The organism is Prosthecodimorpha hirschii, assembly GCF_001305515.1.
GTDB lineage: Bacteria > Pseudomonadota > Alphaproteobacteria > Rhizobiales > Ancalomicrobiaceae > Prosthecodimorpha > Prosthecodimorpha hirschii.
In genome coordinates this window covers 5,034,139-5,088,229 of sequence record NZ_LJYW01000001.1, presented here as the reverse complement: position 1 = coordinate 5,088,229, position 54,091 = coordinate 5,034,139, and the positions used below count along the sequence as shown (strand labels likewise).

The 54,091-nt window shown below is 68.8% G+C and carries 45 protein-coding genes and 1 other annotated feature (2 of these 46 running past the window's edge); of the genes, 17 read left to right on the top strand and 28 right to left on the bottom strand.

Translation table 11 applies throughout. The features are described from left to right. Positions 1-145: a sequence feature (16S ribosomal RNA rRNA prediction is too short), on the bottom strand; it reaches 720 nt to the left of the window's first position. Between the two features lie 852 nt (positions 146-997). From ABB55_RS29965 to rfbC, 5 genes are all read right to left on the bottom strand, one after another. Continuing rightward, entirely contained in the window at positions 998-1,387 is a 390-nt protein-coding gene (locus ABB55_RS29965; protein WP_152982144.1) for a hypothetical protein, read from the bottom strand. Positions 1,388-1,621: 234 nt separating this feature from the next. Then, positions 1,622-2,491: a glucose-1-phosphate thymidylyltransferase RfbA gene (rfbA, locus tag ABB55_RS22415; RefSeq protein WP_054360806.1), complete on the bottom strand. Its 870-nt coding sequence runs from the start codon at positions 2,489-2,491 to the stop codon at positions 1,622-1,624. Beyond that, a complete protein-coding gene (gene rfbD, locus ABB55_RS22410) occupies positions 2,488-3,453 on the bottom strand; it encodes a dTDP-4-dehydrorhamnose reductase (protein WP_054360805.1) in 966 nt (321 codons plus the stop codon). The genes rfbA and rfbD overlap by 4 nt, the downstream gene beginning before the upstream one ends. Further along, positions 3,450-4,505 (bottom strand): dTDP-glucose 4,6-dehydratase, encoded by a 1,056-nt coding sequence (gene rfbB, locus ABB55_RS22405; protein ID WP_054360804.1) that lies wholly within the window; start codon positions 4,503-4,505, stop codon positions 3,450-3,452. The genes rfbD and rfbB overlap by 4 nt, the downstream gene beginning before the upstream one ends. Positions 4,506-4,540: 35 nt before the next feature. Continuing rightward, positions 4,541-5,110 carry a dTDP-4-dehydrorhamnose 3,5-epimerase gene (rfbC, locus tag ABB55_RS22400; protein WP_054360803.1) on the bottom strand — a complete coding sequence of 190 codons (570 nt, stop codon included), beginning with the start codon at positions 5,108-5,110 and terminating at the stop codon, positions 4,541-4,543. 432 nt (positions 5,111-5,542) lie between these two features. On the opposite strand from rfbC, the gene ABB55_RS22395 reads away from it, so the two are divergent. The 3 genes from ABB55_RS22395 (at position 5,543) to ABB55_RS22385 (ending at position 9,584) form a co-directional block, all read left to right on the top strand. Then, positions 5,543-7,450 carry a putative bifunctional diguanylate cyclase/phosphodiesterase gene (locus tag ABB55_RS22395; RefSeq protein WP_160321293.1) on the top strand — a complete coding sequence of 636 codons (1,908 nt, stop codon included), beginning with the start codon at positions 5,543-5,545 and terminating at the stop codon, positions 7,448-7,450. A 281-nt stretch (positions 7,451-7,731) separates the two neighbouring features. Beyond that, the gene (locus tag ABB55_RS22390) at positions 7,732-8,649 is read left to right on the top strand and encodes an aspartate/ornithine carbamoyltransferase family protein (RefSeq protein ID WP_054360801.1); all 918 of its coding nucleotides are present in this window, start codon (positions 7,732-7,734) and stop codon (positions 8,647-8,649) included. A 23-nt stretch (positions 8,650-8,672) separates the two neighbouring features. Beyond that, on the top strand, positions 8,673-9,584 hold the full coding sequence (locus ABB55_RS22385; protein WP_160321292.1) for a DMT family transporter: 912 nt from the start codon (positions 8,673-8,675) through the stop codon (positions 9,582-9,584). Between the two features lie 132 nt (positions 9,585-9,716). On the opposite strand, the gene ABB55_RS22380 is transcribed toward ABB55_RS22385, so the two are convergent. The 3 genes from ABB55_RS22380 to ABB55_RS22370 form a co-directional block, all read right to left on the bottom strand. After that, positions 9,717-11,132 carry a mannose-1-phosphate guanylyltransferase/mannose-6-phosphate isomerase gene (locus ABB55_RS22380; RefSeq protein ID WP_054360799.1) on the bottom strand — a complete coding sequence of 472 codons (1,416 nt, stop codon included), beginning with the start codon at positions 11,130-11,132 and terminating at the stop codon, positions 9,717-9,719. A gap of 13 nt (positions 11,133-11,145) precedes the next feature. Beyond that, complete coding sequence (locus tag ABB55_RS22375; protein ID WP_054360798.1) at positions 11,146-12,645, bottom strand: phosphomannomutase/phosphoglucomutase; 1,500 nt, start codon at positions 12,643-12,645, stop codon at positions 11,146-11,148. Positions 12,646-12,904: 259 nt separating this feature from the next. Further along, positions 12,905-13,294 carry a hypothetical protein gene (locus ABB55_RS22370; RefSeq protein WP_083463853.1) on the bottom strand — a complete coding sequence of 130 codons (390 nt, stop codon included), beginning with the start codon at positions 13,292-13,294 and terminating at the stop codon, positions 12,905-12,907. Between the two features lie 68 nt (positions 13,295-13,362). Here ABB55_RS22370 and ABB55_RS22365 point away from each other — a divergent pair, with 68 nt between their 5' ends. Continuing rightward, positions 13,363-14,103, top strand: coding sequence for an HAD family hydrolase (locus ABB55_RS22365; protein ID WP_083463852.1), 741 nt, complete (start codon positions 13,363-13,365; stop codon positions 14,101-14,103). A 401-nt stretch (positions 14,104-14,504) separates the two neighbouring features. On the opposite strand, the gene ABB55_RS22360 is transcribed toward ABB55_RS22365, so the two are convergent. The 8 genes from ABB55_RS22360 to ABB55_RS22325 form a co-directional block, all read right to left on the bottom strand. Continuing rightward, the gene (locus ABB55_RS22360) at positions 14,505-14,759 is read right to left on the bottom strand and encodes a hypothetical protein (RefSeq protein WP_054362235.1); all 255 of its coding nucleotides are present in this window, start codon (positions 14,757-14,759) and stop codon (positions 14,505-14,507) included. 86 nt (positions 14,760-14,845) lie between these two features. Further along, positions 14,846-15,301, bottom strand: a complete 456-nt coding sequence (locus tag ABB55_RS22355) for a cupredoxin domain-containing protein (RefSeq protein ID WP_244472098.1) — start codon at positions 15,299-15,301, stop codon at positions 14,846-14,848. A 290-nt stretch (positions 15,302-15,591) separates the two neighbouring features. After that, positions 15,592-16,509, bottom strand: coding sequence for a dihydrodipicolinate synthase family protein (locus tag ABB55_RS22350; protein ID WP_054360796.1), 918 nt, complete (start codon positions 16,507-16,509; stop codon positions 15,592-15,594). Between the two features lie 182 nt (positions 16,510-16,691). Next, entirely contained in the window at positions 16,692-17,816 is a 1,125-nt protein-coding gene (locus ABB55_RS22345) for an ABC-type transport auxiliary lipoprotein family protein (protein ID WP_054360795.1), read from the bottom strand. Positions 17,817-17,818: 2 nt separating this feature from the next. Further along, complete coding sequence (locus ABB55_RS22340; RefSeq protein WP_054360794.1) at positions 17,819-18,610, bottom strand: ABC transporter ATP-binding protein; 792 nt, start codon at positions 18,608-18,610, stop codon at positions 17,819-17,821. A 4-nt stretch (positions 18,611-18,614) separates the two neighbouring features. Continuing rightward, positions 18,615-19,739 (bottom strand): ABC transporter permease, encoded by a 1,125-nt coding sequence (locus ABB55_RS22335; RefSeq protein ID WP_054360793.1) that lies wholly within the window; start codon positions 19,737-19,739, stop codon positions 18,615-18,617. Between the two features lie 78 nt (positions 19,740-19,817). After that, positions 19,818-20,390: a hypothetical protein gene (locus ABB55_RS22330; protein WP_152982142.1), complete on the bottom strand. Its 573-nt coding sequence runs from the start codon at positions 20,388-20,390 to the stop codon at positions 19,818-19,820. Between the two features lie 259 nt (positions 20,391-20,649). Then, positions 20,650-22,380 carry an ABC transporter ATP-binding protein/permease gene (locus tag ABB55_RS22325; RefSeq protein ID WP_083463851.1) on the bottom strand — a complete coding sequence of 577 codons (1,731 nt, stop codon included), beginning with the start codon at positions 22,378-22,380 and terminating at the stop codon, positions 20,650-20,652. Positions 22,381-22,527: 147 nt separating this feature from the next. On the opposite strand from ABB55_RS22325, the gene ABB55_RS22320 reads away from it, so the two are divergent. Next, complete coding sequence (locus ABB55_RS22320; protein WP_054362233.1) at positions 22,528-24,639, top strand: glycoside hydrolase family 3 N-terminal domain-containing protein; 2,112 nt, start codon at positions 22,528-22,530, stop codon at positions 24,637-24,639. Positions 24,640-24,670: 31 nt separating this feature from the next. Here the strand turns inward: ABB55_RS22320 and ABB55_RS22315 are convergent, their stop codons facing one another. Both ABB55_RS22315 and ABB55_RS22310 read right to left on the bottom strand, forming a co-directional pair. After that, positions 24,671-26,263 carry a gamma-glutamyltransferase family protein gene (locus tag ABB55_RS22315; protein WP_054360790.1) on the bottom strand — a complete coding sequence of 531 codons (1,593 nt, stop codon included), beginning with the start codon at positions 26,261-26,263 and terminating at the stop codon, positions 24,671-24,673. Between the two features lie 94 nt (positions 26,264-26,357). Further along, positions 26,358-27,293: a polysaccharide deacetylase family protein gene (locus ABB55_RS22310; RefSeq protein ID WP_054360789.1), complete on the bottom strand. Its 936-nt coding sequence runs from the start codon at positions 27,291-27,293 to the stop codon at positions 26,358-26,360. Positions 27,294-27,594: 301 nt separating this feature from the next. Between ABB55_RS22310 and chvE the strand changes: the two genes are divergently transcribed. The 7 genes from chvE to ABB55_RS22275 all read left to right on the top strand — a co-directional run bounded on the left by chvE (position 27,595) and on the right by ABB55_RS22275 (position 36,435). Continuing rightward, entirely contained in the window at positions 27,595-28,659 is a 1,065-nt protein-coding gene (gene chvE, locus ABB55_RS22305) for a multiple monosaccharide ABC transporter substrate-binding protein (protein ID WP_054360788.1), read from the top strand. A gap of 169 nt (positions 28,660-28,828) precedes the next feature. Then, complete coding sequence (gene mmsA / locus ABB55_RS22300) at positions 28,829-30,358, top strand: multiple monosaccharide ABC transporter ATP-binding protein (protein ID WP_054360787.1); 1,530 nt, start codon at positions 28,829-28,831, stop codon at positions 30,356-30,358. 1 nt (position 30,359) lies between these two features. Continuing rightward, the gene (locus ABB55_RS30675) at positions 30,360-31,712 is read left to right on the top strand and encodes a sugar ABC transporter permease (RefSeq protein WP_054360786.1); all 1,353 of its coding nucleotides are present in this window, start codon (positions 30,360-30,362) and stop codon (positions 31,710-31,712) included. A 186-nt stretch (positions 31,713-31,898) separates the two neighbouring features. Continuing rightward, a complete protein-coding gene (locus tag ABB55_RS22290) occupies positions 31,899-32,963 on the top strand; it encodes an alpha/beta fold hydrolase (protein WP_054360785.1) in 1,065 nt (354 codons plus the stop codon). 162 nt (positions 32,964-33,125) lie between these two features. Continuing rightward, a complete protein-coding gene (locus ABB55_RS22285) occupies positions 33,126-34,277 on the top strand; it encodes an epoxide hydrolase family protein (protein WP_054360784.1) in 1,152 nt (383 codons plus the stop codon). A 149-nt stretch (positions 34,278-34,426) separates the two neighbouring features. Then, positions 34,427-35,749 (top strand): hypothetical protein, encoded by a 1,323-nt coding sequence (locus ABB55_RS22280; RefSeq protein WP_054360783.1) that lies wholly within the window; start codon positions 34,427-34,429, stop codon positions 35,747-35,749. 221 nt (positions 35,750-35,970) lie between these two features. Beyond that, complete coding sequence (locus ABB55_RS22275) at positions 35,971-36,435, top strand: type III secretion system chaperone (RefSeq protein WP_054360782.1); 465 nt, start codon at positions 35,971-35,973, stop codon at positions 36,433-36,435. A gap of 18 nt (positions 36,436-36,453) precedes the next feature. Here the strand turns inward: ABB55_RS22275 and ABB55_RS22270 are convergent, their stop codons facing one another. Beyond that, complete coding sequence (locus ABB55_RS22270; RefSeq protein ID WP_152982141.1) at positions 36,454-37,491, bottom strand: GlxA family transcriptional regulator; 1,038 nt, start codon at positions 37,489-37,491, stop codon at positions 36,454-36,456. Positions 37,492-37,577: 86 nt separating this feature from the next. Further along, a complete protein-coding gene (locus ABB55_RS22265) occupies positions 37,578-39,116 on the bottom strand; it encodes a trimethylamine methyltransferase family protein (RefSeq protein WP_054360780.1) in 1,539 nt (512 codons plus the stop codon). 89 nt (positions 39,117-39,205) lie between these two features. On the opposite strand from ABB55_RS22265, the gene ABB55_RS22260 reads away from it, so the two are divergent. Beyond that, positions 39,206-40,129: a LysR substrate-binding domain-containing protein gene (locus tag ABB55_RS22260; RefSeq protein WP_054360779.1), complete on the top strand. Its 924-nt coding sequence runs from the start codon at positions 39,206-39,208 to the stop codon at positions 40,127-40,129. A gap of 16 nt (positions 40,130-40,145) precedes the next feature. On the opposite strand, the gene ABB55_RS22255 is transcribed toward ABB55_RS22260, so the two are convergent. From ABB55_RS22255 to ABB55_RS22240, 4 genes are read right to left on the bottom strand one after another with little or no spacing between them, the layout of a single operon-like run. Continuing rightward, the gene (locus tag ABB55_RS22255) at positions 40,146-40,454 is read right to left on the bottom strand and encodes a ferredoxin family protein (protein WP_054360778.1); all 309 of its coding nucleotides are present in this window, start codon (positions 40,452-40,454) and stop codon (positions 40,146-40,148) included. Between the two features lie 53 nt (positions 40,455-40,507). Then, a complete protein-coding gene (locus tag ABB55_RS22250) occupies positions 40,508-41,815 on the bottom strand; it encodes an FAD-dependent oxidoreductase (RefSeq protein WP_054360777.1) in 1,308 nt (435 codons plus the stop codon). A 40-nt stretch (positions 41,816-41,855) separates the two neighbouring features. Next, positions 41,856-42,965, bottom strand: coding sequence for an electron transfer flavoprotein subunit alpha/FixB family protein (locus ABB55_RS22245; protein ID WP_054360776.1), 1,110 nt, complete (start codon positions 42,963-42,965; stop codon positions 41,856-41,858). Between the two features lie 22 nt (positions 42,966-42,987). After that, a complete protein-coding gene (locus ABB55_RS22240; RefSeq protein ID WP_054360775.1) occupies positions 42,988-43,836 on the bottom strand; it encodes an electron transfer flavoprotein subunit beta/FixA family protein in 849 nt (282 codons plus the stop codon). A gap of 571 nt (positions 43,837-44,407) precedes the next feature. Here ABB55_RS22240 and amaB point away from each other — a divergent pair. Then, positions 44,408-45,952, top strand: a complete 1,545-nt coding sequence (amaB, locus tag ABB55_RS22235) for an L-piperidine-6-carboxylate dehydrogenase (protein ID WP_054360774.1) — start codon at positions 44,408-44,410, stop codon at positions 45,950-45,952. 159 nt (positions 45,953-46,111) lie between these two features. Here amaB and ABB55_RS22230 read toward each other — a convergent pair whose 3' ends face one another. The 4 genes from ABB55_RS22230 to ABB55_RS22215 all read right to left on the bottom strand — a co-directional run bounded on the left by ABB55_RS22230 (position 46,112) and on the right by ABB55_RS22215 (position 49,141). Continuing rightward, on the bottom strand, positions 46,112-46,504 hold the full coding sequence (locus ABB55_RS22230; RefSeq protein WP_054360773.1) for a type II toxin-antitoxin system VapC family toxin: 393 nt from the start codon (positions 46,502-46,504) through the stop codon (positions 46,112-46,114). Then, positions 46,501-46,800, bottom strand: a complete 300-nt coding sequence (locus tag ABB55_RS22225; RefSeq protein WP_054360772.1) for a type II toxin-antitoxin system Phd/YefM family antitoxin — start codon at positions 46,798-46,800, stop codon at positions 46,501-46,503. Before ABB55_RS22225 ends, ABB55_RS22230 begins: the two co-directional genes overlap by 4 nt. Before the next feature lie 81 nt (positions 46,801-46,881). Then, entirely contained in the window at positions 46,882-47,826 is a 945-nt protein-coding gene (locus ABB55_RS22220) for a sugar-binding transcriptional regulator (RefSeq protein WP_054360771.1), read from the bottom strand. Between the two features lie 91 nt (positions 47,827-47,917). Then, positions 47,918-49,141 (bottom strand): CaiB/BaiF CoA transferase family protein, encoded by a 1,224-nt coding sequence (locus ABB55_RS22215; protein WP_054360770.1) that lies wholly within the window; start codon positions 49,139-49,141, stop codon positions 47,918-47,920. Between the two features lie 424 nt (positions 49,142-49,565). Between ABB55_RS22215 and ABB55_RS22210 the strand changes: the two genes are divergently transcribed. The 3 genes from ABB55_RS22210 to ABB55_RS22200 all read left to right on the top strand — a co-directional run. Next, positions 49,566-50,792, top strand: coding sequence for an acyl-CoA dehydrogenase (locus tag ABB55_RS22210; RefSeq protein WP_054362232.1), 1,227 nt, complete (start codon positions 49,566-49,568; stop codon positions 50,790-50,792). Between the two features lie 1,837 nt (positions 50,793-52,629). After that, positions 52,630-53,223: a TetR/AcrR family transcriptional regulator gene (locus ABB55_RS22205; protein ID WP_054360769.1), complete on the top strand. Its 594-nt coding sequence runs from the start codon at positions 52,630-52,632 to the stop codon at positions 53,221-53,223. Positions 53,224-53,812: 589 nt separating this feature from the next. After that, on the top strand, positions 53,813-54,091 hold the 5' portion of the coding sequence (locus ABB55_RS22200; RefSeq protein WP_054360768.1) for an FAD-dependent oxidoreductase. Its footprint extends 1,158 nt past the window's final position; only the first 279 of its 1,437 coding nucleotides appear in the window; it begins with the start codon at positions 53,813-53,815; its stop codon lies off the right edge, out of view.

Sequence of the window (54,091 nt, the reverse complement as noted above, 5' to 3'; positions counted from 1 at the left end):
AGCTTTCGCCGAGTTGTTCCGTACCAAAGGGTAGTTTCCCACGCGTTACTCACCCGTCTGCCGCTCCTCTTGCGAGGCGCTCGACTTGCATGTGTTAGGCCTGCCGCCAGCGTTCGTTCTGAGCCAGGATCAAACTCTCAGGTTTCATCAAGATTTGATCACGGCTTATTGGTCGCACATCGACGAGGTCCCAAACCTTTCTCAAGGTCTAGGTGCCAGGCCCCGAAGGGCCCGACCATCAACGTGTACCGCCGTAGTCTCATCACAAGATGCCTTCTCAGGCATCCCCGCAAGGACCACGCCGTCCACGTTTCTCTTTCTTCGATCCATCTTGTCAATGAACACGACTGAAGCACATCAGGCTCAGTCGTTGCCGGGACTTGATCCCGGCTCACGCCCGTCCGGCGAACCCGTCGCGGGACCAGGCCTCCATCGTCCTTCCGGACGATCCCCTCAGGGCGTCACCCTCACGGGCAACCAGAGGCGCAATATCGTCCCCGTCTCTCTCGGGGCTGACCGCTTCCACATTGACTGAGATCGCTCTCGCCTTGCGAAGCCCGTTCCCAACCGGTCTTTCCAGACCGCCAGGACCGTCACCAGGGCGAAGCCCGCTGCCGTGTGCAGCGCCGCCGCCCTCGTTGGTGAGCCTGGTTCTAAGCCCATCACCCCGGGGTGTCAACACGGGTCGTCAAAAAATCTTCATGGGCAGGCGGGGCCCGACCCGAATCTCCAGGCGCGCCGCCGCTTTCCGGAGTTTTCCACAGGCTTGCGGGTCTGGCCAGAGGGTGGCGGTCGAACGATCCCGCCCGTCACGTGCGGCCGCCCCGGCTCGCGGCGGACCCGACCGGGCGCCGGGCGCGTCGGCGACGGCCTTCGCGGCCATCCAAGCGGACCGTCGGTTGCTCCGAAGGAGCCGGCCGAGGCTCCGCGCGGTCTCGTGCGCCCGCGCATTCTTCGGATCGGAGGATCGGAGCGGGCCGCTCCGATCGGGCCTCGCTCAGTCGACCGGCTGCAGGCGGACGATCTCATCCATCTGCACCGCGGCGCGGTCGATGGCTTCCATGCGGCAGAGCGGGCCGCCGGCGGCGCTCGGCGTCGGTTCCGCGCCGGCCAGAACCGCCCTCAGCGGGCCGAACACCGTCGAGAAATGCGCGTCACTCGGCTGAGAAGCAAAACCGACCAAGAAGCCGGCCATCGCGGTCGCAATAAACGGAATTTTCATGTCATCCCCCGTTATTTCTGACGAGAGAGTGCCTGAGCAGCCAAAAAGATCGGGTTGACGACTTTGAATATCGGAACGGTTTCGATCGTTTGGGTAATCAGATGCTGAATCGCGCATCGGCCGACCGGTCGATACGGTCGGTTTACCATTCTGGCGGGTCGGCACTGGCCGACCCGCGGGCGGGCAGGCTTTGGAAGACCGGCGGGCGGCTGCGGGCGCCGGACGGCCCGCGGGCGGGCGGGCTTAGGCAGGCTCCCGGGCGGCTGGGGGTTCCTGTCGCGCCGGACGGTCCGTCACGCCGGGCGCCCCGGCTCACGCGAGGCGCGCGCACCGGAGGGCATCCCGGCGACGCAGAGGGGGCCCGCGGGGGGGGGGGGGCCAGCGGGGGCGCCGGCGGCGTCAGGCCTGGGACGCCACCAGGGTCTGCAGGTAGCGGCCGTATTCGTTCTTGTAGTCGGCCGCCAGGGCGAGCAGGGCGTCGGTGGTGATGAAGCCGTTGCGCCAGGCGATCTCCTCGAGGCAGGCGATCTTGAAGCCCTGACGGGTCTCGACCGTATGCACGAACTGGGACGCCTCGAGCAGGCTGGTCGGCGTGCCGGTATCGAGCCAGGCGGTCCCGCGCGGCAGCTGCACCACCGACAGGTCGCCGCGCCGCATATAGGCCTCGTTGACCGAGGTGATCTCCAGTTCGCCGCGCGCCGAGGGCTTCACCGCGCGGGCGATGTCGACCACGTCCGCGTCGTAGAAGTAGAGGCCGGTCACGGCGAGGTTGGATTTCGGCTTGGCCGGCTTCTCCTCGATCGAGATCGCCCGGCCGGTCCGGTCGACCTCGACCACCCCGAAGGCGCCGGCATCGGCGACCGGATAGGCGAAGACCACCGCGCCCTTCTGCAGTTCGGCCGCCTGGCGCAGCACGCCGGTCAGCCCGGCGCCGTAGAAGATGTTGTCGCCGAGCGCCAGGGCGACCGGACCGCCGGCGCAGAAATCCGCGCCGATCAGGAAGGCCTGGGCGAGGCCCTCCGGCTCCGGCTGCGGCGCATAGTCGATCGTGATGCCCCAGTCGCGCCCGTCGCCGATCACCGCCCGGTAGAGCGGCAGCGCCTCCGGCGTGGTGATCAGGAGGAACTCCCGGATGCCGGCGAGCATCAGCACCGACAGCGGATAGTAGATCATCGGCTTGTCGTAGATCGGCAGCAGCTGCTTGGAGACCGCGCGCGTGATCGGATAGAGCCGGGTGCCGCGGCCGCCGGCCAGAATGATGCCTTTCATGATGGCGATCTCGTTTCCTTCGAAGACAGGGGCGGCAGCAGCCGGTCGAGGACGGTGCCGAGACCGTGCCGCCAGTCCGGCAGACGGACGGCCCAATGCTCGGCGAGCCGGCTGCAGTCGAGCCGGGAATTGGCGGGACGGCGCGCCGGGGTCGGATAGTCGGCCGTGCCGATCGCATCGACCGGCACGGCGCGCGCACCGCGCGCGGCTGACCCTGCCATGATGGCGCGCGCGAAGCCGCACCAGCTGGTTTCGCCGGCGGCCGTCATATGGAAAATGCCACCCATGGCGGGCGATTGGACTCGTTTCGGGGCTCCGGCCCCGATCGCCGGCGTATCCGCCGGTGCGGTCGCCTTGAGCGCGAGATCGATCAGCGCCTCGGCGATGTCGAGGGCCGAGGTCGGATTGCCGATCTGGTCGTCGACCACGCGCAGGCGCTCGCGCTCGCCGGCCAGCCGCAGCATGGTGCGCAGGAAGTTCGCCCCCGTCGGGCCGTAGACCCAGGCCGTGCGCAGCACCAGCGCGGACGGATGCGCCTCCAGCACGGCGAGCTCCCCGTCCCGCTTGGAGCGGCCGTAGACGCCGAGCGGCGCGGTCGGGTCGCTCTCCCGATAGGGCTCCGGCTTGCTGCCGTCGAAGACATAGTCGGTGGAGAGATGCAGGAGCGGCAGGCCGAGACGGGCCGCGGCGCGCGCGACGGCCGCCGCGCCGTCGCGATTGATCCTGAAGGCCCGGTCCGGCTCGCTCTCGGCGCGGTCGACCGCCGTGTAGGCGGCCGCCGACACCACGACATCGGCGCCCGAGGCTTCGATCAGCCGCGTCACCGCGTCCGCGTCGGCGGTCTCCAGATCGAGGTCCGGCCGCCCGATCGCCGTCACGGTCAGCCCGCGCCGCGGCCCGGCTTCGGTGAGCGCGGTGGCGACCTGTCCGGTCGCCCCGGTGACGAACAGCCGAAGCGTCATCGGGCCGCCGCCAGGCCGAGCCGACCGCCCTGATAGACGCCGCTGCGGATCGGCTCCCACCAGTCGCGCCGGTCCAGATACCAGGCGACCGTCCGTTCGATGCCGGTCTCGAAATCGACCGCGGCGCGCCAGCCGAGTTCGGCCTCGATCCGGCCGGCGTCGATCGCATAGCGCCGGTCGTGACCCGGCCGGTCGGCGACGTGGCGGATCAGGCGGTCATGCGGCGCCGCGCCCGGCTTCAGCCGGTCGAGCACGGCGCAGATGGCCCGCACGACCTCGATATTGGTGCGCTCGTTGCCGCCGCCGACATTGTATTTCCGGCCGGGCCGGCCCTCGGTCAGGATCGTGACCAGCCCGCGGGCGTGATCCTCGACATAGAGCCAGTCGCGCACCTGGCGGCCGTCGCCATAGACCGGCAGCGGCTTGCCGTCGAGCGCGTTCAGGATGATCAGCGGGATCAGTTTCTCGGGGAAGTGATACGGCCCGTAATTGTTCGAGCAGTTGGAGACCAGCGCCGGAAAGCCGTAGGTGCGGTGCCAGGCCATGGCGAGGTGATCGGCGGCCGCCTTGCTGGCCGAATAGGGCGAGGACGGGTCGTAGGGGGTCTCCTCGGTGAAGAGGCCGGTCTCGCCGAGCGAGCCGTAGACCTCGTCGGTGGAGACCTGGAGGAAACGGAAGCGGTCGGCCTTGTCGCGCCCCTCCCCGTCGAGCCAGGACCGCGCCGCCTGCATCAGCGTGGCGGTGCCGAGGACATTGGTGGTCAGGAAGGCGTCCGGGGCATCGATCGACCGGTCGACATGGCTCTCGGCCGCCAGATTGATCACCGCGTCGGGTGCGAAGCGGCGGAAGACCGCGTCCATGGCGGCCCGGTCGGTGATGTCGGCGTGGACGAAGGCGTAGCCGGGCCGGTCGGACACGGCGGCGACCGAGGCCAGGTTGGCCGCATAGGTCAGCTTGTCGACATTGACCACCGACAGCCCGAGATCGCCGATCAGGTGGCGGATCACGGCGGATCCGATAAAACCGGCGCCGCCGGTCACGATGATGCGCATGGTTCCCCTCGCCCGGCTCGAACCGGACCTCTCGTTCACGCCGGCCGGATCGGGCCGAGCGGCTCCCCGTCATAAGCGAACGGACTTTTCAACGCCGCCAGCGGCGGCAGGGCGCGGTCGCGGTCGGACACGGTGGCGTCGTCCGCGCCGATGCCCCAGTCGATCCCGATCGCCGGATCGCCGAAAAAGACGCCGCCGTCGGACGCGCGGTCATAGTAGGCGTCGACCTTGTAGAAGACGATGCTGTCCGGCTCCAGGGTGACGAAACCATGGGCGAAGCCGGCCGGGACGAACAGCTGTTCGCCGCCCTCGGCGGTCAGCCGCACCGCCTCGAAGCGGCCATAGGTCGGCGAACCGGCCCGGATGTCGACGACGACATCGAGGATCGCGCCCGCCAGAACCCGGACCAGCTTGGCCTGGGCAAAGGGCGGCGCCTGGAAATGAAGGCCGCGGATCGTGCCGGCGCGCCGCGACAGGGACTGGTTGTCCTGCACGAAGCGCGTCGTCACGCCGGCCTGCCCAAAGTCCCGCTCGTTCCAGGTCTCCGAAAACCAACCGCGTTCGTCGCCATATCGTTTGGGCACGATGTAAAGGGGCCGGGACACGCAACAACCTCTTGGCTATCCGACTTCGACGCACTCGACCTCTCGGCGGTCCATCCGCCGAACCCCGGGCACCATACGCCGCGGATCGGGAAACTAGACCGAGCCCATCGCCAGCGGAAGGCCGTCTGTCAATATCCTGACACCACGCCGACGCAACCACCACCACTGCGGGCATATTTTTTCGATATGCTTGTATTCCGCGCAGCCGCCAAGTCGACCACCGACCCAGGGCAGTATCTCGACACGTAACGCCTTCCGCGTCGAGACGTCTATAAAACCTCCGATTTTCAATTTTGACTGTTTCGATGACGAATTATTCACTGACCGATGAGATGTTGCCTCTGCCTGGATTGTTCCGCGTGGAGAGAGGCATTGAGGTCGTTCAGACCGATCGAGGATTGGGGGCGAGAAGAATCGCAAGCGGAAGCCGCATTGCGATTCAGTCTTGTCGCCGCTCTCTATGCAACGCCGAAATCGATGCTGGTCGCCACCCTGGTGGCGCTCGTCGTCGTGGAGGTCGCCGCCGACATCAGCGGCGACGGCGTGTTCCGGCTGTTTCTCGCGGCCTTCCTGGCGATCGGCATCGCCCGGGTCATCGCCAACGTCGCCTATATCCGCAGCCCGCAGAATCCGGCCGACCGGGTCGCGACGCGACGCTGGGAGCTGGCGGCGCTGGCGGGCGCCTGGGGCTTCGCGGCCGTGGTCGGCCTGTCGGGGGGCTATGCCTCGCTCAAGCATGCCGGCACCCCGGCGGAATTTCTGGTCGGATGCTGCGTCATCGCCTATGTGGCCGGCATCTCGTCGCGCAATGCCAGCCGGCCGCTGATCACCGTCGGCCAGATCTCGGCGACCTGCTTTCCGTTCGTCGGCGCCCTGGTCCTGGCCGGCGACCTGGTGCACCTCGCCCTCGGCGCCATGATCTGCGCGCTCTATGCGAGCACGATCGTGATGTGCCGGAAGGTCTACGACACGATCGTCTCGCGCCATCGCGCCCAGGCCAAGCTCGAGCGGCTGGCGCTGCGCGATCCTCTGACCGGTCTCCTCAACCGCTCGGCCTTTTTCGAACGGCTCGAGCAGGCCCTCGGCAGCCTGGATCCGTCGCGCTGCCTCGGTCTCCTGGCGATCGATCTCGACCGCTTCAAGGACGTGAACGACACGCTCGGCCATCCGGCCGGCGACAAGGTGCTGCTGGAGACCGCCGAACGCCTGCGCACCATCCTCGGCGCCGAGGACTGCATTTCCCGCATCGGCGGCGACGAGTTCCTGGTGCTGGCGGAAGCCGACACCCCCGCCGGCATCGCCGCCACCGCCCAGCGGGTGGCGGACTGCCTGGGCAAGCCCATCCTGCTCGACCTGACGCGGGTCACCTGCGGGGCGAGCATCGGCTATGCGGTCGCGCCGCGCGACGGAAGCTATCTCGACGAATTGATGCGCCACGCCGATCTGGCGCTCTATGCCGCCAAGCGCCGGTCCGCCGGCAGCGTGGTCGGCTACGAGGCGCAGTTCTCCGCCGTCTATCACGAGCGCATGGAGCTGCTTGCCGATCTCCAGGTGGCGATGGAGGAGAACCAGTTCGAGCTGGTCTATCAGCCGATCGTCAATCCGAGCGACGGCCGGACCGTCTGCTGCGAGGCGCTGCTGCGCTGGAACCACCCGCGCCGCGGCGTGATTCCGCCGTCGGTCTTCATTCCGCTCGCCGAAGCCACCGGGCTGATCGTGCCGATCGGCGCCTGGGTCATCCGCGAGGCCTGCCGGGAAGCGACCTTCTGGCGCTCCGACATCAATGTCGCCGTCAACCTGTCGCCGGTTCAGTTCAAGGACGGCGAGGCGTTGATCGAGACGGTTCTGCAGTGTCTGGCCGCGACCGGTCTCGCCGCCTACCGGCTGGAACTCGAGGTCACCGAAAGCGTGCTGATCGAGGATGCCGAGGAGGCGCTGTCGCTGATCTCGGCCCTGCGCCGCCAGCAGATCGGCGTGGCGCTCGACGATTTCGGCACCGGCTTCTCCTCGCTCGGCTATCTGCACGAATTCCCGTTCTCGAAGCTGAAGCTGGATCGGGTCTTCTCGCGCAACCTGGTCGGGTCGCGCCGGTCGGCGGCCATCGTCCGCGGCGTCGTGCAGATCACCCGCGACCTGCGGATGGAACTGGTCGCCGAGGGGATCGAAACGGCCGAACAGCTCGATTCCGCGTCGCGCCTCGGCGTGAATGCCGTCCAGGGCTATCTCTTCTCGCGCCCGCTCTCCGCCGAGCGTCTGCGCGAGACCATCAATGCGCCGATCCAGCCCACCTCCCGGCCGCCGCGCCGCAGCGGTGCGGTGAACGCGCATTCGGCCGCCTGACCGGCCGCCCCGCACCCCGCCATCCAGCGAAACGGCGCCGTTTCCTACGCAGTTCTCCCTATGACTATGCGTAATTAACTCTGTTTTTTAACCACATTTCCATATATCGCGGTAACGAATCGTTAATCATGTTCCGATCGGCCTGACCCTTTGGTTAAATCCCCTTGAAGGTTCGCCCGTGCGGCGGCGGACCCGACCAAGAGGCCGACACCATGGCATTCATGTATTCGGGGGCGGGCTCCCACCGTGCGCGCCAGGATTCCCGACATCCTTCCCACCATATGCTCTCGGCAGCGACGATCGACGGCGACGATATCGACCGCTATTGCGAAATGGCGGAGGCCTTCGAAACCGGCATCGGGCCGATCGGGCGGGCTGCGGGACGGGCCGTCGCCCTGCTGTTCTTCCAGCCGAGCACGCGCACCCGCGTCGGCTTCCAGGTCGCGACCGTGGCGCTCGGCTCCCACGCCATCGGCATCGAGGACATGACCGCCTCGCGCTCGAACAAGCGCAGCGGCGAGACGCTCGAGGATTGCGCGGCCGTCTTCTCCAATCTGTGCGATGCGATCGTCGTCCGCCATTTCGAGAACGGCGCGGCGGCGCGCATGGCGGCGAAGTCGCGCGTGCCGGTGATCAATGCCGGCGACGGCTGGAACGAGCATCCCAGCCAGGCGCTGATCGACATCTTCGCCCTGCGCCGCGGCCTCGGCCGGATCCGGGGCCGGTCGATCGCGATCGGCGGGGATCCGCGCGGCCGGACGGTCCGCTCGCTGGTGCAGCTGCTGCGCCACGAGCACCCGACCGAGATCGTCTTCTGCCCGCCGTCGCATGTGCCGGTGCCGGAGGACCTGATCGAGACCTTCACCCGCCACCAGATCCGGTTCCGCCAGATCAGCGACGTGAACGACGCCTTGACCGGCTGCGACGCGATCATGATGGCGCCCTACGACATGTCGGATATTGGCGAAGCGCCGAACACCGATTATGTGTCGCCGCGCCGGACGCCGGACAGCCATGTGATCACCCAGGAGAAGATCGACCGGCTCAACTCCTCGGCGCTGCTCTACCACCCATTGCCCCGCCAGGACGAGATCGATCCATCATGCGACGACCTGGACAACGCACGGTATTTCGAGCAGGTTCGCCTCTCGAAGTTCATGCGGATGGCGATCCTCGACAGGGCATTGTCGGCCGTCTGAAACCGGCGGAGGACGACGCGGGGGTGACGACAGATACGGCCAAGGCATCCCCGATCGTAGCCGTCGCCGCCCTGATGGCGGGCGCTCTCCTGGCATTCGTGGGCGCGGCCCTTTCGATCCGTGTCCTGTCGGGAACCCTGCCGCCGCTGCAGATCAACATCGTCCGCACCGGCGGGGGCCTTCTGCTGCTCCTCGGTGCGCTCGCGATCCGCCCTGCCCTGGCGCGCGGGCTGGATATCCGCCGGGCCTACCGGCATATCCCGCGCAACGTCGCCCACGCCTCGGCGGGCGTCTTCTGGACCGTGTCGATCGGCCTGCTGCCGCTGGCCACGGTCTTCTCGCTGGAATTCACCGCACCGGCCTGGGCGGCCCTGCTCGCCTTCCCGATCCTCGGCGAGAAGATCGGCCGCATGACGATGGTCGGCGTCTTCGCCTGCATCATCGGCGTCTTGATCATCCTGCGTCCGTCGCCGTCGACCTTCGACGCCACCGCGCTGCTGCCGCTCTGCGCCGCCCTCGGCTTCGGGCTGTCGGTGCTGTTGACCCGGCGACTGACCCGCACCGAGACGACCTTCGCCATCCTGTTCTGGATGATGGTGATTCAGCTGACCCTGAACGCGGTCGGCAGCGCCTTCTGGCCGGCAGCCCAGCCGGGCTTCGCCGCCCTCGACAGCCATGGCCTGCTGGCCTGCCTGACGCTGGCCGTCTCCGGCCTGCTCTCGCAGCTGTGCCTGTCGCGGGCCTTGCATCTGGGCGAGGCGCTGCTGGTCATGCCGCTCGACTTCCTGCGCGTGCCCCTGATCGCCGTGATCGGCTATTGGGTCTTCGGCGAACCGCTCGACATCTGGGTGTTCATCGGCTTCGGCGTCATCGCGGGCGGCATCGTTCTCGGGCTGATGGCGCAGGCCCGCAAGATCGAGGAGACGGCGCTCTGACCGCCGTCATCCTGCCGCCGGCGTGCGCCGGCCGCTGAGACTCGCTTGGCCGGCGTGAGCTGGCCCCTCAGACCCGCTTGGCCGGCCGTGAACCGCCCGCTCGGACCCGCTTGGCCGGCGTGAGCCGGCCGCTCAGACCCGCTTGTAGTCGTCCTCGTAGCGGCGGATGTCGTCCTCGCCGAGATAGGGCCCGGACTGGACCTCGATGATCTCCAGCGGGATGTGCCCGGGATTCTCCAGCCGGTGCACGGCGCCGAGCGGGATATAGATCGACTGGTTCTCGGTCAGCAGGCGGACATCGTCGCCGACGGTGACCTGCGCGGTGCCGGACACGACCACCCAATGCTCCGAGCGGTGCAGATGGCTTTGCAGCGAGAGCTTGCCGCCGGGATGGACCGTGATCCGCTTGACCTGATAGCGCGTGCCGCGGTCGATCGATTCGAAATTGCCCCAGGGCCGGTAGGACATGCGGTGCTCGGTCGCCTCGCGGCGGCGGGCCGCGGTCAGCTGCTGCACCACCGCCTTGACCTCCTCGGCACGGTCGCGTGCCGTCACCAGGACCGCGTCCTTGGTGGTCACGACGACCACGTCGTCGAGGCCGATCACCGCGGTCAGCAGGTCCGGCGACCCGACATAGCAGTTGCGCGCGCCGACGAAGACGGCCTCCCCGGACGCCGCATTGCCGTCGGCATCCTTTTCGGCGAGGTCCCAGATCGCCGACCAGGCGCCGATATCCGACCAGGCGAAGTCCGACGGCACCACTGCGGCGCGGTCGGTCTTCTCCATCACCGCATAGTCGACCGATTTCGCCGTCGCCTGACCGAAGCTCTCGCCGTCGAGCCGCAGGAAATCGAGATCGCGCGACGCCTTCTGCACGGCCTCGCGGACCGGGCCGGCGATGGTCGGCGCCAGCCGCGCCAGTTCGTCCAGGAAGACGCGGGCGGAGAACAGGAAATTGCCGGAGTTCCAAAGATAGCCGTCGGCGAGGTAGCGCTCGGCGGTCGCCAGATCCGGCTTCTCGACGAAGGCCGCGATGGCGTTGACGCCCTCAGCACCCTCGACCGGCGAGCCGGGCCGGATATAGCCGTAGCCGGTCGCCGGCCGGTCCGGACGGATGCCGAAGGTCACGATCCGGCCCGCCTCCGCGGCGACCCGGCCACGCTCGACATGGGCCCGGAAGGAGGCCGCGTCCGGAATGGCATGGTCGGCGGCGAGCACCAGGACCAGCGCCGCGGGATCGCGCCGCAGCGCGATTTCCGCCGCCGCCGCGATCGCCGCGCAACTGTCCCGCCGCAAGGGCTCCAGCACGATGTCGCCTTCGATGCCGAGCGCGCGCATCTGCTCGGCGACCAGGAAGCGATAGTCGGCGCCGGTGATCACGATCGGCGCGCCGTAGCCGGCGCCGGCCACCCGGCGGACCGTCGCCTGGAACAGCGAGTCCGATCCGACCAGGGTCAGGAACTGCTTCGGAAAACTGTCGCGCGAGGCCGGCCAGAGCCGCGAGCCGGAGCCGCCGCACAGGATGACGGGAATGATCGCTGCCACCATGGGGGAGCTCCGTTCAGAGGGACTGATTGTAGGCGCCGACTTCCGGATTCTCGCGCAGCACGGCATCGACGGCGCGGAAGATTTCGTGCATGCGCGCCTCGGAGACCGGGCTTTCGACCACCACCACCAGTTCCGGCTTGTTCGACGAGGCCCGCACCAGGCCCCATGTCCCGTCGGCCGTGGTGACGCGGACGCCGTTGACGGTGACCAGATCGGTGATCGGCTGGCCGGCGACCGGCTCGCCGGCCGCGCGCATCGCCTCGAAGCGGGCGACGACCCGCCGGGCCACGTCATACTTCACTTCGTCGGCGCAATGCGGCGACATGGTCGGCGACGACCAGGTCTTGGCGATGGCGCCCTTCAGCTCCGACATGCGCCGGGTCGGGTTGCGGTCGAGCATGTCGATGATCGCGATCGCCGAGACCAACCCGTCGTCGTAGCCCCGGCCGATCGGCGCATTGAAGAAGTAATGGCCCGACTTCTCGAAGCCGGCGACGGCGCCGAGTTCGTTCACCCGCCGCTTGATGTAGGAATGCCCGGTCTTCCAGTAGTCGGTGGTCGCGCCGTTGGCCTTCAGGACGGGGTCGGTCATGTAGAGACCGGTCGACTTCACGTCGACCACGAAGGTCGCTTGGCGGTGCAGACCCGACAGGTCGCGCGCCAGCATGACGCCGACCTTGTCGGCGAAAATCTCGTCGCCGGTGTCGTCGATGACGCCGCAGCGGTCGCCGTCGCCGTCGAAGCCGAGGCCGACATCGGCGCCATGCTCCAGCACCGCATCGCGGATGGCGTGGAGCATCTTCAGGTCTTCCGGATTGGGATTGTAGCGCGGAAAGGAATGGTCGAGCTCGGTGTCGAGCGGCACCACCTCGCAGCCGATCGCCTCCAGGACCTGCGGCGCGAAGGCGCCGGCCGTGCCGTTGCCGCAGGCCGCCACCACCTTGAGCGGCCGCGTGATCTTCGGCCGGTCGGTCAGGTCGCGCATGTAGCGCTCGGCCAGGTCGGCGACGAAGACATAGGAACCGCCGCCGGCGAGATCGAAGTCGGCGTTCAGCACGATCTCCTTCAGCCGGCCCATCTCGTCCGGCCCGAAAGTGAGCGGGCGGTTGGCGCCCATCTTGACGCCGGTCCAGCCATTCTCGTTATGCGAGGCGGTGACCATCGCGCAGGCCGGCACGTCGAGCGCGAACTGCGCGAAATAGGCCATCGGGGTGACGGCCAGCCCGATATCGTGCACCCGGCAGCCCGCCGCCATCAGGCCTGTCACCAGCGCCATCTTGATCGAGGCCGAATAGCTGCGGAAATCGTGTCCGGTGACGATTTCCCGCCGAATGCCCAATTGCCCAAGCAGGGTGCCGAGCCCCATGCCGAGCGCCTGCACGCCCATCAGGTTGAGCTCGGTCCCGAACAGCCAGCGCGCATCATACTCACGGAAGCCGGTCGGCTTGACCATGGGCTCGGACTCGAACGCATAGGTATTGGCAATCAGCTTCGGCCGGGGAATCGGGAACATTTTCGAAGGCACTCCGACGCAATACGGAAGGAACGGCAGGCGGGGCGGTCGGGACGCTCGACCGGGATCGAACGCGCGAGGCTCGGAAGCGGACCTGCGGCGACAGCCCCGCGTCGCGCGTCCGGTCTCGATTCCAGGACGATAGTCCAGCCACATGAAAGGACTGCTTACAACCCCGCCCGGGACGGCATCCCGCGGTCGGCCGCGCGATCCCGGCGGCTGCCGGACCCGGCATCGCCGTCCCGCGGCGCCGCAGGCCTCATCGGGCGATCGCCTGCGGGGTGCAGACGACCTCGGCCTCCTTGACGAAGCAGAGGCTGATCTCGCCGGTCATCCGGTTCAGGCGGAAGACGCCCCATTCGGTCTCCCAGTTCGAGCCCTTCAGGTCGTAGTCGCCCGACGGCATCGCCCGCGCGCCCTCGCCCGGCGGGAAGCAGGCCATCGAACCGGCGGGACCGCCGCCGGCCTGGTACTGGCACGCGCCAACGGTGCCGGTATAGCGATCGAGCCAGTAGACCCGGTTCTGGTTGCTGACCGACGGCGAGGCGAACACATATTCGGCCGCCGCCGGCCCGGCTGCGAGCATGCCGCCGGCCAGGACCAGGATGCCCGCCGGCAAGCGACGGGATTGGATGCGGGGACTACCCATCGACGCGATTCTCCGCTTCAACGCTGCCCGGCCCGAGCCGGGCCTGCCGATTCGAAAGCCAGACCTCGATGCACACCGGGCAGCCTCCCCTTCTCGTCTTCGACCTCGACGGCACCCTGGTCGATACCGCCGCCGACCTGATGGCCACGCTCAACGCGCTGCTGGTGCGGGAAGGCCATCGTCCCCTGCCCTTTTCGGCGGTCGGGTCGCTGGTCGGCCAGGGCGCAAGGGTCATGCTGGAACGGGGGCTCAGGGCGAACGGCGTCGAGGTCGAGGAGGCGGTGCTGGCCCGGCTCTTCGACGATTTCCTGGAGCACTACAGCGCCAATATTGCGGCCGAGAGCCGGCCCTTTCCCGGCGTGCTCGACGCGATGGATCGCTTTGCGGCGGCAGGTTGGCGGATGGCGGTGTGCACCAACAAGATGGAGAGCCTGTCGCGCCGCCTGATCGGCGAGCTCGGCCTGACCGACCGGTTCCACGCCATCTGCGGCGGCGACACCTTCACGGTGCGCAAGCCCGATCCGGCCCATCTGATCGGCACGATCGCCATGGCGGGGGGCGATCCGCAGCGCAGCGTCATGATCGGCGACAGCCGGGCCGACATCCTGGCCGCGCGCAATGCCGGCGTGCCGGTGGTCGCCGTGACCTTCGGCTACAGCGACGTGCCGGTCGCGGATTTCGCGCCGGATCGCATCATCGACGACTTCGCGACGCTCTGGGAGGCGGTGCACGGCGTCGTCGGCACCGGCGCGCCGATATCGGTCGCGGCGATCCGGCAGGGCGCCGGCGCCGCACCGGCGCGCGACTGAACGCGCGATCCGCAGGGCACGGGGGCCAAACCGGCGCGCGACCGAGCGCCCGCTCCGCAGTCCGCGGGCATCGGCGCCGCGCGCCTTCTGCCCGAAAGGCCAACGTTCCGAAAAGCCAGCGGCCCGAAAAGCCCGCTGCCGGAAAAGGCCGTCCACCCCCCGAGTTCGGCCAGGGACTGCGTCCGGTCCGAAGCCCGACCGGTGCGGGCCGCCGGCCGGGCTCCGTCCAGAACCGGGCCGAGCAAAAAGTCCGGCCCGGTCATCCCGTGCGACACGGAAAGAACAGGCGACCGGGCCGGTAGAGTCCGAATCCGCGCCCGCCCGCCGGGCGGCGCGCCGTGTCGATCGATGCGCCCGGCGCCGCGACGCCGGGGCCGCGGCGCCGTTACGCCGGGGATCGGTCAGCTCTTGCGGCCGGTCGCCTTCTCGGCGTCGCGGACGGCGTCCATGCACTCGTCGAACTCGCCCTCGCCGAGCTCGCGATTGGCGTCCTTCAGGGCCTTCTTCAGGCGGGTCAGGACCGGCGCCGGCGGGTTCTTGGCGATCTCGGCCTTGATGAAGGTGATGCCCTTGGTGCAGGACGCGAGATCGTCGGCGGCAAGTGCCGGGCCGGAGGCGATCAGCAGGGCCGCGACGACGAGCGCGGGACGAAGCATGGACGACATCTGCGTTTCCCTTTTGATTTCAGTGTTTTGTTTGCCGGAGCCCCGGCCGACGATGCCGCCCGCGCTCCACCGGCCGATCACTTGACGATGATCTTGCCGGTCATGCCCTTCTGCTCCAGGCCACCGATGCGCCACTCGTAGGTGCCGGTCTTGATGGCCACGAAGGAGACTTCGATCGTTCCCTGGTCGTCGAACTCGAGCCAGGCCGGCCCGCCATTCATGTGGACCTCGAGATCGTTGATGACGATCTGATCGCACCAGATGTTACGGAAGAATTCCGGCGCCAGGAACTTCATCTCCTTGGGGCTCTTGGAGGTGATCTGAAGCCGGTAGGCCTTGCCGGTCTCGATGGTGATCTCGCGGTTCTCGACCGCATAGTCGTTGTCGGCGCCGTCGCCGAGCACGATCTCCGGCAGGATCTCGCGACCTTTCATGAGATCGCCGGCGGCCTGCGCCGTCTGCGGCAGCACCGCTGCGGTCGCGCCCGCCAGGGCGAGGCCGGCGGCAAGAAGGATGGTGTTGAGGCGGAACACGGCGTCTCTCCCGAGGTCGATCCGGCCTTCTCCCGGCCGGCGGGTCGGTCGGATCCCGTCAGGTCTCCGGTCCGGTCGAGTGCCGATCTTGCAGGTTTCGAAGCGCGATGCACGCGCCGAAGACTGTGCGATTTCTAAGAGTTCGGCGCCCGAGGCCGCCCGCGGGCGCGTTCCGGGCCCGCGCGGGCGCCGGCCGCCACACCGGCTTCTTAGAGAGCGCTCAGCGCGGCGATCGGTCACGGGGCGGAGGCCGGCGCAGGGCGCGCCGGCCGGAGGGTCCGGCGGCGCGGTCAGCGCCCCCAGGTCAGGGCGAGCGGCTGGACCTCGCGGGCCAGTTCCAGGAGGCCGGCCCGGGTCGCCGGATGCAGCGGCTCGAGCGGGTGGCGCACCGCGTCGGAGCGGATCACGCCGCCCTCCATCATCACCGCCTTGCAGGCGCGCAGGCCGCACTGCCGGTTCTCGTAGTTGATCAGCGGCAGGATGCGCGCATAGAGCTGCCGCGCCTCGTCGCGGCGGCCCTCCCGATGGGCGATCACGACCGGGCGGATCAGGTCGGGCAGCAGCGCGCTCGCCATGGTGCCGGTCGCGCCGGCGTCGAGATCGGCCATCAGGGTGATGGATTCCTCGCCGTCGAACGGCCCGACGATCGCCTGGCCGCCGAGCGCGATCAGCGTCCGGAGCTTGGCGGCCGCACCCGGGCACTCGATCTTGTAATACTGCATCAGCGGTACCGCCTCGGCGATGCGCACCATCGCGGCCGCCGACAGCGTGACGCCGGAAAGCGGCGCGTCCTGCAGCATCAGGGGGATGCCGCAGGCATCGGCGATGCGGGCGAAATGCTCGATGACGGCGCTTTCGTCGGCGCGCAGCGTGGCGCCGTGATAGGGCGGCATCAGCATGATCATCGCCGCCCCGGCCTCGGCCGCCGCCTTCGACCGCGCCGCCGCGATCCGGGTCGAGAAATGGCTGCAGGTGACGATCACCGGCACCCGGCCGGCAACCTGCTCCATGCAGGTCGCCAGCAGGATCGACCGCTCGTCGTCGGTCAGCAGGAACTGTTCGGAGAAATTGGCCAGGATGCAGATGCCGTCGACGCCCTGGTCGACCATGCAATCGATGACGCGGCGCATGCCGTCGAGATCGAGATCGCCATTGTCGTGGAACGGCGTCGGGGCGATCGGATACATGCCGGTATAGGGTTGGGCCATCGGGTCTCCTCCGTGAACGTCCCCGTTGCGGGGTTCTATTCCTCAGAGGATTGATAGCGCGGATTCGACGCCGATGCGAGACCGCGCCGGCCCGAAATCCGAACGCCCGGCCGCTGCCCCGGAATGCCCGAACGGCGCGCCGGCCCGATGCCCGGGCCGCGCGCCGATCGGCGATCCGCCGTTCAGCCGGCCTCGTTGACCCACACCACCAGATCGCCGACCAGCTTGCCGAAGGCGTCGCTCAGCCCCTTCGCGGCCGGTTCCGGCTCGGCGGATTCGGCCGGCGCCTCGGAGCGGAAGATCCGGGCGGCGACGACCTGCCCCTCGCCGCTCTGCAGCTTGACGGAGAGTTCGATCACCGCCGTCGGCTTGCCTTCGGTCGCGACCTGGAAGTTGCGGATGTCGACCTGCATCGACAGATCGGCAGTGCCGGCATCGTTGCCCTTCTGGACATGCCCGAGATAGCCGGCATTCTCGAAGCTCTCGACCAGCTTGGCCTGCAGCAGCCTCGGCAGACTGTCGCTGAGCTGGCCGTCGGCCAGCGGCATGCGCTCGTTCGGCTTGGTGCTGAGCAGGATCTTCTGCGTGTCGAACACCACCAGCGCGCTCGGCTCCAGCACAGCGAACTTCGCCGCCGGCGGCTTCTTCAGTTCGGCGAAGCTCTTCGGCGCCGCCAGGTCGTAGACCACCGCCGGCTTCTTGTCCTTGCCGCCGCCGAGCATCTTGTCGAGGCTTTCGGCGATGGTATCGATGCGCCCGGCATTGCGCCCGAGGGCATCCGAGAAGACCGAGATCTTGTTGACGATGTTGCTGAACGGCTCGGAATTGTCCGCCAGCAGCTTGTCCATGCGCCTGAGCACGCCGAGCGCCGACTGCGTCAGGGTCTCGCTCGCCGCCGCGCCGACTTCGAGCAGCGGCGGCGTGCCGCCCGGGCCGGGCGGCAGGAGGGCGGTGGAAGTGCCGCTGCCGAGCAGGATGGCGGGCGAGCCCATCAGGCCCTGGGTCTCGACGACGACGCGGGTATCGGTCCGGATCGGCGTCGCGGTCGCCACCCCGATCAGAACGTCGATCTTGAGCGGATCGGACGGGTCGTATTGCAGCGACTTGACCTCGCCGACCTTGATGCCGTTGAACATCACCGAGGAGCCGGCGCGCAGGCCCACGACCGAGCCCGAGAAGCGCAGCCGATACTGGCTCTCCGCCCCGACGCCGCCGGTCGTGTGCAGCCAGAACACGAACAGGAAGGCGGCACCGATCACCGCCAGCGTGAAGGCGCCGATGATCCCGTAGCGGGCTTGCGTTTCCATGGTCAGACCTCGGTCGCGGCGGCAGCGGAGAAGTGCAGGCTTGCCCGCTCGCCGCCGAAATAGGATTTCACCCAGGGATGATCGCTCTCGTACATGGCGGCCAGCGGCCCGACCGTGACGATGCGCCCGTCCGACAGCACGGCGATGCGATCGCAGATCGTGCGCAGGCTGTCGAGATCATGCGTGACCATGAAGACGGTGAGCTTCAGGGTCGTCTGCAAGGTCCGGATCAGTTCGTCGAACTCGCCGGCCGAGATCGGGTCCAGCCCGGAGGTCGGCTCGTCGAGGAAGACGATCTCGGGATCGAGCGCCAGCGCGCGGGCGAGCGCGACGCGCTTGGTCATGCCGCCGGAGAGTTCCGAAGGGAACTTGTCGAGATCGTCCGGACCGAGCCCGACCATCTCCAGCTTGGCGAGCGTCACCTCGTCCATCAGGCGCTGCGAAATGCCGAGATATTCGCGCATCGGGAACTGGACGTTCTGCCGGACGGTCAGCGACGAGAACAGGGCGCCATGCTGGAACAGAACGCCCCAGCGCCGTTCCAGGCCGCGCAGGTCCGCGTCCGATGCCCGGTCGAGATCGGTTCCGAGCAGCACGACCTGGCCCGACCGCTTCGGCACGAGGCCGATCATGGTGCGCAGGAAGACCGACTTGCCGCCGCCCGACGCCCCGACCACGCCGAGGATCTCGCCGCTGCGCACGTCGAGCGACAGTCGGTCCAGCACCGTGTGATCGCCGAAGCCGACGACGAGGTCGCGCACTGAGATGGCCGGGTTCGCTCCGCCGAGGGTCATGGGCTCACATCCCGATCGAAGCGAAGAAGATGGCGAAGAAGCCGTCGAGCACGATCACCAGGAAGATCGACTTGACCACCGAGACGGTCGTCTGCAGGCCGAGCGATTCCGCGCTGCCCTTGACCCGCATCCCCTCCGAACAGGCGACGATGCCGATCACCAGGGCCATGAACGGCGCCTTGATCATGCCGACATCGAAATGGGTCAGCGAGACCGCCTCGCGCAGGCGCGCCAGATAGATCAGCTGGTCCATCCCGCCATAGCCCCAGGCGACCAGCAGACCGCCATAGAGCGCCGCCATCGACCCGAGGAAGGCGAGGATCGGCAGGGCCACGACGAGCGCGGCGATGCGCGGCAGGATCAGCACCTGCACCGGATCGCGCCCCATGGTCTGCAGCGCGTCGATCTCCTCGCGCATCTTCATCGAGCCGAGCTCGGCCGTGTAGGAACTGCCCGAACGGCCGGCCACCATGATGGCCACGATCAGGACGCCGATCTCGCGCAGCACCAGGATGCCGACCATGTCGACGACATAGTCGTCGGCGCCGAATTTCCGGAAATGGAAGAAGCCCTGTTGGGCGATGATCCCGCCGATCAGCACCGTGACCAGGAGGATGATCGGCACGGCCCTGAGGCCGACCCGGTCGAGCTGGTTGACGAACGAGGTCAACCGGAAGCTGCGCGGATGCGCGAGCGTCCGGACGATCGCGACGGCGACCGCCCCGAGCATCTGCACGAAGGTGGTCAGTTCGCCGCCCAGCCCCTCGACCGAGCGCCCGATCGAGCGCAGCCATCCTCCGAACCCGGTTTCGGATGTCCGCCGTCGCGGCGTCCGGCGGTTGGTCGCCGCGACGCGGGAGAGCAGGTCCCGATAGCTCTCGCGCACGCCGACGATCGACGCTTCGCCGTCGCCGCCTCCGCTGCGCACGAGACGTTGGACCAGCCAGGCGCCGAAGGTGTCCATCTCGCCGAGCCCGGCAAGATCGACCTGTCGCGGGCCGGGACCGGCCTTCTCGGCGGTCTCGACCAGACCTTCCAGCGCATGCGCATGGGAAGCCGTCCACGATCCCGCGGCAACGAGATCGATGCGTTCGCCGTCGCGGCGAATTTCAAGGGTTCCAGCAGTCACCGACGCCCCCTCGCGCGAGCGCCGTCATGCCGCGAGCATGCCGGCCTCCGATGACCGGCGATCAGGCTGGCGATGGCCTTACCCCTTCCGGTTAAACGTGATGCTGATCTGCGTCAGCTCCGTCCCGGGCGAACGGATGGTCACGTTCTGCGTGCGGCCGCGCGTCTGGATATAGAGCGAGGCCGAGAACTGGGCCCCCTGGGCGGCGGCCTTGATCTCGCCGGCCTGCCCGCGGCCGGTGATCACACCCTCGACGTTGCGGGTGGTCTCCATCCATTTGCCGGTGACGGCGCCGTCATTGTACTCGATCGAACAGCGCAGGGAAAACTTGTAGTTGTCGCTGTTGCACTGGATCGACAGCTGCATCGAATCGCCGGCAGGCACGACCCGATAGGACGCCTCGCAGCGCAGCCGCTCCGCGGTCCCCTGGGCATTCTGGGCCGTTCCCGAGCCGGACCAGTTGCCGTTGAAGCTGCGAAGGGCGCCTTCGCTCGCTTCGGCGCTCTGGGCCTGCGCCGGCGCAGGCACGGCAGCCGCGACCGCGAAAAGACCGCAGCCGACCAGGGCTGCGCAGGCCAGACGCCGCGCCGAACCCGCAACGCGGCGGAACGACTCTCGTCGCTCTTCCTCCAAAAACGATTTCCACGCCATAGTTCGCTCCCTGCCGGATTCGCCGAGGCCCCCGGCACTCGAAGATACGTTATTCGTTCGACCGAACCGTAACAGCCAGAGCGACAATTCGGTCGATTTTCGGATCGCGATTGTGTGCGTTCGGCAACAGACGAAGATCGGAAACGGGTCGTGGTCAACCCGGAATCAGATTTTGGGCAATTTTCACGTGCGCAACGCCCCGCGTCGAGTCCGCCGCGATCACGTCCCGGAGAGCGCCCGACATCGTAACACCGCCCGTTCAGGTGAGGCGCCGGATCCGGACGATTCGTTCGAAAAAGCCCGATCCGTCCGGCTTGCGGCCGGTCCCGACCACCGCCGTATTCGGCAGGTGGCGCGCCAGCGTGGCATGTAGCCGCCGGATCTGCTCCTCGTCGAGCGCGCTCATGGCGTCGTCGAGGAAGAGCCAGTCGGGCTTGTGCAGCATCGCCCGGGCGAAGGCCAGCACCTGCTGCTCGTCGAGCGGCAGGATGCGGCTCCAGCGCCCCTCCTCCGCCAACCGGGCGGCCAGATGGCCGAGGCCGACCACATCCAGCGCGGCGGCAAGGCCGGCGGCTTCGAACTCCTCCGGCTCGCGCGGATAGGCGAGCGCGGCGGCAAGGCGCCCGACCGGCAGGTAAGGCCGCTCCGGCAGGAACAGGCAGCGGCTGCGCGGCGGCATGCGGATCGTCCCCGACCCGAGCGTCCAAAGCCCGGCCAGAGCCAGAAAGGCCATGCTCTTGCCGGCATTCGGATCGCCCACGATGAGCACATGCTCGCCGGGCGTCACCGTCTCGACGGGTGCACCTGCCAGCCCGGCCGTGCCGCCGGGCAGCGACAGTTCCAGATGGTCGAGCACCAGACTGGGGTCCTCGGTCTCCTCGATCCGGATATGGCCCCGCCCGCCGTTGCGGCCCGCCGGCTTCACCAGGGCGCCGCGCAGCGCCAGAATGCGCTGCAGCGTGGCCATCCAGTCGGCGAGCCGGGGCGCATTGTCGACCAGCCAGCGCAGCGAGCTCTGCACCTGATTGAAGGCGCCGACCACCATCATCAGGCCGCCGAGCGTCAGCGTCCCGGAAAAATAGCCCGGCGCGGCCGCGATCACCGGCACGACCAGGGCCAGCCAGCCATAGCCCGATGTCGCCCAGGTGAGGTTGGCGACCTGGCGGGCGAGGCGGCCCATGGCGTCGGTCACGGCCTCGAAATGGCGCGCGAGCGTGCGCCGCTCGTCGGCCTCGCCGCCATAGAGCGTGATGCCCTCCGCCGATTCCTCGACCCGGACCAGGGCCAGCCGCAGTTCCGCCTCCCGCTCGTAGCGCTCGGCATTGGAGCGCACCAGCGGCCGGCCGATCAGCCAGGCGAGACCGGAGCCGAAGGCCGAGAAGGCGACCGCACACCAGACCATCGAGCCGGGCACATACAGGACTTCGCCGCCGACCGGAAAGCCGACCTGGCGCGACAGGCCCCAAAGCACGCCGACGAAGGTCAGGAGCAGCAGGATCGCCTGGAGCAGGCTGGTGCCGAGATCGGCGGTCAGTTCGGCGATGCGGCGGGCATCGTCCTGGATGCGCTGATCCGGATTGGCGCCGACCTCACCGGCGAAGGCGAGCAGATAGGCCCGTTTCGGGACCAGCCAGAGGTCGAGCAGGTCGTCGGTGATGATCCGGCGCAGGGCGATCTTCAGCCGCTCCACCAGCCAGGTCTGCGACACGACGAGCACCAGCAGCATGCCGGCAAGCGCCAGGAAATGCAGGAGTTCGTTGACGAAGGACGCCGCATCGCGCCGCTCCAGCGCGTCGTAGAACAGGCCCTGCCAGTCGTTCAGCCGGGTCTGCAGGAAGGTGTTGACGATCACCACGCCGGCGAGCCCGCCCATCACCGTCAGGGCACGGCGATCGCGTCGGGCCCAGGCCCGCACCGCCGCGACGGCCTCGGCATCGATCGCGCGATCCGGTGCATTGCGGGTCTCGGATGCCTCCAACCCTGCGGTCATCTCTGCTACCTTCCGGCGGTTCGGTCGCCTCCGCCCGTCGACCGAAGCTGTCGGTCGCGCGCAGGAACGTCAACCTTGGAAAAGCCGTACCGTCCGATCCTTCGCCGCCCGCCGGCCAGCGATCGTGCCCTTGCGTTGCTGCAACAGATGACCCTGGCCGAGAAACTCGGCCAATTGACCATGATCTCCCTGGGCGGACCGCCGACCGGACCGGTCGCCGATCCGGCCACGCTCGCGGACGTCGCCGCCGGACATGTCGGCAGCGTGCTCAATCTGGTCGGCCGGGACCGAATCGCGACGGCCCAGACGCTGGCGCGCAGCACCCGGCTCGGCATCCCGCTCGTCTTCAGCCTCGATGTCGTGCACGGCTATCGGACGATCTTTCCGGTCCCGATCGGCGAGGCCGCCGCCTTCGATCCGGCGCTGTGGCAGGAGACCGCCCAGGCCGCCGCCGCCGAGGCCCGCCGGGAGGGCATCCACCTGACCTTCGCGCCGATGCTCGACATCGCCCGCGATCCGCGCTGGGGACGGATCGTCGAGGGACCGGGCGAGGATCCCTGGCTGGCGGCCCGGTTCGCCCGCGCCAAGGTCGACGGCTTCCAGGGCGCCGACCTCGCCGCTGCCGGGACGCTGGCGGCGACCGCGAAACATTTCGTCGCCTATGGCGCCGCGATCGCCGGGCGCGACTATGCCTCGGCGGCGGTTTCGGCGGGCAGCCTCGCCGAGGTCTATCTGCCGCCGTTCCGCGCGGCCGTCGACGCCGGGGTGGCGGCGATCATGCCGGCCTTCTCGGATATCGACGGCATCCCGATGACCGCCCATGCCGCGCTGATCGCAGGCCGCCTGCGGCACGACTGGGGCTTTGACGGCGTGGTCATCAGCGACTGGGACGCGATCGGCCAGCTCGTCGCCCACGGCGTCGCGGCGGATCTCGCCGAGGCCGCCGCCCTGGCGCTGAATGCCGGGGTCGATATCGACATGGTCAGCGGGGCCTATCGGTGCGGCCTGCCCGAAGCCCTGGAGCGTGGTCTGGTCGAACCCGAGACGATCGACGCGGCGGTGCTGCGCGTGCTGGCGCTGAAGGAGCGGCTCGGCCTGTTCGCGGCGGAGGCGGAGCCCGCCGCCGCGGCCGGGCCGCCGGCCTCGACCGATGCCGCCGGCCGGCGCGCGCTCGCCCGGCATGCCGCCGAACGCGGCACCGTGCTTCTGCACGACCGATCCGGCCTCCTGCCCGTCGGCAGCCCGCGGAAGATCGCGGTGATCGGCCCGTTCGGGCGCGACCGGGGCGGCGGCGCCGACCGGATCGGCCCATGGGCGGGGCTCGGCGAGCCCGACCGGGCGCCCTCGCTGCCGACGGCCCTGCGCGCCCGCTTTCCCGAGGCCGAAATCCTCTCCAAGGCCGGCGTCGACGCCCGCCGGCCCGGCCGGCGCGGCTTGGCCGGGGCGGTTGCGGCGGCGCGCGCGGCCGATCTCGTGCTGCTTTGCCTGGGCGAGCCGGCGGACTGGAGCGGCGAGGCGGCGAGCCGCGCCGAGCCGGGCCTGCCCGGCGATCAGGCCGCCCTCGCCGAGGCCATCTTCGCCCTCGGCCGGCCGACCGTCCTGATCCTCACCGGCGGCCGCCCGCTGATCGCCCCGGCGGTGATCGATCGCGCCGGGGCCGCCCTGATGGCATGGTTCGGCGGATCGGAGATCGCCGCCGCGCTCGCCCGCATCCTCGCCGGCGACGCAGCGGCCGGCGGCCGCCTGCCGGTCTCCTGGCCGCGCAGCCCCGGCCAGCTCCCGGTCTTCTTCGGCGAGCGCCCGAGCGGCCGCCCCTACGATCCCGACAATCCCTTCACGTCGCACTATCTCGACCTGCCGAACGCGCCGCAGTTCCCGTTCGGCCATGGCGGCACGCCCGGCGCCTTCGCGCTGTCGGGCCTGTCGGTGACGCCCGAGGCCGTCGGACCGACCGGCACGGTGTCGGTCGCGGTCACCGTGGCGAGCACGGCGGCCCGGTCCGACGAGGCCGTGATCTTCGTCTTCATCCAGGCGCTCAAGGCCCTGCCGAACCGTCCGGTCCTGGAGCTGCGCGCAGTCGAACGGGTCGCGCTGGCCCCCGGGGAGACCCAGCGGCTGACCATTCCGCTCTCGGCCGCAGCGCTCGATCGCCTCGACGACGGTGCCGGTCCGGAGCCCGGCCGCTATGCCGTCCGGGTCGGGCTCGATGCCGAGCGCAGCCGACACCTCGTCGCCGAGGTGACGCTCGGAGCCGGGTAGCCCCCAATCGGGCGGATCGCCCCGGGGCGCCTCAGAAGCCCATCGCGGCGCCGTCGGAGCGCGGATCGGCGGCGCCCTCGAACAGGCCGGACGGGCTCAGCACGATGGCGCCGGCATGGCCCATCATCTCCTCGTAGGCGCCGACCGTCTCGACCTCGTGGCCGGCCGCGACCAGCGCCGAGACCACGGCCGGGTCGACGCGCGATTCGATCTTCAGGTTGGTCGCCGAGGCGCCCCAGGTCCGGCCGAGCAGCCAGCGCGGCGCGCTGACCGCCGCCTGCAGGGGCATGCCGTGCAGGACATGGCGCGAGAAGACGGCCGCCTGCGTCTGCGGCTGGCCCTCCCCGCCCATCGTGCCGTAGACCATGCGGCGGCCATCGGCCAATTCCGCATAGGCCGGCTGAATGGTGTGGAATGGCCGTCGATTGGGTTGCAATGCGTTGCAATGGTTCGAATCGAGCGAGAACGACGTGCCGCGGTTCTGCCAGGTGACCCCGCTCTCCGGCAGCACCAGCCCGGAGCCGAACTCCCAATAGACGCTCTGGATGAAACTGACCGCCGTGCCGTCGCGGTCGATCGCGCCGAGCCAGACCGTGTCGCCGGGTGGGGCGACATGCGGCCAGGGCAGCGCGCGGGCGCGGTCGATCCGCCCGGCGAGATCGTCGAGCAGCGCATCGGCGAGGAAATCGGTCGCCGGCCGGCTCATATAGGCCGGGTCGCCGACATGCCGGTCGCGGATGATGAAGGCCTGCTTGGTCGCCTCGACGAGCCCGTGCAGATGCTCGAACCCCTCGCCTTCCGCCACGCCGAGCCGGGCATAGAGGGCGAGGATCATCAGCGAGGCGAGGCCCTGGGTCGGCGGCGGCATGTTGAAGACCCGGTGCGGCCCGACGGCGACCGACAGCGGCGGCAGCGTCAGGGCGCGGTGGCGCTCCAGGTCGCCGAGCCGCAGCGGCGCGCCGGCCCGTTCTAGGTCGCCGGCGAGGCTCCGGGCGAGATCGCCGCGATAGAAGTCGTCGAGACCGGCGCGCGCCAGATGCTCCAGCGTGGCGGCGACCCGCGGCTGGGTCAGCCGGTCGCCGACCTCGACCAGCCGTCCGCCGGGCGCATAGACGCTTGAGAATCCGGGCACCGGCTCCAACTCGGCGCGCTTGGCGGCGGCGTTGCGGGCGAGCGTGCGCGACACCGGCACCCCGTCGCGGGCGTGTCCGATCGCATCCTCGAACAGCCGCGCCAGCGGCAGCGGCCGGGCGTTCGCGGCGGCATCGAGGGCGAGCGCGGCCTGCCAGCCGGAGACCGCGCCGGCGACGGTCAACGCCGCCAGGGGTCCGCGCGCCGGGATCGCGCCATGGCCAGCCGCGCGATAGTAATCCGCGCTCGCCAGGCCGGCCGCCGCCCCGCAGGCGTCGATCCCGATAGGGGCCGCACCGGGCCGCGCGACGATCCAGAAATTGTCGCCGCCGGGCCCGTTCATGTGCGGGTAGACGACGGCGATCGCCGCCGCCATCGCCACCATGGCCTCGACCGCGCTGCCGCCCTCCTCCAGGATGCGCAGGCCGGCACGGGCGGCGAGGTCGTGCGGTGCGGTCACCATGCCGCGGAAGGCGCGTCGGGTCTCGATCATGGCAGGCTCCAGGCGAGGCGGGCAGAAAAAGGCTGCGAGCTATAGGATACGGGGACGGACGCGCGGTCCCGGGAGACCGGCAAGGTCCCGCCGGTCAGGGGATCGTTCCCTCGGGCAGGCCGGCGGCATGCGCCGCGATGGCGCCGGCCGTGGTGATCCAGAGGTCGTCGCGGCGCCCGGCGATCCGGCGCAGGGCCCGGCGCAGCGGCCGCAACCGGTGCGGCTGACCGACCAGATAGGGATGCAGCGCGATGCCCATGACCAGCGGCGCCTTGGCGGACTGATCGACCATCTCGTCGAAGGTCGTCTCCAGGATATGGGCGAAATCCTCGCCGGTATCCTTGCGCCCGACGATCGACGGAATGTCGTTCAGTTCCTGCGGATAGGGCACCGACAGGATGCGGCCGCCGTCGCGGGTCCGAAACCAGACCGGCTGCTCGTCCATCGACCAGTCGAGCAGATAGGAATAGCCCGCCTCCTTCAGCAGATCCGGCGTGACGCGCGACTGCGAGATCCAGGGCCCGAGCCAGCCCTGCGGCGCCCGGCCCTCGGCCGTCGCGATCACCGCCGTGGTCTCGGCGATCAGGCGACGCTCGTCGGGCTCGGCCAGGATGCCCTGCCGCTCGGCATTGGTCCGGCCATGGCCGACCACCTCGTCGCCGCGCGCCCGGAACGCGTTCATGGTTTCGGGGCAATAGCCGTAGATGGCGGAATTGACCAGGACCGAGGCCGGCAGCGCCAGATCGTCGAGGAGATCGATCAGCCGCCAGACGCCGACCCGGTTGCCATAGTCGCGCCAGGCGTAGTTCAGCACGTCGGGTTGCGGGCCGCCCGGGGCCAGTTCCGCACCGAGCCCCTCGCCGAAGGCGAAATGCTCCATGTTGACGGCGACATAGACCGCGAGCCGCGCGCCGTTCGGCCAGGTCCAGACCGGCCGGTGCGGCAGGGCGCTGTAGCCGTAGCGCCCGTGGCCGGCGAGACGCGGCGGCGAGACGGCATCATGATGCCGCTTTGGATCCTGGTCGGGCATGGGTTTCCTTTCTGGCCTTCGAGGGAAACCGGATGCGGGCCGAAGGTCAATGCGCGTCTCGGTCGCCCCGCGCCGGGGCCGCCGGAAAGGCCAAGATATCCTCATACAAATCACGGAACAGACGATTGACAGCGTGCGCGCTTTTGAAGACGCTCCGCTGCTGAAGAGCCGCGCTGGGAGGCGACGGGGCGATCGGGCGGGCAGGCTTCCGAAGGGACTGGCTCACCGCCTCCGAATCGCACCACGGCTCGGATCGAACCGGCAGGCGCAGGTCCATGCCGGTCGCGCGAGGGAGGATAATTTGAAGTTCATCACGACCGCACTGGCCGCGCTCGCGCTCGGCCTGGCGACCTTCGGGTCCGCCATCGCCCAGGAGAAGGGCACGATCGGCATCGCCATGCCGACCAAGTCGTCGGCGCGCTGGATCGCCGACGGCGACAACATGGTCAAGGTGTTCAAGTCCAAGGGCTATGGCACCGACCTGCAATATGCCGAGGACGACATCCCGAACCAGCTCGCCCAGATCGAGGGCATGATCACCAAGAAGGTCAAGGTCCTGGTGATCGCCGCGATCGACGGCACGACGCTGACCTCGGCGCTGAAGAAGGCCAGCGACAGCGGCATCAAGGTCATCGCCTACGACCGTCTGATCCGCGGCTCGGAGAATGTCGACTACTACGCGACCTTCGACAACTTCCAGGTCGGCGTGCTGCAGGCGCAGACGCTCGAGAAGGCGCTCGGCCTGAAGGACGGCAAGGGTCCGTTCAACATCGAGCTGTTCGCCGGCTCGCCGGACGACAACAACGCCACCTTCTTCTTCAACGGCGCCATGTCGGTGCTGAAGCCCTACCTGGACTCCGGCAAGCTCGTGGTCCGGTCCAAGCAGACGGCCTTCGACAAGGTCGCGACGCTGCGCTGGGACGGCGCGGTCGCGCAGGCGCGCATGGATGCGATCCTGTCGGCCTACTACGGCAAGGACGCCAAGGTGAACGCGGTCCTGTCGCCCTATGACGGCCTGTCGATGGGCATCATCTCGTCCCTGAAGGCGGTCGGCTACGGCACCGCGGCCCAGCCGCTGCCCTTCGTCTCCGGCCAGGACGCCGAGGTCCCGTCGGTCAAGTCGATCATCAAGGGCGAGCAGTATTCGACCATCTTCAAGGACACCCGCGAACTGGCCAAGGTCACGGCCAACATGGTCGACGCGGTCCTGTCCGGCAAGCAGCCCGAAGTCAACGACACCAAGACCTACGACAACGGCAAGAAGGTCGTTCCGTCCTACCTGCTGAAGCCGGTGGCGGTCGACGCTTCGAACTGGAAGGACATCCTGGTCGGCTCCGGCTACTATACCGAAGCCCAGGTGAAGTGACGGCCGCGACTCGGGCGGACGGCGTCCGTCCGGGTCGGACCCTCCCCCTGTCGGCCGGCCGGCCCCCCGGCCGGCGTCCGGTCTCGAACCCGCCAGACTGATCTGAACCGTCCCCGGGACCGACCGTCCCGCGGAGGCGCGTCGGCGCCGCAGCCGACCCGGAGGGGCGATGGACTCGATTCTCGAAATGCGCGGCATCACCAAGACCTTCCCGGGCGTGAAGGCCTTGCAGAACGTCAATCTGACCGTCCGCAAGGGCGAGATCCACGCCATCTGCGGCGAGAACGGTGCCGGCAAGTCGACCCTGATGAAGGTCCTGTCCGGCGTCTATCCGGCCGGCTCCTACGAGGGCGACATCGTCTACGAGGGCCAGGTCCGGCACTTCCGCGGCATCCACGATTCCGAACGGCTCGGCATCATCATCATCCACCAGGAACTGGCGCTCGCCCCGCAGCTCTCGATCGCCGAGAACTTGTTTCTCGGCAACGAGATCGCCAGGAACGGGGTGATTGACTGGTTCCAGACCCACCGGCGCGCGCGCGAACTGATGGCCAAGGTCGGGCTCAAGGAGAGCCCGTCGACGCTGATCACCGATATCGGCGTCGGCAAGCAGCAGCTGGTCGAGATCGCCAAGGCGCTGGCCAAGGAGGTCAAGCTCCTGATCCTCGACGAGCCGACCGCCAGCCTCAACGAACGCGACAGCCAGGCCCTGCTCGACCTGCTCCTGGAGCTGAAGGGCCACGGCATCACGGCGATCATGATCTCGCACAAGCTGAACGAGATTTCCCGCATCGCCGATTCCATCACCATCCTGCGCGACGGCTCCACGGTCGAGACGATCGAGGCCAGCGCCGGCGCGATCGACGAGAACCGCATCATCCGCGGCATGGTCGGCCGCGAGATGAACGACCGCTATCCGCACCGGACGCCGGCGATCGGCGAGGTCATCTTCGAGGTCAAGGACTGGCGGGTGCATCACCCGGTCCATCCCGAAAGGCTGGTGGTCAAGGGCGTCAATTTGCACGTCCGCCGCGGCGAGGTGGTCGGCATTGCCGGCCTGATGGGGGCCGGCCGGACCGAATTCGCCATGTCGGTGTTCGGGCGCGCCTATGGCCGGCGCATCTCCGGCGAGGTGCTGATGGATGGCCGGCCGGTCGACGTCTCCACCATCCCGAAGGCGATCGAGGCCGGCATCGCCTATGTCACCGAGGACCGCAAGCAGCTCGGCCTGATCCTCAACGAGGACATCCGCTTCAACGTGCCGCTGGCCGGCCTCGACAAGATTTCCGAGCGCGGCGTGATCGACCGCCATGCGGAGGTGACGCTCGCCAAGCGCTTCCGCGAGCGGCTCAAGATCCGCTCGGCCGGCATCACGCACCAGACCGTCAATCTGTCGGGCGGCAACCAGCAGAAGGTCGTGCTGTCGAAATGGCTGCACGCCGATCCGAAGATCCTGATCCTGGACGAACCGACCCGCGGCATCGACGTGGGCGCCAAGTACGAAATCTATACCATCATCCACCAGCTCGCCGATTCCGGCCGCGGCGTGATCGTGATCTCCTCCGAGATGCCCGAACTGCTCGGCATCACCGACCGCATCTACGTGATGAACGAGGGGCGGTTCGTCGGCGAGTTCCCGGCCGCGGAGGCAAGCCAGGAACGGATCATGGCAGCGATCATGCGGAGGGAGGACGCCTGACATGTCGGCCGAGACGATGAGCCCGGCGGAAGCCCCGCGCCACTCCTATGCGGGCTTCCTGAAGAACAACATCCGCGAATACGGCATGCTGATCTCCCTGATCGTGATCATGCTGTATTTCCAGTTCGCCACCGACGGGCGGCTGTTCCAGCCCGACAACCTGACCAACATCGTGCAGCAGCGCGGCTACATCGTCGTGATGGCGCTCGGGATGCTGATGATCATCGTCGCCGGCCATATCGACCTGTCGGTCGGCTGGCTGTGCGGCTTCCTCGGCGCGGTCGCGGCGATCCTGATGGTCGACCACGGCGTTCCCTGGTATCTGGCCGTGCTGGCCACGCTGGTGTTCGGCGGCATGGTCGGGGCGGTGCAGGGCTATGCGGTCGCCTATCTGCATATCCCGTCCTTCATCGTCACGCTCGCCGGGATGCTGATCTTCCGCGGCCTGACGCTCTACGTGCTCGGCGGGCGCAATGTCGGCCCCTTCCCGCCTGAACTCGCCACGCTGCTGACCGGCTTCTTCCCCGATCTCAGCGGCCGCATGGCCGATCCGATCGCGCCGCATCTCGAAACGCTCCGCCTCGTCGTCGCCCCCTACGCCCTGGCGGCCGTCGAGGCCTGGAACCGGCTGACGGAGAGCGCCTCGCTGCTGCCGAAGATCGAGTGGACACCGGTGCTGACGCGCCAGGAAACGACCGGCGACATCAGTTCGACCTCGCTCGGCATCGCCACCGTGGTGGTGGCGATGATGCTCGCCAATGCCTTCGCGGCGCGCGTCAAGCTGGTCCGCCAGGACATGCAGACCGAACCCTTCGTCTTCTTCCTCCTGAAGACGCTGGCGATCGCCGGCATGCTGTTCTACCTCGCCTACCTGTTCGCGACCTATCGCGGCCTGCCCAATGTCTTCGTGATCATGGGGCTCCTGATCGCGCTCTATTCCTTCGTCACGACGCGCACCACGGTCGGACGGCGCGTCTATGCGCTCGGCGGCAACGAGAAGGCGGCCAAGCTTTCGGGCATCAACACCGAACGGCTGGTCTTCCTCGCCTTCGTCAACATGGGCGTGCTGTCGGCCCTGGCCGGCATGATGTTCGCCACCCGGCTCGGCTGGGCGACGCCGAAATCCGGCGACGGCTTCGAGCTCGACGTGATCGCGGCCTGCTTCATCGGCGGCGCCTCGGCCTCCGGCGGCGTCGGCACGGTGCTCGGCGCGGTGATCGGCGCGTTCATCATGGGCGTCATGAACAACGGCATGTCGATGATGGGCATCGGCATCGACTGGCAGTTCATCATCAAGGGCAGCGTGCTGTTCCTGGCCGTCTTCCTGGATGTCTACAACAAGAAGAAGGGCTGAGCGGCGGGCGCCGCCGCTCAGCCCCGTGAGCCGCCACTCCCTGCGGCGGCTTCACGTTGCGGTGATCGGGCACCGCCGGCCTGAAGCCCGTTTGCGCGGGCGGCTCCGGATTTCTACGCTATCGGGCAAGGCCGGAACGGCCGAACGACGCCGCATCCAAGCGGCGCGTCACAGGAGGACGATCCCATGTTGAGGAAATTCGCGCTCGCCGCGCTGTCGGCCTATGTCCTGGCCAGCGCCACGCCGATCATGGCCGCCGAGTTCCCGGCGGCCAAGGACGGGCTCTATGTCGCCAAGGACTTCAAGTTCCACACCGGCCAGACCCATGCCGAGGTCAAGCTCGCCTACAAGACCGTCGGCGAGCCGACCGGCGAGCCGGTCCTGATCCTGCACGGCACGGCCGGCTCGGCCGGCACCATGCTGACGCCGGGCTTCGGCGGCGAACTGTTCGGCGAAGGCCAGCCGCTCGACGCCAAGAAGTATTTCATCATCATCCCGGATGCGCTCGGCGCCGGCAAGTCGTCGAAGCCGTCGGACGCGCTGAAGGCGGAGTTCCCGCAGTATAATTACGACGACATGGTCGATGCGCAGTATCGGCTGGTCACCGAAGGGCTCGGCATCAAGCATCTGCGCCTCGTGCTCGGCAATTCGATGGGCGGCATGCATGCCTGGGTCTGGGGCACGCGCTATCCGGACATGATGGATGCGATCGTGCCGATGGCCTCGCAGCCGACCGCGATGTCCAGCCGCAATTGGATGATGCGCCGCCTGATGATCGAGACCATCAAGGCCGATCCGGACTACAAGGGCGGCAACTATACCACGCAGCCGAAATTCGCCCGCATCGCCAACGTCTTCTACGGCACCGGCACGAATGGCGGCGATCTCGCCTACCAGCGGATGGCGCCGACCCGGGAGGCCGCCGACAAGCTGGTCGAGGCTCGCCTCGCCGCGCCCTTCACGGCCGACGCCAACGACTTCATCTACCAGTGGGCGGCCTCCGCCGACTACGATCCGTCGGCCAGGCTCGGTACCATCAAGGCCCATGTGCTGGCGATCAACTCCGCCGATGACGAGCGCAACCCGGTCGCGACCGGGCTGATGGTGGAATCGATGAAGAAGATCGCCAACGGCAAGCTGTTCGTGATCCCGGCCAGCGCCACGACCGCCGGTCACGGCACCACCGGGGGCATGGCCAAGCTGTGGGCCGGCGAACTCGCCGCCTTCCTGCCGACCGTCCCGAAGCGCTGAGCGCTACGCCGAACTTTGCCGCGATCCGGCTCCGGCCCCGTCCGGGGCCGGTTTCGCGTCAGGGCACCCATGCCGTCGGGCAGGCTGCCGGTTTCGCAGAAGCCGGTTAGGGTTGTGCAAACGGCAACAGACCGGCTTCGTCAGTACCCGCCCGGAGGAAGCATGCCCGCAGACGCGACGATCGAACCCTTTCGCCTGCACGTCCACGATCGGGACATCGCCGACCTGAAGACCCGTCTCAGGCTGACCCGCTTTCCCGACCAGGCGCCCGAGGCGCCCTGGGCCTTCGGCACCGATCTCGCCTTCATGCACCGGGTGGTCGAGCATTGGCGCGACCGCTTCGACTGGCGCGCCGAGGAGGCCCGCCTGAATGCCTTCCCGCAATTCATGACCGAGATCGACGGCATCCCCGTCCATTTCCTGCATGTCGCCGGCAAGGGCCCGAACCCGATGCCGCTGCTGCTGTCGCATGGCTGGCCGGGCTCTGTGTTCGAGTTCCTGGACATCATCCCGCGCCTGACCGACCCGGCCCGCTTCGGCGGCGATCCGGCCGATGCCTTCACGGTGGTGGCGCCGTCGCTGCCCGGCTACGGCCTCTCCTTCCGTCCGGGCCAGAAGCGCTACGACCTTGCCATGATCGTGGCGGTCTTTGCGGAACTGATGCAGCGGCTCGGCTATCCGCGCTATGGCGCGCAGGGCGGCGACTGGGGCTCGTTCATCACCTCGCGGCTCGCCTGCGACCATCCCGACCGGCTCGCCGGCATCCACCTGAACCTGCTGCCGCTGCGCCGCGACACCGCCGGCATCGATGCGCGCACCGAGGACGAGACGCGCTACCTGACCGAACTGGCGCATTTCCTGAAGGAGAATACCGGCTACCAGTGGATCCAGGGCACCCGGCCGCAGACGCTCGCCTATGGGCTGACCGACAGTCCGGCGGGGCTGGCCGCCTGGATCCTCGAGAAGTTCCGCGCCTGGTCGGACTGCAAGGGCGACCCGACCTCGATCCTGTCGCTCGACCGCCTGCTCGGCAACGTCTCGTTCTACTGGTTCACCGGCACGATCGGGTCGTCCTTCTGGCCCTACTATGCCCGCATGCACGGCCCCTGGCCGATCGGCGCGCGCATCGACGTGCCGATGGGCTATGCCCAGTTCCCGACCGAGATCCTGAAGCCGCCGCGCTCGATGGCCGAGCGGGTCTATGCCGACATAAGGCGCTGGTCGGTGATGCCCGAAGGCGGCCATTTCGCCGCCATGGAACAGCCCGAGGCCCTGGCGCACGAGATCGCCGCATTCTTCCGCGGCTTGCGCTGATCCGGCCGGCCAGAGGGCCGGGTCCCGGTTTCCGCACGGCCTGTCTCGTTCGACACAGGCCGGCCCGGCCGAACCCCCTATACCTCACCTCAGCCGCGGCGAAGGCCGCCAACCCCTTGAAAGCCCGAGAGGGCTGAGGAGAGATCGAAATGACCACGATCGCGATCAGCCAGTTCAAGGCCATCCAGGCGCCCGACAACAAGGAAGTCCGGATCGACAGCCAGGACCAGGTGACCACCGCCAAGCGCGGCTTCTTCGGCCGCGTCGTCCGCTTCTTCAATCCTTCAATCCAGAATAGCGAAACCCGCGAGACGGCGGGTCAGCTCCTGAAGAGCCTGCGCGCCAAGTATGGCAACGAGGTCGGCACCGAAGCCTTCATGCGTGCCCGGTCCGACCTGCGCATCAGCCGCAACGGCAACCTGTTCGTCGATGTCTCCAAGCCGATCACGGCCCGCGAGGTCCGCGTTGCGCTCCAGGAGGCGAAGAAGCTCAAGAAGGAACTGGCCGGCGTCAGCGAACTGAGCCCCTATGGCGGCAGCCGCTTCGACGACCTCGCGAAGAAGGTCGGCGTCGATCCGGACACGCTGACCGGCGCCCAGAAGCGCTTCTATTCGCAGCGCCTGAAGGACATGGCCCTGTCGGACAATGTCGGCCGCCAGCGCCATGCCCAGAAGAACGGCGACGAGCATCCCAGCTTCGCGTCGGCCGACGACCTGGAGAAGATCGCCGGCAAGCTGCTCAAATATGCCGCAGGCCTGGATGACAAGACCATCCGGTCGCGTGATCAGGCCTGGACCTCGGCCCATGGCGCCGGCAAGCAGTTCGCCGAATTTCTCGCCGGCAGCCGCGAGGGCGGCCCGGTCGAACTGGTCAAGGCGCTGCGCATTTTCGACTCGCGCCTCGGCAATCTGAAGGAAGAAACGCTGACCGGCGGAGCGACCGGGGGCGTCGGTGGCGACGACCTGGCGACGGCGCGCTTCGTCGGCATGGACTCGATGCTCGCCCGGATGTCGCCGGACGAGGCCCGTGCCCTCTACGACGACTTCATGAAACAGGACAGCAATGCCCGCCAGCTCGCCTTCGGCCTCGGTGCGGTTCTGTCGCATTCGGGCATGGAGAACAAGAAGGATCAGGAATTGGCCATGGCCAATTCGAGTGCCGCCCAGAGCATGTGGGCGAACTTGAAGGAATTCATCAAATGCGTCGGCGAGCGGGGCGGCGTAGAGGATATCGACTCCGACCTCGACACGATGATGAATGCCGGCATGGATATCGATCGCAAGGACTTGGCCTCCGGCCAGGTGCCCGGCAAGATCCTGTCCGATGCGGGACTGACCGATGGCGCCCGTGCGGTCAAGTCGGTCGGCCAGATCCTGCCGACCGTTCTCGAGGAGGGCGTCGTCCAGCTGCGCATCTACAAGCAGGAGCAGGAAAACGAACGGCTCGCCATGCTGAACGAACAGAATTTGTGAGTGCAGGCCTCAAAGTCCGACGACGGCATCCGGGTACCCGGGTGCCGTCGTCCGGCGTTCATACCGTGAATGCACCCTAGTGGTCAAAATCTGACCTTTGCGTCCCGCAAATGTCAGATTGAATTGACCACGTCGTCAAAGAGTTAGTGGTTCGGATTTACGAGACGGATGGGTACCATCCGTCTCGATCGAACCACGAGGCCCCGTCAGGAGTTGCCGCCATGCCCAGCCATGCCACCCGCCAGATCGAAGCCGCCTTCGAGACCTTCGCCGCCCGGATCGATCTGGAGGGGTTTGCCTTCGATCCGGAGGGCAATGCCGTTCTCGCCTTCGACGAGGTGCTGGTCGACTTCCAGATCCTCGACGGCGACGGCGTCCTGCTGGTCATGAGCCGCCTCGGCGCGCCGCCGCTGGATTCGGCAGATCTCTACGGCCGGCTGCTCGACGCGAATTTCCTCTGGTCGGGCACCGGCGGGGCGACGATCGCGCGCGATCCGGACGGCAGCGACATCGTGCTGATGCGGCGCATCCCGGGCGACGGGCTGACGGCCGAGACGCTCGAAGAGGCGGTCGGCACCTTCGTGTCGGTCGCGGAAGCCTTCATGGCCGAAATCGCAGGCGGCGATTCGTCCACGGAGTCGTCCGGCGACGATCTGATCGCCGATCGCCACGCCATCCGCATCTGATCGCCGCGGTCCCACCCGTCAGGCATCCGCGGTCGAGGCCGCCGTCCCGATCGAAACCGCCGGCGCCCGCCAGGACGGACGCGGCGGCCGGACCGGCTGTCGGGCCTCGCCGGGGCTGAGGCCGAAGCGGTCGCGGAAGACCTTCGAGAAATGCGATTGCGAGACGAAGCCGCAATCGCGCGCGACGCTGGCGATGGGCTGGTCGGTTCCGGCGAGCAGGTCGCGCGCCCGGTCGAGGCGCATGTCCAGGAAGACCGCGCCCGGCGAGCATCCGAGATCGCGCAGGAACAGCCGCTCCAACTGGCGGGACGAGAGCCCGACATCCGCCGCGAAGGCATGGATCGGCCGCGGCGCGCCGATCGCCGTGCGCATCACCGCGATCACATGCGCGATGCGGGGATCGTGCTGCGGCGCGGGCGCGGCGGCGCCGGGGCGCTGCGGCTCGCCGGCCGCGCGCGGACGCTGATGCAGGAGTTCGTCGCAGACGCTGACCGCGATGTCGCGACCCGCCTGGCGCTGGATCAGCGCCAGCGCCAGATCGACCACCGCCATGCCGCCGGCGGACGACGCCCGGGTGTCGGAGAGATCGAACAGGCCGTCGCTGGCGGCGAGATCGGGCCGGCACAGCGCGAAATGCTCCCGCCGGCGCCAATGCACCGGCACCGGGCGGTCCGCCAGATGGCCGGCCGCCGCGAGCCCCTCCGCCCCGCCGTCGATCCCCGCGACCAGGGCGCCGCGCCGCGCCGACGCGGCGATAAGCTCCGTGTAGGGACCGTCCGGGGCCTCGACCTCGCCCCCGGCGCACAGCACCAGGCCGTCGAATGCCGCGTCCGGATCGCCGGTTCCGTCCACCCCGACCGCAAAGCCGCTCGACGCCACGACAGGCGCGCCGTCGGGCGACAGGGTCCGCCACGCGAACAGGGCGCGATCGGCCACGTGGTTGGCCAGGCGCAGCGGCTCGATCAAAGCGGCGAGGCCGAGGACCGAGAAGCCCGGCACGAGCAGGATGCCGAGCGTGAACGGGACGGAGGCCCGCAACGGGACGGAGGCCCGCAACGGTGGGGTACCCCGCATCGGGACGGGGCCCCGCAACGGGACGGAGGTCCGCAGCGGAACGGCGGTTTGCGGCGGCACGGGCGGGCTCAATACCAGGCATCCGCAACGGCCGCCTTGCGCCGGGCGACGAAGTCGTCGAGCGCATCGGCGATGCCCGGATCGAGCGGCGGCGGTTCATAGGCGGCGAGCGCGCCGCGCCAGGCCGTCTGCGCGCGCCGGGCGATATCCTGCCCGCCCTCCTCGCGCCACTGCTCGTAGGAATTGGAATCCGACAGGGCGAAATCGTAGAAGGCGGTCTCGTAGTGCCGCAGCGTGTGCGGCGAGCCAAGAAAGTGACCGCCGGGCGGGACCGACCGGAAGGCGTCGAGCGCGAAGCTGTCCTCGTCGAGGGCGAGCCCGCCGGCCAGCACATGGAAGGCGCCGAGCTGCTCGGCGTCGATCATGAACTTCTCGTAGCTCATCGAGAGGCCGCCTTCGAGCCAGCCGGCCGCATGGAGCACGAAATGGGCGCCGGCGAGCAGGGCGGGCCAGAGCGAATTGGCGCTCTCCGAGGCCGCCTGGGCGTCGGGCAGCTTCGAGGCGCAGAGATTGCCGCCGCAGCGCAGCGGCACGCCGAGCCGGCGCGCCAACTGCCCGATGGCGAAATAGGCGAGCGCCGGTTCCGGGGTGCCGAAGGTCGGCGCACCGGATTTCAGCGACATGGAGGAGAGGAAGTTGCCGAGGATCGCCGGCGCGCCCGGCCGGACCAGCTGGGTCAGGGCGACGCAAACCATCGCCTCGGCGAAGCACTGCGCCAGCGCGCCGGCCGTGGTCACCGGCCCCATCGCCCCGCCGAGGATGAAGGGCACGCAGACCGCCGCCTGGTTGGCCGCCGCATAGGTGCGGATCACCCGCGCGGCCTCGCCGTCGAGGAGCAGCGGCGAGTTCACGTTGACGTTGCCGAGGATGACGCAATGACGGTCGACGAAGGCCTCGCCGAACACGAGCCGCGCCATGTCGATGGAATCGGCGGCGCGGGCGGCGGTCGTCACCGAGCCCATGAAGGGCTTGTCGGAGAAGCGGATATGCGCGGCCACCATGTCGAGATGGCGCTTGTTGACCGGCAGGTCGACCGGCTCGCAGACCGTGCCGCCGGAATGGTGCAGGTAGGGCGACGCATAGGCGAGCTTCACGAAATTCTCGAAATCCGCGATCGTGCCGTAGCGCCGCCCGCGGTCCAGATCGGTGACGAAGGGCGAGCCGTAGGCGGGCGCGAAGACGACCGCATCGCCGCCGATGACCACGTTGCGCGCCGGATTGCGGGCATGCTGCACGAAAGTCGCCGGTGCGAAGGCCTGGATGATCGCGCGCAGCAGGCCGGCCGGAAAGCGCAGACGGCCATCGGTCAGCGTCGCACCGGCCGCGACGAACAGCCGGTTGGCCTCCTCGTCGCCGCGGATCTCGAAGCCGACCTCCGCCAGGAGCCGGTCGGCCGCCTGTTCGATGCGGACGAGCCCCTCCTCCGACAGGAACGCATAGGGCGGGATGGTGCGGGTCAGAAAGGCCGGGCGCGGCGGACTGCCGGCCTGCCGGACCCGCTGCCGTGCTGCCCGGCCCCCGCTGCGCATCCGTGCTCCGTCCGACATGCCCGCCTCCTCGCTTTCGGATAGGCTAGGCGCATGCGGACCGGCCGTGACCGGTGAAAGATTCGATCTCTGGGATAGAGAGGCTCTATATGTCGGACGCGACCACCTGGCGCCTGCTGCCCGCCATGGCGGTGTTCGAGGCCGCCGGCCGGCTCAGCAGCTTCACGCGCGCCGGGCGCGAACTCGGCATCTCGCAGGAATCGGTCAGCTACGCGATCCGCAAGCTCGAACAGGAGATCGGCCGGCCGCTGTTCGAGCGCGGCCACCGCCAGGTGGCGCTGACGCCGACCGGGCGCGAGCTGCACGACCATGTCGGGATGGGTCTCGGCCATGTCCGCCGCGCCTTCGAGGCCCTACGGCCGGCACGCGAGCGGGACGGGCTGGTGACGCTGTCCTGCTCGACCGCCTTCGTCCGCTACTGGCTGCTGCCGCGGCTCGCCGAATTCCAGGCCGACCTGCCGGCCATCGACCTGCGCCTGCAGACCACCGACCGGGACCTGGACATCGCCGCGGAGGGCGTCGATCTCGGCATCCGCTACGGCAGCGGCATTTTCGGCCATTACGAGAGCGCGGTCTTCGCCCCCGAAGTCATCTATCCGGTGGCGAGCCCCCGGCTGACCGAGAAGTCCGGCGAGCCGATGCCGTGGTCGCTCGCGACGCTCGCCACCGCGCCGCTGATCCATCTGGAGGAACCGGTGCGCCCCTGCTCGGACTGGTTCGATTTCGCGCGCGACACCGGCATGCCGCCGATCCCGCGCAGCGGCCTCAAGCTCAACGACTATTCGCTCGTCCTGCAGGCCGCACTGGAAGGCCAGGGCGTGGCGCTCGGCTGGCACCATCTGGTCGACAGCCTGATCGCCAGCGGCTTCCTGGTCCGCCCCGTCGCCGAGGACTGGCGTACCGTGGTCGACTATTGCGTCGTCTGGTCGGGACCGCTCGGCCCGGCCGCCCGCAGCGTCCGCGACTGGCTGGTCGCGCGCGGCTATGCCCGCTCTGAGGCGAAGACGGGGTGAGCCGCCGGCGCGACAGTCAGCCGAACTTGAACAGCACGCCGAAGCCGCCGCGCGGATAGTTCCACTCGATCTCGCCCTTCGCCTCGCACAGGACCCGGCAGGTGCCGCATTCCATGCAGCCGTCGGGGGTGATCTCGACCTGGCCGCGCTCGTTCTGCTCGTAGCATTTGGCCGGGCAGATGCGGGTCAGCGCCAACAGCGCGGCGCTCGGCGTCTCGTGCGGGGCGACCTTGATATGCGGGCGCCCGGCATCGACCAGATAGCGGTTCTGGAACAGCTTGTCCTCGACGCGCACGTCCTGCGCCGGCTTGACGATGGCATTCATGGCGGTCCTCCGGTCATGGTGGGCGGGCAATCGAATTCCGCGAGGGTCGGGCGTCAGCGCCAGGCGAGCGCGAGCCTGAAGGCGTCGCCGATCAGGCCGAGGCGGGAGCGCGCCTTGACGAAGGCGCGGGTGGTTTCGCGCTCCTTGTCGAGCTTCGGCGTGCCGTCGACATGCAGGAAATTCTGCGCCGCCTTGGACACCAGCTGCGGATAGGTCATGAAGAAATTCTGCGAATTGGTGTGCAGAAGGTTCGGCATGTCCTTGTATTTCTTGAGATCCTTGATGACGAAACTGTCGTCCAGCATCTTCTTGTAGAGGATGAGGTTGTCCTTCGTCATCGGGTCGCGGCGGCTCTTGACCTGGAAGATCGCTTCCGCGGCGATCCGCCCCGACGTCATGGCGAGGTTCGATCCCTCGCGGTGGATGGCGTTGTTGAGCTGGGCGGCATCGCCGACCATCACCCAGCCGTCGCCGCAGAGTTCCGGGATCGCCCGGTAGCCGCCCTCCGGGATCAGATGGGCGGCATATTCCTTGACCTCGGAGCCCTCGAGCAGCGGGCGGATCGAGGGATGCCGCTTGAAGTCCTCGAGCAGCGCATAGGGACTTTCCATCGCCTCGGCGAAATCCGAGACGAGGCATCCGATGCCGACGGAGACGGATTCCCGGTTGGTGTAGAGGAAGGCGAGGCCCGTCATGCCCTTGGAGATGGTGCCGGCGGCCTCGATGACGCAGCCCTCGTCGCCGCGCAGATTGAAGCGCGCCTCGATCACCTCCTGCGGCAGGAAATGCATCTCCTTGACGGCCAGAGCCACGGTCTCGGGCTTGGGCGGCGTGCGCAGGCCGGCGCGGGTGCCGAGCAGGCCGTTGACGCCCTCCGCCAGCACGACCACGTCGGCATGGACGATGCCGCCGCGCCGGTCGGTGCGCACGCCGATCACCTTGCCGTAGGCGTCCTGGATCAGTTCCGTGACGGTGGTCTCGGTCAGCACCGTGGCGCCGGCCTCGCGCACCTTGCGCGAGAACCATTTGTCGAACTGGGCGCGCACGATCGTGTAGCGGTTCGGCCGGTCGGAATTGAAGTCCTCCGACCGGTAGTGCATGCCGGTATGCGAGCTGTCGTCCATCATCCAGAAGCGCTGCTCGACGATATGGCGCTCCAGCGGTGCATCCTCCCGGAAGTCCGGGATGATCTTCTCCAGCATGTCGGCATACATGATGGCGCCCTGCACGTTCTTGGAGCCGGAATATTCCCCGCGCTCCAGCTGCAGGACCTTCAGGCCGCGGCTCGCCAGCGTATAGGCGGCGGCATTGCCGGACATGCCGGCGCCGACCACGATGGCATCGAACTTTTCCTCGATCATGGGACGGCTCCCTTGGGGGATGGCGGGATCGCGTGAGGGGTCAGCCGGCGAGCTTGTCGCGGTTGTGCGGCGACAGGCGGCGGGCGAAGGCGTCGGTCAGGGCCGGCAGCAGCCGGATCGCGTCGGCGACGAGGCCGACATGGGCGAAATCGAAGATCGGCGCGTTGCGGTCGGTGTTGATCGCCACGATCAGGTCGGCGCCCTCGACCCCGACCCGGTGCTGGATCGCCCCCGAAATGCCGGCGGCGATATAGAGCTTCGGCCGGATGGTCTTGCCGGTCTGGCCGATCTGGCGGTCCGACGGCATCCAGCCCTTCTGCACGACCGGGCGCGAGCAGCCGAATTCAGCGCCGATCGTGCGGGCGAGCGCGCGGACCAGCTGGAAATTCTCCGCCGCGCCGAGCCCCATGCCGCCGGCCACGACCACATCCGCATAGGCGAGGTTGGAGGTGCCGGCGTCGCGATCGGGCAGGAAGGACAGGATCTTGGTGACGATGTCGTCCTCGACCAAGCCGAGCGGATGGGTCACGACCCGGCCGATCGGGCGCTCGCGGCGCTCCGGCATGGCCATCACGCGCGGCCGGACCGTGGCCATCTGGGGCCGGAAATTCAGCGTGTAGATGGTGCACAGCAACGAACCACCGAAGGTCGGCCGGGTCGCGGCGAGAGAACCGTCCTGGTCGACGGCGAGTTCGGTGCAATCGGCGGTCAACCCGGTCAGCAGCGTCGTCGCCACCGAGCCGGCGAGATCGCGGCCGAGCGTGGTCGCGCCGAGCAGAAGGATCTCGGGCTTGTAGGTGTTGACGAGATCGGTCAGCGCCTTGGAGAAGGGCTCGTTGCGGTAGTCCGCCAGGAGCGGATCCTCGACCCGATAGGCGAGATCGGCGCCATAGGCGAAGCATTCGGCGACGGCCGCCTGCGTGGCCTCGCCCGGCGGGCCGAGCACGACGCCGGCCAGTTCGACGCCGAGCCGGTCGGCGAGCTTGCGCCCCTCCCCCATCAGCTCGAAGGAGACCGGATGGACCTGGCCGCGCTCGACCTCGACGAACACCCAGACATGCCGGTAGGCCTTGAAATGCTCGGGGAGCTCCTTCTTCATGCCGGCGCGCGACGGGGCGGCGGCAGCGGCCTGGGGCTTGGCTTCGGTCATGGCTCTCTCCTCGCGCCGGCGCTCAGGCCGTCTGGGCCGCGATCAGCTCGGCCTCGAGCTTCGGCAACCGGGTGAACAGGGCATCGATCAGCGCATCGGCCGTGTCGCGGGCGGCCGGCCGGACCTCGATCAGCGCCGCCTTCTCGGACCGGGCGGTCGGCGCGAAGACGCGCTTGACCACGGTCGGCGAGCCGCGCAGGCCGCATTTGCCGATATCCTCGATGCCGGCATCCTTGGCGCTCCAGACCACGATCGGCTCGCGCGCCGCACGCAGGGCGTCCGCCATGGTGCCGCGGCGCATCTCGTTGGAGCCTTCCAGCATGGTGACCAGACAGGGCAGCCGGGTCGCCAACACCTGGGTGCCGCCCTCGGCCCGCCGCTCGACCTCGATCGACCGGCCGTCGGGATCGACCGCGCCGAGCTTGGAGACATAGGTGAGCTGCAAGAGGCCCAGCCGCTTGGCGATGCCCGGACCGACCTGCGCGGTATCGCCGTCGATGGTCTGCTTGCCGGCGAAGACCAGATCGGCCGGCCCGAAGGTCTCGCCGATCCGGCGGATCGCGGCGGCGAGCGCATAGGAGGTCGCCAGCGTGTCGGAGCCGGCGAAAAAGCGGTCGGTCAGGAGGACCGCGCGGTCCGCCCCGTAGGTCAGCGCCTTGCGCAGCGAATCCTCGGCCGTCGGCGGCCCCATGGTCACCACCGTGACCGTGCCACCGAGCCGGTCGCGCAGGCGCAGGGCCTCTTCCAGGGCGAACAGGTCGTAGGGGTTGATGATCGTCGGCACGCCCTGGCGCATGATCGTGTTGGTGACGGGATGGACGCGGATCTGCGCGCTGTCGGGGACCTGTTTGATGCAGACGACGATATGCATGCGCGTCTCCCGGCTGTCGTGATGGCGCCCGGCGCCTTCGGATGGGGGAAGAGCATCAGCCGTGCCAAGAGGCGAAATATCTGATTTTATATCGCTTTTCCGATGAACAGCGCTCCACGGCGCCGCCCTGTCGCAAAGCCGACAGACACGTCATGTCGCGACCGTGCCCCGCCGGAGGGTCGGAGGAATACGGGATCGGGACCGAGGCGCGTTCGGTCGTGCGGAAACACCGTGCCGCTCCAGGACCGGCGAGGAGGCCTCGGCATCGCCGGTCGCGCTGAACGCCGCGGTCCGTCCCCTCGGCGCTCGGTCCAGCTCCAATCGGACTCCGCCCCGGAGCGACGCTGCGGGCGTCATGCACGGCTCGCGATGCGCCCATCCCGTCATCGCCGGTCGTTTTTCGGCAGCCTTCCGCACGGGACGGTGATAAAGAGCCCGCATTCGACAGGGCAGGTCGCGACCGGAGGCCATCCGCCGATCGGGACGCGCCCAGAACCATCATCGCGAGTCGGTCCCTGGCTGACGGGTCGTGCCGATCCGGACGGGACGGGCTCCAGCCGCGGGACAGACCATGACCGATACCGACCAGACCGCCTCCGGCCTCGCGCGCGAAACCGCCCTTCTGCTGGAAGGCCTCGGGGCCAGCCTGAAGGCCGGAGACGCGATCGTCGTGCGCTCGCCCATCGACGGCTCGGTCCTGGCGCGGCTGGCCGAAGCCGGTGCCGACGAAACGACGGCGGCGATCGGACGGGCCGATGCGGCGTTCCGGGACTGGCGCCGCGTGCCGGCGCCCAAGCGCGGCGAACTCGTCCGCCTGCTCGGCGAGGAGCTGCGCATCCACAAGGCCGCACTCGGCCGCCTCGTCTCACTCGAGGTCGGCAAGATCACCTCGGAGGGCCTCGGCGAGGTCCAGGAGATGATCGATATCTGCGACTTCGCCGTCGGCCTGTCGCGCCAGCTCTACGGCCTGACCATCGCCACCGAGCGGCCGAACCATCGCATGATGGAAACCTGGCATCCGATCGGCGTCGTCGGCGTGATCTCGGCCTTCAACTTCCCCGTCGCGGTCTGGTCCTGGAACGCGGCGCTGGCTTTCGTGTGCGGCAATTCCGTCGTCTGGAAGCCGTCGGAAAAGACCCCGCTGACGGCGCTGGCCGTCGCGGCGATCTTCGAGCGCGCCGTGGCGCGGTTCCGTGCCGAGGGCGGCACGGCGCCGGACGGTCTCTTGGAAGTGGTCGTCGGCGGACGCGCCTCCGGCGAGGCGCTGGTCGACGATCCGCGCGTGCCGCTGGTCTCCGCGACCGGTTCGACCGTCATGGGCCGCGCCGTCGGCCCGCGCCTCGCCAAGCGCTTCGCCCGCGCGATCCTGGAACTCGGCGGCAACAATGCCGCCATCGTCTGCCCGTCGGCCGATCTCGACCTGACGCTGCGCGGCGTCGCCTTCGCGGCCATGGGCACGGCGGGCCAGCGCTGCACCACGCTGCGCCGCCTGTTCGTGCATTACAGCGTCTACGACCGCCTCGTGCCGCGCCTGAAGAAGGCCTATGGCTCGGTCAAGATCGGCAATCCGCTGGAAGTCGGCACCCTGGTCGGTCCGCTGATCGACGAGCGCGCCTTCACGGCCATGCAGGCCGCGCTCGCCGCCGCCACCAAGGCCGGCGGCACGGTGACCGGCGGCGCCCGCGCCACCGTCGCCGGCTGCGAGGGCGGCTTCTACGTCGCCCCGGCGCTGGTCGAGATGCCCGAGCAGTGCGGTCCGGTCGTCGAGGAGACCTTCGCGCCGATCCTCTATGTGATGCGCTATTCGGACTTCGACGAGGTCATCCGCCTGCACAATGCCGTGCCGCAGGGCCTGTCGTCGTCGATCTTCACCACCGACATGCGCGAGGCCGAGCGCTTCGTCTCGGCGGAAGGCTCCGATTGCGGCATCGCCAACGTCAATATCGGCCCCTCGGGCGCCGAGATCGGCGGCGCCTTCGGCGGCGAGAAGGAGACCGGCGGCGGCCGCGAGGCCGGCTCGGATTCCTGGAAGGCCTATATGCGCCGGACCACCAACACGGTGAACTACGGCACCACCCTGCCGCTCGCCCAGGGCGTCGTCTTCGACGTGGAGTGAGGGGCGACCGGCGGTGGGTTCGCCCGACCGCCGGTCTGCCCAACCGGCCAGCCTGCGGGCGGACCCAGGCGCGTCACCGGTTCAGGCGCGCAGCGTCCGGACCGGCGGCGCTCCGGCAGTGCCCGGGGTGCCGTCAGCGGAGCCGCCCAAAGTCTGCCGTCAGGCCTCCGCGCGCCAGGCGAGCGGATGGTCGACCAGCGCCCGATCAAGCGTCATCAGCCGCAACCCCTCGACCTGCGCCTGCGCGAGCAGGAGCCGGTCGAAAGGATCGCGGGTCGGTGGAAGTAGGTCCAACTCGGTAAGGACATGTTCCGATGCAATAGGCAGCGTGACGAAGCCCATATCTCGGCAATAGATGGGAAGGGCGGGCGGCGGAATATCGATCGCAAGCTTTCCGGCGCGCACCTTGAGGGCGATTTCCCAGAGGCTGGCTACACTGACCCGCGGGCTTTGAACGGCGCTGTCGATGGCATCAAGCATGGGTGCCGGCAACCTGCCGGCATTGTGATTCGCCAGGAAGACCAGGACATGGGTGTCGAGCAACGGCGTCATCGCGCGGCGTCGTGCGGCTCGTCGAACTCCAAGGTTTCCGGGAGCGGCGCGTCGAAGTCGGGCGCGACATACGGAAAGGCTTGGTCGATCCCGTGCTCGCTCATCCATCGGCGCGACCGTTCCAGGATGCCCGAGCCGGATCGGGCTTCAGCGGATTCGGCCGATGACGTGGCCGAGACCAGATTCGCGATCGGCTTGCCGTCCTCGGTCACGACGACATGCTCGCCGTCGCGGACGCGCTGCAGAAGTTCGCCGATGCGTTCCTCGGCTTCCCGGATCGTGACGACGATACCCATGACGGCTTTCAGGCTCCTGCCAACCGGAACGGGCAGAGGATAGCACGAGAGCGGCCATCCCGTCTCCGAGGCGCGTCCGCCTCAGCCGTCGAGCAAGGCGCGGGCGGTCTCGCTGTCGGTGCCGAGCGCGTTGACGAGGCGGCCGGTGACGGCGGCGCGGATGGCCGGGGCCTTGGCGGCGCCGACCGCGGCGGCGATGCCGAGCGGCACGGCGGCGAGTTCGGCCAGCGTCACCGACAGGGTGCGGTCGTCGAAATCGGACGGCACCGGCTTGCCGTCCGGCCCGAAGAAGCGGCCGCAGATGGTCCCGATGGCGCCCTTGGCGGCGATCGTGCGGATATAGCCCGGATCGATCACGCCATGGCGGAACACGGTCGCACGCGGCGACATCGAGCCGACGCCGACCAGCGCGATCGTCGAGCGCCGCATGGTCTCGAACACCGAGCGCACCGCCGCGGTGTCGAGCAGCGCCTTGGCGGCGACGGCATCGTCGACGATCGCCGGTACCGGCAGCTGCCAGGCGCGACCGCCGAGGCCGGCGGCGAGCATGCGGCAGACCTCGCTCGAATGGCTCGGGATCTGGGGGGCGCCGACGCCGCCGATCAGCGAGACGACATCGACATCCGAGGTCTTGCCGCGCCGGATCGCCGCCGCCACCGCCGCGACCGTGTCGCCGTCGGAGACGCCGAGCACGGCGCCCGGCACCAGCCGGTCCTCGATGGTGCGGGCGAGCGCCCGGCCGAGGATCTCGTACGCATTGTGGGCGCCGGCGCGCGGCTGCACGACGACGGCGAATTCCAGCCCGAAGCGCGCGACCAGCCGACGTTCCAGCTCGAAATCGCGCATCGCATAGGGGGTGATCTGGATCTCGACGAAGCCCAGGTCCATCGCCGCCTTGAGGGCGCGGCTGATGGTCGATTCCGAGACGGCGAGCTGGCGGGCGATCTCGTGCTGCGGGAGCTTCTGATCGTAGCGCATCCGGGCGATGCGCAGGATCAGCTCTTCATCACGACGGTTTCGGGCCATGGGCAAATCGCTCGCGTCAAGTCTGACGACCAGATAGCACGACCGACCCGTGCCGTCACAGCGAAACTGCAAGAGATTGCAAGATGGCCGCTCAGCGCCGGGCGATCACCCCGGCCTCGGCCAGCCGGTCGCGGTCTTCCGGCGCGATGCCGAGACCGGCAAGGACCGCGTCGGTATCCGCGCCGAGCGCCGGCGACGGGCGTTCGTAGGCGAGCGGGGTCGCGCCGAGCCGGATCGGCGTGCGCACCGACGGCACGCTGCCGCCGGCCGCCTCCGGCGTCGCCAGATCGAGCCGCATGCCGCGCGCGATCACCTGGCGGTCGGCGAAGACATCGGCGACCGAGTTGATCGGACCGGCCGGGACATGCAGGGCCTCGAGCCGGGCGAGCAGGTCGTCGCGGCGGAAGCGGCGCGTCTCGGCGGCGATCAGCGGCACCAGGTCGTCGCGATGGCGGACCCGGTCGGCATTGGTCCGGAAGCGCGGATCCTCCGCCAGCGCCTCCAGGCCGAGGATGCCGGCGCAATCCCGCCACTGGCGATCGTTGCCGGTGGCGATGATCAGGTGGCCGTCGGCGCTCGGGAAGACCTGATAGGGCACGATGTTGGGATGCGCGTTGCCCATGCGCTTCGGCGCGGTGCCGGAGACCAGATAGTTCATCGCCTGGTTGGCGAGGATGCCGACCATGGTGTCGAGCAGGCTCATGTCGACCTGCTGGCCGAGGCCGGTCTTCTCGCGCACCGCCAGCGCCGCCTGGATGCCGATCACCGCATAGAGGCCGGTCGCGATGTCGGCGACCGCCACGCCGACCTTGAACGGCTCGCCCTCGGCCGCGCCGGTCAGGTCCATGTAGCCGCCCATGCCCTGGATCATGAAGTCGTAGCCGGCGCGGCCCGCATAGGGGCCGTCCTGGCCGAAGCCGGTGACCGAGCAATAGACGAGACGCGGATTGACGGCGGCGAGGCTGGCATAGTCGAGCCCGTATTTCTTCAGGCCGCCGACCTTGAAATTCTCGATCACCACGTCGCTGGTCTCGGCCAGCCGGCGGATCAGCGCGCGGCCGTCCTCATGCTCGAAGTCGATGGCGACGGAGCGCTTGCCGCGGTTGCAGGAATGATAATAGGCCGAGCCGAGCCGGCCGCCGCCGGCCGCCTCGACGAAGGGCGGTCCCCAGGTGCGGGTGTCGTCGCCGGTGCCCGGGCGCTCGACCTTGATCACCTCGGCACCGAGGTCGGCCAGGATCTGCCCGGCCCAGGGACCGGCCAGGATGCGGGCGAGTTCGAGGACTTTCAGACCGGCAAGCGGTGCGGCGGACATGGCGTCTCTCACGATCGAAGGCGAATGCGGCGGGCCGGCAGAGTGCGGCGGACTGCGTCCGGCCGCAACCGTCCCCTCCGTGCAAGCCCGAAGCTATCCGCTGCCGATGACGGTTCGTCGGCCGTCGCGGCCGGGACCGACGGGAGATCGACGGCCGGCACGCGCGGACCATCGGACCTGCAGTCGTCGGCCATCCGCCGCCGGCGGTCCAGGCGGTCCGGCGATTTCGCCTTTTCCCTTGCTTGACGAACCCGACAGGCTCACGGATGACATCGCGCGACGAAGATGCCGGGGCGCCATGCCGTCGGCGCGGGTCCGACCCGCCGGCCGGCGGTTGCCGGGGCTCCGGAATTAGTTTAAGGTTCAAATAATTCACGAACGGGTCGCCCGAGCGGCGATGGACCGGGATCAGGCGGAGGACGCGATGGTGGCGGTGGTGCATCAGCTGGACAAGAAGTCGGCTCCGGAAGGCGGCGGGCGTTTCGTCTGGGAGGATCCCTTCCTGCTCGACGATCAGCTGACCGAGGACGAGCGCCTGATCCGCGACACGGCCCGGCAGTTCGCGCAGGAGAAGCTGCAGCCGCGCATCATCGAGGCCTATGCGGACGAGAAGACCGACCGCGGCGTCTTCAACGAGATGGGCGAACTCGGCCTGCTCGGCGTGACGCTGCCGGAGGACTATGGCTGCGCCCATGCCAGCTACGTCTCCTACGGCCTGGTGGCGCGCGAGATCGAACGGGTCGATTCGGGCTACCGCTCGATGATGAGCGTGCAGTCCTCGCTGGTCATGTATCCGATCTATGCCTATGGCAACGAGGCGACCCGGCGGAAATTCCTGCCGAAGCTCGCCACCGGCGAATATGTCGGCTGCTTCGGCCTGACCGAGCCGGATGCCGGCTCCGATCCGGCCGGCATGAAGACCCGCGCCGAGAAGGTCTCGGACGGCTACCGGCTGACCGGCTCGAAGATGTGGATCTCCAACGCGCCGATCGCCGATGTCTTCGTCGTCTGGGCGAAGTCCGAGGCGCATGGCGGCCAGATCCGCGGCTTCGTGCTGGAAAAGGGCATGAAGGGCCTGTCGGCGCCGAAGATCGGCGGCAAGCTCTCGCTGCGCGCCTCGATCACCGGCGAGATCGTCATGGACGGCGTGGTCATCCCCGAGGAGAACCTGCTGCCCAACGTCTCCGGCCTGAAGGGCCCGTTCGGCTGCCTCAACCGCGCCCGCTACGGCATCTCCTGGGGGGTGCTCGGCGCGGCGGAAGATTGCTGGCACCGCGCCCGCCAGTACACGCTCGACCGCAAGCAGTTCGGCCGGCCGCTCGCCGCGACGCAGCTCGTCCAGAAGAAGCTCGCCGACATGCAGACCGAGATCACGCTCGGCCTGCAGGGCTCGCTGCGCGTCGGCCGCCTGCTCGACGAGGGCAAGGCCGCGCCGGAAATGATCTCGCTGGTCAAGCGCAACAATTGCGGCAAGGCGCTCGACATCGCCCGCGTCGCCCGCGACATGCATGGCGGCAACGGCATCCAGCAGGAATACCACGTCATGCGCCACGCGCAGAACCTGGAGACCGTGAACACCTACGAGGGCACCCACGACGTGCACGCCCTCATCCTCGGCCGCGCCCAGACCGGCATCCAGGCATTCTTCTGAGGCCTCGTCTCACGATCCCGGTGGATGGGCCCGCCCCCTCCACCGGGCATCGGCCGATCGGCCCACATTCGCTGCGATCGTTCCAGAACCGCGCCAGCGGTATTCCTCCATCTCGCAACGCATTCCCGGCCGCAGCGAAGCGGAGAGCCGGGACCCAATCTGCTCGCGTTTTGCGACAAGCCTTCGTTTGAACGTCCGATCTTGATGCCGTTGCCGCGCGAGTGGGCCCCGGATCGGCGGCCCTTCGGGCCTTGTCCGGGGATACGCGGTGAGATCGAAGGCTACCCCCGGATCGGGGAATGGATGCGCCATCCCTCAGCGGATTCCCGGCCGGAGCGAAGCGGAGAGCCGGGACCTACTCTGCTCGCGCCCCGCGACAGGCCTTCGTTTGAACGTCCGATTTTGATGCCGCTACCGCGCGAGTAGGCCCCGGATCGGCGGCCCTTGCGGGCCTTGTCCGGGGATGCGGCCGAGAGATCGGAGCGCGCCAAAAGACCCAGGAGTGATGGCCCAATCCCTCAGCGGATTCCCGGCCGGAGCGCAGCGGAGAGCCGGGACCTACTCTGCTCACCACGGGCGACAAGCCTTCGTTTGAACGTCCGATCTTGACGCCGTCGCCGCGCGAGTAGGCCCCGGATCGGCGGCCCTTGCGGGCCTTGTCCGGGGATACGCGGTGAGATCGAAGGCTACCCCCGGATCGGGGAATGGATGCGCCATCCCTCAGCGGATTCCCGGCCGGAGCGAAGCGGAGAGCCGGGACCTACTCCGCCCGCGCCCCGCGACAAGCCTTCGTTTGAACGTCCGATCTTGACGCCGTTGCCGCGCGAGTAGGCCCCGGATCAGCGGCCCTTGCGGGCCTTGTCCGGGGATACGGCCGGGAGATCGGAGCACACCCACAGACCCGGGAGTGAAGGCCCAATCTCGCAGCGTATTCCCGGCCGGAGCGCAAGCGGAGAGCCGGGACCTACTCTGCCCGCGCCCCGCGACAGGCCTTCGTTCGAACGTCCGATCTTGGTGCCGCTGCAGCGAGAGTAGGCCCCGGATCGGCGGCCCTTCGGGCCTTGTCCGGGGATGCGGCTGGGAGATCGGAGCACACCCACCGACCCGGGAATGAAGGCCCAATCTCGCTGCGGATTCCCGGCCGCAGCGCAAGCGGAGAGCCGGGACCTACTCTGCCCGCCCCCGCGACAAGCCTTCGTTTGAACTTGCGATTTTGATACCGTTGCCGCGCGAGTAGGCCCCGGATCGGCGGCCCTCACGGGCCTTGTCCGGGGATGCGACCGAGAGATCGGAGCGTGCCCACGGATCCGGGAGTGAAGGCCCAATCTCTCAGCGCATTCCCGGCCGCAGCGCAAGCGGAGAGCCGGGACCTACTCCGCTCACCACGGGCGACAAGCCTTCGTTTGAACTTCCGATTTTGATGCCGCTACCGCGCGAGTAGGCCCCGGATCGGCGGCCCTCCGGGCCTTGTCCGGGGATACGCGGGGAGATCGGAGGCTACCCCCGGATCGAGGAATGGATGCCCCATCCCTCAGCGGATTCCCGGCCGGAGCGCAGCGGAGAGCCGGACCTACTCTGCCCACCACGGGCGACAAGCCTTCGTTTGAACGTCCGATCTTGATGCCGCCGCCGCGCGAGTAGGCCCCGGATCGGCGGCCCTCCGGGCCTTGTCCGGGGATGCGACCGGGAGATCGGAGCGTGCCCGCGGATCCGGGAAGGGACGCCGCACGACCGGCGGGCGCAATCCGGGCCCCAGTGCAGCAAACAAAAGAGCGCTCGTATTTTTCCTCGGCCTTGCGGTAGACTCCCACCGTCAAGGCGCAAGGGGGCCGGGCAGATGGCGAGGACGGTGGGGTCCAGCGGACCGAAGACGGCGCAGTCGATCCGCGAGGCGGGGCTGCGGCTGATCTACCGGCATGGCTACGAGGCCATGAGCCTGCGCCAGCTCGGCACCGAGGTCGGCATCCAGTCGGGTTCGCTCTACAACCACATCGCCTCGAAACAGGCGCTCTTGGTCGAGATCGTGCTCGACCACATGCAAACCCTGATCGCCCGGCTCGACGCGGCGCTCGACGGCGTCGAGGGGCCGGCCGCGCGGCTGGAGGCCTTCTGCCGGCTGCACCTGACCTACCACATGACCCGCCGCGCCGAGGTCGTGATCGCCAACATGGAACTGCGCAGCCTGGAGCCGGACAACCGCGCCGCCGCGGTCGCCCTGCGCGACGCCTACGAGACGCGCCTGACCGACATCCTGCGCGAGGGTGCCGCGTGCGGCCAGTTCCACATCGAGGATGCCCGCGTCACCACCTTCGCGATCATCGCCATGCTGACCGGCATCTGCATGTGGTACAGACCCGACGGCCCGCGCAGCCAAGAGGAGCTGATCCGCATCCATACCGAACTGGCGATGCGCAGCGTGACGGGCGGATAGGCGGGCGGCATGAGGTCTCGCCCTTCGGGCCTGTGATCGGTCCCTGTCGTCGGGCCAGAGTGTCTCCAGCGAAACCCGGCATGCACGCCGCCACATGAAAGGCCCGACGTTCCCCACTTTCCGGCCTGACCATGGCGTTGCTTTCCCAGCGTGACCCTGGTGTTGAAGGTCCTCGTCAGGCCCCAAGCTGGCCCCGGAGACCGGCGTCCGAGGCCATCGGCGCCGCAGCGTTGACGCCTCTTCGCGCGAAGGCGGGCGCGCGTCATGGGCTTGATCATTGCGTACATCAGACAGTTCGGCACGCAGATGGGCGGGCTCGCCCAAAATCAAGAACGGTGACCTGACGGTAGTTGAGTTTCGCCTCCCGTTCCCATGAGGGTGCGCGGGAAGTGATCGTCCATTCTTTGGTTGGAGCGCCGGACTTGTCCGAAATCCGGATTGCAGGGCGGAGTTCGAAGCCCGGGGCCTCGGCCCGAAGCCAGGCCGCGTCCGAGGACGGCGGGTCACTTCGGCGCCGCCACGGCAACGCTGCGACCGCCGCCGTCCGGCCGCTCCGCCCGTTCAAGACGCGTCAACAAGCCTAGCCACCATGGACACTTCGGAATCGGCGGGCGCGCCATTCGATCTGGTCGTGATCGGCGCGGGGCCGGCGGGATTGACGGCGGCCGAGGAGGCGCAGCGGCGGGGGTGGCGGCCGCTGGTGCTGGAAGCCAATAGCCAGGTCGGCGGCATTTCGCGGACCGTACGCTGGCGCGGCAACCACATCGATATCGGCGGACATCGCTTCTTCACGAACGATGCCCGCGTGCTGCAGCGCTGGCAGGAATGGACGGGCGGGCGGATGCGCGAGGTGCCGCGCCTTTCGCGC

Coding starts and splice junctions, on each gene's coding strand:
- ABB55_RS30675 (WP_054360786.1), top strand. CDS start 30,360: ATGTCGGCCGAGACGATGAGCCCGGCGGAAGCCCCGCGCCACTCCTAT.
- ABB55_RS22205 (WP_054360769.1), top strand. CDS start 52,630: ATGGCGAGGACGGTGGGGTCCAGCGGACCGAAGACGGCGCAGTCGATC.
- ABB55_RS22370 (WP_083463853.1), bottom strand. CDS start 13,294: ATGGGTAGTCCCCGCATCCAATCCCGTCGCTTGCCGGCGGGCATCCTG.
- ABB55_RS22310 (WP_054360789.1), bottom strand. CDS start 27,293: ATGCCCGACCAGGATCCAAAGCGGCATCATGATGCCGTCTCGCCGCCG.
- ABB55_RS22315 (WP_054360790.1), bottom strand. CDS start 26,263: ATGATCGAGACCCGACGCGCCTTCCGCGGCATGGTGACCGCACCGCAC.
- ABB55_RS22365 (WP_083463852.1), top strand. CDS start 13,363: ATGCACACCGGGCAGCCTCCCCTTCTCGTCTTCGACCTCGACGGCACC.
- ABB55_RS22240 (WP_054360775.1), bottom strand. CDS start 43,836: ATGCATATCGTCGTCTGCATCAAACAGGTCCCCGACAGCGCGCAGATC.
- ABB55_RS22380 (WP_054360799.1), bottom strand. CDS start 11,132: ATGGTGGCAGCGATCATTCCCGTCATCCTGTGCGGCGGCTCCGGCTCG.
- mmsA (WP_054360787.1), top strand. CDS start 28,829: ATGGACTCGATTCTCGAAATGCGCGGCATCACCAAGACCTTCCCGGGC.
- ABB55_RS22210 (WP_054362232.1), top strand. CDS start 49,566: ATGGTGGCGGTGGTGCATCAGCTGGACAAGAAGTCGGCTCCGGAAGGC.
- ABB55_RS22255 (WP_054360778.1), bottom strand. CDS start 40,454: ATGAATGCCATCGTCAAGCCGGCGCAGGACGTGCGCGTCGAGGACAAG.
- ABB55_RS22340 (WP_054360794.1), bottom strand. CDS start 18,610: ATGACCCTCGGCGGAGCGAACCCGGCCATCTCAGTGCGCGACCTCGTC.
- ABB55_RS22220 (WP_054360771.1), bottom strand. CDS start 47,826: ATGGCCCGAAACCGTCGTGATGAAGAGCTGATCCTGCGCATCGCCCGG.
- ABB55_RS22275 (WP_054360782.1), top strand. CDS start 35,971: ATGCCCAGCCATGCCACCCGCCAGATCGAAGCCGCCTTCGAGACCTTC.
- ABB55_RS22215 (WP_054360770.1), bottom strand. CDS start 49,141: ATGTCCGCCGCACCGCTTGCCGGTCTGAAAGTCCTCGAACTCGCCCGC.
- ABB55_RS22290 (WP_054360785.1), top strand. CDS start 31,899: ATGTTGAGGAAATTCGCGCTCGCCGCGCTGTCGGCCTATGTCCTGGCC.
- ABB55_RS22250 (WP_054360777.1), bottom strand. CDS start 41,815: ATGATCGAGGAAAAGTTCGATGCCATCGTGGTCGGCGCCGGCATGTCC.
- rfbA (WP_054360806.1), bottom strand. CDS start 2,491: ATGAAAGGCATCATTCTGGCCGGCGGCCGCGGCACCCGGCTCTATCCG.
- ABB55_RS22360 (WP_054362235.1), bottom strand. CDS start 14,759: ATGCTTCGTCCCGCGCTCGTCGTCGCGGCCCTGCTGATCGCCTCCGGC.
- rfbB (WP_054360804.1), bottom strand. CDS start 4,505: ATGCGCATCATCGTGACCGGCGGCGCCGGTTTTATCGGATCCGCCGTG.
- ABB55_RS22375 (WP_054360798.1), bottom strand. CDS start 12,645: ATGTTCCCGATTCCCCGGCCGAAGCTGATTGCCAATACCTATGCGTTC.
- ABB55_RS22350 (WP_054360796.1), bottom strand. CDS start 16,509: ATGGCCCAACCCTATACCGGCATGTATCCGATCGCCCCGACGCCGTTC.
- ABB55_RS22325 (WP_083463851.1), bottom strand. CDS start 22,380: ATGACCGCAGGGTTGGAGGCATCCGAGACCCGCAATGCACCGGATCGC.
- ABB55_RS22260 (WP_054360779.1), top strand. CDS start 39,206: ATGTCGGACGCGACCACCTGGCGCCTGCTGCCCGCCATGGCGGTGTTC.
- rfbD (WP_054360805.1), bottom strand. CDS start 3,453: ATGACGCTTCGGCTGTTCGTCACCGGGGCGACCGGACAGGTCGCCACC.
- ABB55_RS22390 (WP_054360801.1), top strand. CDS start 7,732: ATGCTCTCGGCAGCGACGATCGACGGCGACGATATCGACCGCTATTGC.
- ABB55_RS22320 (WP_054362233.1), top strand. CDS start 22,528: ATGACCCTGGCCGAGAAACTCGGCCAATTGACCATGATCTCCCTGGGC.
- ABB55_RS22285 (WP_054360784.1), top strand. CDS start 33,126: ATGCCCGCAGACGCGACGATCGAACCCTTTCGCCTGCACGTCCACGAT.
- amaB (WP_054360774.1), top strand. CDS start 44,408: ATGACCGATACCGACCAGACCGCCTCCGGCCTCGCGCGCGAAACCGCC.
- ABB55_RS22225 (WP_054360772.1), bottom strand. CDS start 46,800: ATGGGTATCGTCGTCACGATCCGGGAAGCCGAGGAACGCATCGGCGAA.
- ABB55_RS22345 (WP_054360795.1), bottom strand. CDS start 17,816: ATGGAAACGCAAGCCCGCTACGGGATCATCGGCGCCTTCACGCTGGCG.
- ABB55_RS22230 (WP_054360773.1), bottom strand. CDS start 46,504: ATGACGCCGTTGCTCGACACCCATGTCCTGGTCTTCCTGGCGAATCAC.
- ABB55_RS22280 (WP_054360783.1), top strand. CDS start 34,427: ATGACCACGATCGCGATCAGCCAGTTCAAGGCCATCCAGGCGCCCGAC.
- ABB55_RS22330 (WP_152982142.1), bottom strand. CDS start 20,390: ATGGCGTGGAAATCGTTTTTGGAGGAAGAGCGACGAGAGTCGTTCCGC.
- ABB55_RS22245 (WP_054360776.1), bottom strand. CDS start 42,965: ATGACCGAAGCCAAGCCCCAGGCCGCTGCCGCCGCCCCGTCGCGCGCC.
- ABB55_RS22265 (WP_054360780.1), bottom strand. CDS start 39,116: ATGTCGGACGGAGCACGGATGCGCAGCGGGGGCCGGGCAGCACGGCAG.